Here is a 56640-nt window from a genome sequence, read left to right as displayed (position 1 = left end):
GCAATGAAGGATCATATTGTCAAAGTCCCTCACTCTTTCGTGCGATGCTGCGCATATACGAAAGAGACTTCACGGGAAATGAAGGGATAATGGCAACGTATCATGCTTTATTTATGCATATAACAAAAGAGGGGAAGAGATGAAATGAAACAAGTACAAACAAAAAGGGATTGGAAAAAACTTGCATACGACGTAGTGGAAGAAAAGATGATTACGAAAGAAGATGCAATAGCGATATTAGAAGCTGATGATACAGAAGTTTTAGAAATTATGAATGCAGCTTACATTATTCGCCATCATCACTTTGGTAAGAAAGTAAAATTGAATATGATTATTAATACGAAATCTGGATTATGTCCTGAAGATTGTGGATATTGCTCACAGTCTATTATTTCAGAAGCACCAATTGATAAATATGCATGGTTAACGCAGGAGAAAATTGTAGAAGGGGCACATGAAGCAATACGCCGTAAAGCAGGTACATATTGTATTGTAGCGTCTGGTCGTCGTCCGACGGATAAAGAGGTAAATCACGTAATTGGAGCAGTTAAGGAAATTCGTGAAACGACAGACTTGAAGATTTGTTGTTGTTTAGGTTTCTTAAATGAAGATCAAGCAGGACGTTTAGCGGAAGCAGGCGTGCATCGTTATAACCACAACTTAAATACACATGCAAATAATTACGATAGTATTTGTTCAACGCATACGTATGATGATCGTGTTGATACAGTTCAAAAAGCGAAACAAGCTGGTATTTCACCATGCTCTGGAGCGATTTTTGGCATGGGAGAAACAATTGAAGAGCGTGCTGAAATTGCATTTGAATTACAACGTATAGATGCAGATTCTATCCCTTGTAATTTCCTTGTTGCTGTAAAGGGGACACCTCTTGAAGGGCAAAAAGAGTTAACGCCAGTAGAATGTTTAAAAGTACTGGCAATGATGCGTTTTGTAAACCCAACAAAAGAAATTCGTATTTCAGGAGGACGTGAAATCAATTTACGTTCTGTACAGCCAATCGGTTTATTTGCAGCAAATTCTATTTTTGTCGGGGACTACTTAACGACAGCTGGACAAGAGCCGACTGCGGACTGGGGTATGATTGCAGATTTAGGATTTGAGATTGAAGAATGTGCATTATAAGATAGATGAAAAAGCAAACTTGTAAAAGGGTTTGCTTTTTTTGTAAATAAAATGTAATAAATAGTTGTGAACGCTTGGTATTATTGGTTTTTGAGCGAAAAAAAGAATTTTTGTGGACGAATTTTCCAAGCCCTAGTTGTACATAGTAAATATGTAATTTATATTGGGTTGGAGGATTTTACATGTACAAATACATATTAGCGATTATGACTTGTTTAATTTTAATAAAAGCAATAAGTTCTGATCCAGTTAAGGCTGCTGAAAATCCTGAACAAAAAGAGATGCAACAAAGAATCGAACAACACTTTCGAACGAAAGCTGAACATTTTGGATTGAAAACGGAAGGAAAAGATTTAAAGGAAGTTAGAAAAGAAATTACTATTATAGAAGAAGCGAAAAAAAGAGAGAATGTATGGAGAACAGCACAAGCTCTTCATATAAAAACAGAAGGAAAAACGATGAATGAATTAATAAAAGATGTACAAAAAAAGGTGAAAAAATAAAAAGAGGCCGCAGCCTCTTTTTTTATGCCCATTGTTTTGATAAGTGAGCCATTTCAATTGCAGCAACAGCTGATTCATATCCTTTATTACCAGCTTTCGTACCTGCGCGTTCAATCGCTTGTTCAATTGTTTCTGTCGTTAATACGCCGAAAATAACTGGGATGTCCATTTGTAGTGATAAAGACGCAACACCTTTTGCTACTTCATTACAAACGTAATCGTAGTGAGTTGTAGCACCTCGGATTACAGTACCTAATGTAATAACAGCATCATACTTTCCGCTACTAGCCATCTTTTTAGCGATTAAAGGAATTTCAAATGCACCAGGAACCCAAGCAACATCAATATCATTTTCTTCTACACCGTGACGCTTTAATCCGTCTAAAGCGCCGCCAAGTAACTTACTTGTAATAAATTCATTAAAACGTCCAACAACAACTCCAACTTTTAATCCTGTACCAACCAAATGACCTTCGAATACCATAATAAATCTCTCCTTTAATTATAAGTTTAGTAAGTGTCCTAATTTGTTTACTTTCGTTTGTAAATACGATTTATTCTCTTCTTTTGCTGGCATTTGCAACGGTACACGCTCGACTACTTCTAAATCGTAACCTTGTAAGCCAGCAATTTTTCTTGGGTTATTCGTTAATAATCGTAAACTTTGTAAACCTAAATCTTTTAATATTTGTGCACCGATACCGTAATCACGAAGATCAGCAGGGAAGCCGAGTTTTTCATTTGCTTCTACAGTATCGAATCCTTCTTCTTGTAATTTATAAGCACGAAGCTTATTAAGAAGCCCAATGCCTCTTCCTTCTTGTCTCATATAAAGAAGAACACCTTTTCCTTCACGCTCAATTTGAGCAAGTGCTGCATGGAGTTGTGGTCCGCAATCGCAGCGATGTGAACCGAATACATCTCCTGTTAAGCATTCAGAATGAACACGCACAAGTACCGGTTCACCTATTGAAATATCACCTTTTACAAGTGCGATATGTTCTTTCGTATCTAATGAGTTAGAATAGCCAATTGCGTGGAAAGTACCGAAATCTGTAGGTAATGTAATTTCCACCTCTCTCGTCACAAGTGTTTCATGATGGCGGCGGTAAGCAATTAAATCTTCTATTGTAATCATTTTTATATCAAATTGTTTTGCGCATTCTATTAAATCAGGTACACGTGCCATCGTGCCGTCCTCATTTATAATCTCGCAAATAACTCCAGCTGGTTCGGCACCGCATAGCTTTGCTAAATCAACAGCAGCTTCTGTATGACCTGCACGACGCAGGACACCGCCTTCTTTCGCAATTAATGGAAAGATATGTCCAGGTCGATTGAAATCAGTGCCTTTTGATGCGGGATTTAACAATTCTTGTATCGTAGTTGCACGTTCGTGAGCGCTAATCCCTGTTGTTGTAGAAACATGGTCAATGCTCACTGTAAACGCAGTATGATGTGAATCTGTATTATGAGATACCATTGGTTCTAATTGTAGACGTTCTGCGTATCCTTCCGTAATCGGTACACAAACGAGACCACGACCATGTGTAATCATAAAATTAATTGTTTCCGGTGTAATGTACTCTGCTAAAGCAATAAAGTCGCCTTCATTTTCTCGGTTTTCATCATCACATACGATAACGACTTTACCTTGTTTTAAATCTTCTAGAGCTTCTTCAATACGATGAAACATTGTGCTTCCCCCTTATAGAAATCCGTTTTCTTGTAAAAAACTTTCGGTCATTGAACCTACTCGTTTTGCAGGTTTAGTAATAAAGCGTTCGATATATTTACCAATCATGTCACACTCAATATTTACGATATCTCCGGCATTTTTTTCTCCAATGACAGATTCGCTTACTGTGTGCGGGATGAGTGAAATCGTTATGGAAGCTTCGTCTATATCAAATATCGTTAAACTCGTTCCATCAACAGCAATGGACCCTTTATGCAAACAATAGTGTAGCAATTTATCAGAAATTGCTATTTTATAATAGACGGCATTGTAATGTTGTTTTTTAGTTAAAATCGTTCCGATGCCATCAATATGTCCTGAAACGAAATGTCCACCGAATCTTCCATTTGCAGACATTGCCCGCTCTAAATTTACTTTAGAGTGGGGTTTAAGCATGCGAAGCGATGTCGACTGCATCGTTTCAGGCATTGCATCAACTGTAAATGAAGTAGTTGTAAAGTTTGTTACAGTTAAGCAAATACCGTTAACCGCGATACTATCACCTAAGTGAACATCTGATAAAATTTTCTTTGCATCAATCGTTAATTTCATCGCTTCTCCGCTTTGTTGCATGTTTGCTATCGTTCCTAATTCTTCTACAATTCCTGTAAACATTCCGTCACCTCGTTTCGGGCATTCGCAACGATTTTTATATCATCACCAATTTGTTTCATCTCTTGAATTTTCAAGGAAAGCGCATCTTGTAATTTTGAAAAACCATTTCCTCCAAATAAAGTAGGAGCATCTTTTCCACCAATTAATTTCGGGCTTATATAGGTTACAATTTCATTGAAATTGTTTGTTTTTAAGAAACTTGCATGAATTGATTGGCCACCTTCAACGAATAGAGAAAGAATTTGTTTCTCTCCAAGAAAGGAAAGAAGGTCCTCGATTTCTATATGCTTCGTTTCCATTTGGAATATAGCTATATTTTTAGAATTATAAGAAGATATCTTCTCTTTCTTTACATCCTTACCGACAATAATCCATGTCGGTGCTAAACCATCTGTTATAACATGAGAAGATGGTGGCGTTCGTAAATGGGTATCTAAAACAACGCGAATAGGATGTTTCCCACCATTTGGAATTCTTGTTGTTAAATGAGGATTATCAGCTATAACTGTATTCACTCCAACAAGAATTGCATCATGTGTATGGCGATATTGGTGAACATCAGCACGTGCTTCTTCACCTGTAATCCACTTACTTTCACCAGTTACAGTTGCTGTTTTTCCATCTAAGCTCATCGCTGTTTTGATTGTTACAAAAGGGCGTTTCATTTTCATGTAGTGAAAAAAGTAGCGATTTAATAAAACTGCTTCTGCTTCAAGAACACCGGTAGTTACTTCAATTCTAGCTTCCTCTAATCTTCTTTTTCCGTTACCAGAAACGAGCGGATTACAATCGAGAGTAGCAATTACCACACGCTTAACTCCTTTTTCGATGAGCAATTCACAACAAGGTGGTGTTTTTCCAAAGTGGCTACACGGTTCCAGTGTTACATAAACGGTAGCGTCTTTGGCGTTCTGACCAGCCATTTGAAGGGCATGAACTTCTGCGTGTTCTTCACCAGCTCGTAAATGAGCCCCCATACCAACGATGTTTCCATCTTTTACAACAACAGCACCAACCATAGGATTTGGACTTGTTTGTCCTGATGTTCCTTCTGCTAACTGCAGGGCAATCCTCATATATTCTTGATCTGTCATTTTCTTCACCTCTCCTAAAAAAATCAAAAAACCCCAAGGATTTAATATCCTTGGGGTTTGGGAGACGTGATTTCTAGAAATATAGTTTGAATACGAAAGCATAGGAAAGAAACCTAACGATAATTGATATTTCTGCATAAGGAAAAAACCTAGCAAAATATCGAATTTTTAAACGCTAGTTGTCTCTTTTTATTTCAGTATAAAAAATAAGTATAGAAAATTAAACATATATAAAGAATCAAAATGAATCTTTAAAAATATGCATACTGAAATAAAAGTGTATTCACTATATAAAAAACTAGAAACATATCCTTCTCCCATCCAGACTATACTGTCGGCCCTAGAGTTTCACTAGATCCACCGTTTTCGAGTTGAAAACGGGTCACGGACTTAGAAGTTTTCACTTCATCACCGCCGGTTGGGAATTTCACCCGACCCCGAAGGATGCTGTTTGCTCAAATTATAGCACAAAAAAAATAAAAGGCTAGTAAAAAATATTCGAATGTGAAGAATTGTGTGAAAATATATGTGGGCTGGAATGGAAATAAAAGTATTAGAAATGTTGTAAGGAGAAGGGATATAACGGAGTTGCTAAAAAGAAAAAACATGCACAAAAAAATGTGCATGTCACATGTAAAATTATTCTGCCTCTGGTGCTCTAACAACAGACTCGAATTTACCTTTATGCGAAGCGTCGCAATAAGGCATATTTTTTGATAAACCACAACGGCATAAAGAAAATGCCGGTTTTGCTGGGAATACATTCCCTTGTGAGTCGACTAATTCCACGTCCCCTGTAACGCGAAAAGAGCCATTATCATTTACTTTAATTTGTACTTTTGCCAACGTTATCCCTCCTTCCCAAACGCTTAATTTCATCATATAATCAAGGGAAGTGCTTGACAATATAAAAAGAGCACTTTGTTTGAGAAAGAAGAGAGTGTTATAATAGTTTTCATAACTGACTAGAGTAAGGTGACGAGAGATGGATAAACAATTACATACATTACGAAACATTGCAAATGAGCGCACGTGGGCATCATTTTTGAATGATAATCATCCATATAGTTTGTTACATTGGTCCATTGCAGGTGTAGGGCAAGAGGCAAAGGATGTTTGGTTACTTCAAGATGAAGTAACATTTCAAACGACAGAATTCCCAACGTTAGATGATGCAATGCAATGGATTTCTGAAAATATGGAACAAGTTACAGACGTTTTAGCGCAATAAAAAAACAGGCTTATGCAAGCCTGTTTTTTGTTTCTTTCACATATGTGTTTAAAAATTGATCGATGGCTGCTTCGTACTCTTCTTTATTTTCGTTATAAGAGCAAGCGTGTGCACCACGTTCTGCAATATAAAGTTGTTTATTGTTTTCTTTTGCTTCATATAGTGATTTCGTCATATCAGCTAAAATATAATCATCATCTTTACTATGAATAAAGAGGACGGGATTGTTAATATTTTTTATACAATCAATTGGTGAAACTTCGCGAATCGTATAACCGTCACGCACTTTTAAAAAAGCATTTGCTAAAGGTAATAAAGGCCATTTTGGTAAATGGAATTCAACCTTTAAACGGTGCTGTAATTGTCCGTGAAAATCAGAGAAAGGACAATCTGCAATATAGAAATCAGCACCATCTTCTACAAGTCCTGCGTATTGAAGAAGTGTTGCAGCTCCCATAGATTCACCATGAATACCGAGTGTTATATTTGTTCCAAAGCGACTTTTTAGCCAGTCAACTACAGATTTTAAATCATGTTTTTCATAGTATCCATAGCTTGTTGTTTTTCCGCCAGTTTTACCATGACGACGATGATCATAAATAACGACATTATACCCTCTGTTTAAAAATAACCTTGCATATTTTACAGAGTTCATTTTATTTACAGTTACGCCGTGACAAAAAATCATAAACTTATTGGAATGACCAGCAGGAATGTAATAGCCGTGAAGATCATATCCGAATTGTGAAGGAATATGAATTTCTTCTTTATGAAGAGCATCAAAATCTTCTATACGAAAATGTTTTTTCGTTTCTCTTTCGAGTACTTCTTCCTCTGTTTTTTTCTTTAAATACATCACTTTATTTGTAAAGAAAATCCCAAGGGCTGTTATCGCACCTAGTACAGTAAACAATGCTGCAAAAAAACGTTTCATACTTTACCTCATCCTCCAAATACCGTTACATGTGATACACTTATATTGTATCACAATGATATAAAAGGGGAGAAATAGGAAATGGTGCATATACAAAAAATTACGCCAACGATGAAAGAAACAATTCGAATGTTTATGTGTGAGAACTGGGGAAGTTCATTGATGGTTTCACGTGGTAAGGGGCATCAATTAGAAGAGTTGCCAGGATTTGTTGCGTTTTCTAATGACAGAATAATCGGAATTATAACGTATGAAGTGACTGGAAATATGTGTGAAATTATATCGTTAGATAGTATTGAAGAAAGAAAAGGAATAGGGAAGAAGCTTGTGGATTGTGTATTGCAAGTTGCAGAAGAAGAACGGTGCAGGCAGGTTTGTCTTATTACAACAAATGATAATATGAATGCGTTACGATTTTACCAAAAACGTAATTTTGTAATGACTAATTTATATGTGAATGCGGTAGAGGAGGCACGAAAAATAAAGAAAGAAATTCCACGTATTGGATATGATAATATCCCAATTTTACATGAAATTCAGTTGGAGTATCGTTTAGTGAAATGATGTAACAATTTTCAGAAATATGAGTTATTAATCTTGACGGATAGTGTAATTTAAGTTACCGTAAAATTGTAATCTATTACCATATTAAGGGGTGACGATGTGGCAACTATACGTGATGTTGCAAAATTGGCAGGTGTTTCAGTCGCAACCGTTTCACGAGTTATTAATGAAAAAGGATATGTTCATGAGGACACAGTAAAACAAGTAAAGGAAGCAATTGAAGAATTACGTTATAGGCCAAACAGTGCAGCGAAGCCACTATTTAAAGAGAATTCAACGATAATTGCATTACTTGTAGATAATCTATATGACCCATCAAACATCACTTTGCTACATTGTATTGAGGAAATAGCATATAAAGAAGGATATCAAATCATTGTTTGTAATATAGAGAATAAAGATAGATACATATATATGTTGAAGGAGAATAACGTTGCAGGTGTTATTTTAACAAAATCCGTTTTTAAAAGTATAGGAGAAATTCCATTTCCGTTTGTTGTGATTGATGAGCAACAATCACATGGAAATTATTATGAAAGTGGACAGAGGGCTGTTTCTTTATTAAAAGAGAAAGGGTGTCACTTTCTTGCATATTTCGGTGAGGGAGAAGAAAGTGAAGAAATGGAAGATCATATAGCAGGTTTTTTAGATACTGTTTGGGATGAAGGAATCTCTTATCGAGAAGAATGTGTACAAGGGTATACAAATAAACAGTTTATTACATTATTGCGAAACAATCCGTATATAGATGGAATTGTAACCTCAAGTGATCAGATTGCTATTGAGTTAATTCGGTCAGCAAGATTTGTAAATATACATGTACCAGATAAATTAAAAATTGTTGGACCGAATGGGAGCATAGAGTGTGAATGGATAGGTTCATCACTACCGGCAATTGAAAGCTATGTCAAAGATAACGGAAAAGTAGCTTTTCAACAATTAAAAGGAAAAATAAAAAAGTAAAAGGTGCGTTTTATACGCACCTTTTTATAATGTAATTGCGGCAATAAAGCCAAATATAAGTAACGGTATATTGTAATGTAGAAAAGTGGGTACACATGTATCCCATATATGATGGTGCTGACCATCAGCATTTAAACCGGATGTTGGTCCGAGGGTACTATCTGATGCTGGAGATCCTGCGTCACCTAGCGCTCCGGCTGTACCAATAATTGCAATTGTAGCCATCGGACTAAATCCAAGCTGAATGCACAGAGGTACAAAAATTGTTGTTAAGATAGGGATGGTTGAAAAGGATGAACCAATTCCCATCGTAACGAGAAGTCCAATAACAAGCATAAGAAATGCAGCGAGTGGTTTGTTATTTCCGATTATATGTGCACTCGTTTGCACCAGAGATTCAACATGTCCTGTTTTTCGAAGAACAGCGCCGAATCCAGCGGCAGCAATCATAACAAAGCCAATAAAGGACATCATACGCATTCCGCTTGTTAATATCGCATCTGCTTCTTTAAGTGGTAGACTACCACTTACTGATAAGACGATAATACCTGCTAAAGCACCGAAAATCATTGATTCTGTTGTTAATTGAACAGTTAATGTAGCAATGATAGATAATAACCCGAAAGTAATGCTACGTTTTGTATAGGGAACGATCTCATTTTCGGTAGTATGAATTTGTTCTGTTTCATACGTACGAGGTTTTCGGTACGTAATGAATACCGCTACACATAATCCAATAATCATACCGAGTGCTGGAATAGTCATTGCTTTTGGAATAAGTGTGACATCAAATGTAAGACCGCTTTGCGCAGCGTTGGTTTGCAATACGTCATGATAAATTTTTCCGAACCCTGCAGGGATCCACATATAAGGAGTAATTAATCCAAATGTAATAATACACGTGACAAGTCTTCGATCCACTTTCAGCTCATTTAATACTTTTAAAAGTGCTGGAATTAAGATGGGGATGAAAGCAATGTGAACAGGAATCACATTTTGTGAGAAACAAGCCATCGTTAAAATAATGAATAAAATAAGTATTTTAGAATAAACTTGTTTTTTCGTGTCTTGTTCATTGCCAATCCATTTTAATGCAGTTTGAATCATAGCATCTGGAAGTCCTGTTTTGGAAAGGGAAATAGCGAAACCACCAAGCATTGCATAACTTAAAGCGATTGGAGCACTGTTTCCAAGACCAGTTGTAAAAGTGTTAATCGTTTCTGAAATACCGAGTCCGCCGATAATTCCGCCTGTTAAAGCTCCAACAATGATGGCGACAATGACCTGGACACGTAACAAACTAAGCAATAGCATAATTGCTACTGCGACGAGTACAGCGTTCATAATAAATGTAATCTCCCTAAATTTTTATTCTGTTAAGACAAGTAAATATGAAACATTTTGCTATGTTTATACATACTTGCGACATATTATTATAAAATGTTTTCTATGAAATGTAAAAGAGCCTTTTGTTACTAATGCTGAAAAGCTAGCTCTTGTTTAATTGATTGCAAAGAATTGGCGAATAATTCTGGTTCTTCTAGATCAGGAGAATGTGCTGAATTTGGGAACCAAATCATTTTTTTTATAGGCGCTTCAATAATATCGCAATATTCCTGAACGAGTGCATAAGGAGTTTGATAATCATAGCGACCAGAACAAAAATAAACTGGAATAGATAAACTTGAGATAGAAGAAAAGAAATCGATTGTCAGCATTTCTTCCCATAAAACGCCAGATTTTAAATTTCCTGCGAGAAACTTGAACCAATCTAATAGCGTATATTCAGGAGAAAAGAAACCTTTTCGTATGAAAGAAAAGGAAGATCCGTTTTGGATTGCTCCTCCGAATGTGCCAAGCCACTTTCTTTGAATAATAAGACGTCTCATATCTAAAAATGGTGGTTTTCCTAATTTTAAAAGGGAAGCTAATGCTTTTTTATGATCATGTTTTTTTGCAGAACTAATTAAATGTTGATATAGCAATTCTTCATTTTGTTTCATATGTACAATTTGCCCAATACCGATGTAAGCCTCGATATACTTTGGATATTGATGTGCTATGTTAAGCCCAATAATACTTCCCCAAGAATGACCAGCGAGAAATAGTTTTTGTTTGTTGAACCTTTTAAGTGCATATTGAATCACTTCTTTTGCATCGGAAACGAATTGTTCGATTGTAAAATTTGCTCCGAAATCTTTCATTGAAAAAGATTTACCTGCCCCGCGCTGATCCCAATTAATAACAATAAAGTGCTTCTCTAATTCTTTTTGAAAATGACGAATAAATCCGATTTGTGCCATGCCGGGTCCACCATGGCAGCATAATAAAATAGGCTGCTCTACGTTTTGCCCACGCATAAGGAGAGTTTGTTTTCGATTATTAATCATAACGCTTTCTATCGTAGCGATACTATTAGGAATGAGTTGTTTGTTTTCAGTATAGAACTGAGGGGTATAGCTACGCAAAAGCATATTGAAAACCTCCTTTTGTGAAATCGTATGAATCGCACAGGCTATTCATTTTGCATATACTGTTAGAAAATCATTGTAACATACCATACTAGTGTCATTTCAACACGGGAGGAGGGAAATTGTGACGATTGGAGAAATTATAGATGGTTTAAATAGGCGTGAATCCATCGCTATTATAGCAAAACGTCTTGAAATAAGCCCGTATACATTATCGAAGAAATTAAGATTGATTGGATACGAATATGATGGAGAGCAGAAGAAACGTATTTTTGTAGGAGATGGAGAAGAACCACGTCACTTACAACTCCAAGAAGCGACCGCCCTTCAATATGAGAAAACAGATTATCAATTATTAATTTATGAGCAATTACAAAGTATTTATGAATTATTAAGAAGAAGAGAAGAAGTAATTGCACCAATTATGAGTAAAAGTACAGAGAAAAAGAGACGCACCTTTTCTATTAATACAGAAATATTAGCAAGATTGGACCTTATATCAGAATCGAAAGGAATTCAAAAATCTAAAATTGTAGAAGAGGCGTTGCAACAATTTTTACAGCAATATGAATTTAACAAAACATCACATTTTGATAACTAAAGAAAAGGATACTATGTTCATTGGAAGAACGAGTATCCTTTTTATGATGCATATTACGTATAAATACAGGATTAGTGCAAATCTTTTATGGCGTGAAAAATGAAATTTCTTATTAGAGAAACACTTAATTTACTTTTTGGATTCTTCCATCAATAACTGGCTGAATTGGTTCTTTTAATTGTTTTACGTAATCGACTAACGCTTCAAAGTCGTTTGGACCAGTTTCTGCATTTTTACCATTTTTAAATGATATGAATCCGTCACCGCCAGAAGCTAAGAAAGCATTTGCAACTACGCTATACGTTTTAGATGGAGATAATTCTTCTCCGTTTGTTAAACGTATATTTGTAACTTTTTCACCGTTTGGTTTATTTGCATCCCACGCATATTGAATACCTGAAATTTGAAGCATTCTTGTTGTTCCTTTTTGCCATTGCTGATTTAAAATATCGCGAATGTCTTGACCTGTTAAATCTACTTTAATCAATTGATTTCCAAAAGGTTGAATGCCGTATAACTCACCCCACGTAATATCACCAGCATCTAAGTCATTACGAATGCCACCAGGATTCATGAGGGCGATTTGAGTTTGCATCGTTTGACGCTGAGCATCGGCAACTAAATTTCCAAGAGTGGACTCACCAGCATCATTTTGTTTACGGTCGATAGATGCTGTAGATTTTCCGACCACTTCATTTACAAGTGGTGCGATTTTTTCTTTATATTGATCTAGTTTTTTCTTTACTTGTTTATCAGGTTCTACACCTTCATGATACGTTGTAACAACTTCAGCTTTTTTCTTTATAATATCCTTTGTTTTACGATCAATTGTTACATCCACGTCTGAGAAAGCCGTGCCGTAAGAATTTGCTTGGACAATTAGCTTATTATTTACTGTACCATTTACATACGTATGACTATGTCCACCGAAAATAACATCAACTTCTGGGTCTGTTTCATTTGCAATTCGAGTAAGGTCGCCATTTGTTACCCCAGACTCATCGGTTGTTCCACCGACATGAGCAAGAACGACGATAGATTTAACGCCGAGGCGTTTTAATTGTTGTGTTGATTTATTAATTGCTTCTACTTCATCAGTAATTTGTACATTTTTAAGCATCGTAGGCATAACGACATTTGGTGTATCAGTTGTAACAACACCAATGAATCCTACAGGAACACCATCTACCATTTTTACAGTAAATGGTGGTAAAAATAAGCGGCCAGTTGATTTGTTATAGAAGTTAGCAGCTACATAGGGGAAGTTAGCCCCTTTGAAATTCCCTGTTTTTTCATGATATCCACCGTAAATGAGGCGTTTCATTTCATCAATGCCTTCATCAAATTCATGGTTTCCGATTGTACCAACATCAAATTTTAAATCATTTAAAAATTCAATCGTCGGTTCATCCTGTAATAATGCTGAAACTGGTGGACTAGCTCCGACGATATCACCAGCATGTACGAGAAGTGTATTAGGGTTTTGTTTTTTACGTTCTTTTAAATAAGTAGCTAAGTAATCAGCGCCACCAGCTTCTTTATTATTAATTTTTTTAACAGTATCTAGTTGTCCATGGAAATCATTAATACCAAGCATTTGTACGTCTATGTAGCGGTTTTGTTCAGCTGGATTCTGAGATGGGGGAGCGGCAAATACGCTTGAAAAAGTAATAGTGCTTAAAACAGCAACGGCAGGAATAATTTTTTTCCACATAGTTCATTTCTCCTTTTTTATAATCTGACATCATACGACATAATTTTAATAGATTCATAGGATTATAGCTACATAAAAATTTAGTCTTTTCGAAAAATTAACATATTTACAAAAAATGGATAATAGAGTAAAGACCCTTTTTTATTGTCGATTGCATCGTGTATCTACTATAATGGAGAAAAAAGTAAAAGGTGAGTAGCATGAAGAAAAAGAAACAAAGACAAATGCAAAGACAATCGCAAGTGAATCCACCAAAGAAAGAAACACTTACATTAGGCGATCAATTAAATGATTCACTCATGCAACAATTAAAGAGTAAGAAGAAAGAGTTGCAAGTGAGAGAAGAGGAAAAAGAGGCAGCTGAACTGGAAAGAAAGCGCAAAGAACAAAAAGAACGTGAAAAGAATAAATCATTTGAAGAACTGCTAAGTGAAAGTAACCTTACTTGGAAAGACTTTAAATAATAAAAAAATGATCAGTGAAATTCACTGATCATTTTTTGACGAGCTTGTAAGAAAAGGGGAGTTATTATGAGGAAAATTGTAGTTGTTCCGCATGAAAATCATTGGAGTGAAAAATTTCAAATGGAGGCTGAAAGATTAAAAACAGCGATGCCAGAAACGGTGAAAATTCATCATATTGGAAGTACGTCAGTGCCAGGACTGGCAGCTAAACCTATTATTGATATGATCATGGAAGTAGAAAGTATTGAAAGGGTAGATAGGTGGAATGAACGATTTATAGAGCTTGGTTACATCGTAAAAGGGGAAAATGGTATTTCAGGACGCCGATTTTTTATCCATGGAACGGAAGAAAAACGTTTGTATCATTTACACGTGTTTGAAAAAGGAAATCCAGAGATAGTAAGGCATTTAGCATTTCGTGATTATATGATGGCTCATTGTGAAGAAGCAGAGGCATATGCAACCTTAAAGAAAGAATTGGCCGAAAAGTATACATATGATGGCACGTTATATACGGAAGGGAAAAATGAGTTTGTGCGCAATGTGGATGAAAAAGCGAAAGAATGGAGAGAAAATAACGTGAATAAATGAGTTCACGTTATTTTTTAGCTATATAAAAGTGTTATGTAAACTGTACGTATGTTTTGACTTTTGGGATGAATCTTGTTGAAATAAAGTTGTGGCTTATAAAAAAATGTAACAATGAAAGGGAGACGACTGTGTATATTCCAACAACTACACTTCATAATGGCGTGAAAATGCCGATGATTGGTCTAGGCGTTTATAAAGCAAAAGAAGGCGACGAAGTAAAACAAGCAGTAAAAACAGCGTTAGAAGTTGGATACCGTTCGATTGATACAGCAACTGTGTATGAAAATGAAAGCGGTGTCGGAGAAGCGATTCGTGAATCAGGAATTCCAAGAGAAGACCTATTTATTACAACAAAAGTTTGGAATGACGATCAAGGATACGAGGAGACACTCGAGGCGTTTGAAAAAAGCTTAAAGAAATTACAAATGGACTATGTAGATTTATATTTAATACATTGGCCAGTAAGAGGGAAGTATGTGGATACGTACCGAGCGTTAGAAAAATTATATGAAGAAGGTAAAGTGCGTGCGATTGGTGTTTCTAATTTTCATAAACATCATTTAGAATTGTTATTACCAAATTGCAAAGTGAAGCCGATGGTGAACCAAGTAGAACTTCATCCGATGTTAACGCAATTTGAATTGCGTAATCATTGTCAAGGTGAGCAAATCCAAATGGAAGCGTGGAGTCCGTTAATGAGGGGCGGAGAAGTATTTCAGCATCCAATCATTCAGGCTATTGCTAACAAATATGAAAAAACACCTGCGCAAGTTATATTAAGATGGGATATTCAAAGCGGGATTGTTACAATTCCTAAATCTGTTACACCATCTCGTATTAAAGAAAACTTTACTATTTTTGATTTCTCACTAACTGAAGAAGAGATAAATCAAATTAACACGTTGAATCGCGATTTACATGTAGGCACAAATCCTGATAAATATGATACGTTATAAAAAAGACTGTCTCCTAATAAAGGAGACAGTCTTCTGTTTATCGGTAATTCGATATTTTTAACGATGCAAAGCATATGTGTCATATTTAACAATTTTTTGAAGTTGTACATATTCTTCTTTAGTTAAAGGTAACTGTTGGCTAGCTCGTATATTTTCCTGCAATTGTTGAAGAGAGCTTGCGCCAGGTATAACAGCTGCAACAGTCTTATTATGTAAGCAATATTGAATAGCTGTTCCTGTTAAAGAGCTTTCTCCAATCGTTTCTTTTACACTCGCTAGAGTTGTATGTAATTCATCGTAAGAATAAGAGAGGTAATCCTTTTCCTTTACTCTTTCTATTTTTCTTGCATTGTTATCAGTTAAAATTCCTTTTGCAAGTGGTCCGCGAGCAATGATGCTAATTTGGTATTCATTCAGAAGCGGGAACCATTCTTCTGGACGACGATTTAAAAGGCTATATTCCATTAGTACACTAACGATGTTTGAGCGTTTTGCATATTCACGGATTACATTTGGACGTATAGAAGAAATACCGTAATGGCGGATAATACCTTCTTTTTTCAATTCTTCAAAAGCTTCAATTGTTTCATCTATTGGATCTTCAATCGTTCCGCCATGAAGTTGGTAAAGGTCAATATAATCAGTTTGAAGTCTACGTAAACTTTCTTTTACTTCAGCCTTTATGTAAGCTTTAGAAGGGTCCCAAGACCAGCCGTTTTTTTCTTCTGTCCAACGATTTCCAACCTTCGTTGTAAGAACAATTTTGTCTCGTTTCCCCTTCAAGGCTTTTCCAACAAATTCTTCATTTAATCCGTAATCATATAAATCTGCTGTATCAAAAAAATTAATTCCTAAATCGATTGCTTCATCGACAATACGCATAGCCTCTGTTTCAGATGTACCGAGAGACATACAGCCAAGGCCCATTTCTGTAACAAATAAATCTGAGTTTCCTAATTGACGTTTTTTCATAGGTCAACCTCCTTACCTTTATTGTACGAGAGGGAAAAGAGGTTGACAAACGTTTCCTTTTCGCTTTGCATTAACTGCCCGTAAAAGCATAATTAATGTGAGCTTAATGGATTAATGTTTCATTTTATTTGCTGTAATCCACTCTTGTACAGTTGTATACTCTTTGCTATATTGTTTTAGCTTATGGCGAATTTGCCATGCTTTTCCGACTAACGTGATGCGATTTGGTAAAATATAAACTTTCATTTCTATCACGCTCCTTTCAATGTGGTAAAATGTATGAAGAAAGAATAGGAAATAGAACAGGGAGATGAAGTAGTATGAGTAATCTTACAGAGAGAACAGTAAAAACTGAGCCGATTTTTGATGGTAGAGTTATAAAAGTTCGTGTTGATGATGTAGTATTACCAAATGGAGAAATGAGTAAACGTGAAATTGTAAATCACCCTGGTGCAGTTGCGATTATTGCTATTACAGATGAGGGGAAAATTGTGCTTGTTGAGCAGTATCGTAAAGCGCTTGAAAAGGCGATTATAGAAATTCCAGCCGGCAAGTTAGAGCCTGGTGAAAAACCAGAGGTAACAGCAGTTCGTGAATTAGAAGAGGAAACAGGATATGTATGTGAAAATATGGAGCTTATTACTTCTTTCTATACATCTCCAGGATTCGCAGATGAAATTTTATATGTATATAAAGCGACAGGTTTGACAAAAAAAGAAAATAAAGCTGAGTTAGATGAAGATGAGTTTGTGGAATTAATGGAAGTATCGTTAGAAGAAGCGATTACTCTTATGAAAAATCTTCGTATTCATGATGCGAAGACGATGTTTGCAGTACAATATTTACAACTACAAAAATAAACACTCGCCAAAGGCGAGTGTTTTTAATTGATTTTTGCATATACACGTGCATCACGTAAGCTACCGTCTGGTGCTAGGAAATCATTTTCCATTGTACCTTCTAGAATGAATTCTAAACGTTCTGCTAAGCTACATGCATTTATATTTGTTGCATCAGTACGAATTTCAATTCTTCTAGCGCCTAGTTTATCAAAGGCGAATTGGATAGCGCCTTTAACAGCTTCAGTCATATAGCCTTGTTTTGTATAATCGCTATGCAACCAGAAGTGAAGTGAAAACTTTGGAATATCCCAGTTTTCAGGTTTTAGTGTAATTGCTCCGATGAATGTACCAGATACTTTATCGTATAAGTGAAAATCAAGTGTTTCACGAAGTAAAAACTGTCCGTGAGCTTCGCGAACAATTTCTTCAGCACTCTCTTCTGTTTCAGCGTTAATTGGTACCCACGGTACTAAGTCTTCTAGAGAAGCTTGGATTGCTTCATATACTTCTGCACCATCACCTGGAAATGGTTTACGAACTTGTAAGCGTTCAGTTTGAAATAATGTTGGAAAATCTAATAATAATGGTTTCAAGAGAAATCCCTCCTATTCTCTACTTTTTAGTTTAGCAAAGTAGAGCGGAATTTCAATGTTAATTCGTCATACTTTTTTCTTTCTTTCATATATTTTTAATAAGAGTGTGAACGGAGGGAAGAAAAATGTGGCGAAAAAATTGGCAAGACCGTGTAATGTCTCACATACAGGAAAACTCTTCATTATATATATTTAACGCTGTTTTATTATTGATGGGAGTAATATTTGGAGCCATTCTTGTGAATAGTTTACAAATCAATCAAAAACAAGATTTATCATTTTATTTACAACGTTTTTTTGGACAAGTCTCTAAAGGAGAATTTGCCATTGCGGGCGAAATGTTTCGAGAAAGTTACTTTTCGCAATTAAAATACATCGGATTTATTTGGATTTTAGGGATTTCAATTATTGGATTACCACTTATTTTTATTTTATTATTTGTAAAAGGAGTTGTTGTTGGATTTACAGTTGGTTTTTTAGTAAGTCAGCATGGATGGAATGGACTATTATTAGCATTTGTATCTGTTTTGCCACAAAATTTAATTATCATTCCAGTCTTTCTCATTATGACAACCATTGCTGCAAGTTTTTCTTTACGGATGATTAGGCATCAATTTATTAGAAAAATAACCGAGCCACTATTACCATTATTAATCCGGTATACATGTTTCTTTCTTGTAATTGGAGCAGTATTAGCAATGGCTTGTAGTGTGGAGGCTTACGCATCACCAGTTTTAATGAAAGAAGTTGTTGAGGCTATTAATAAAAAATAAATATTTTTTGAGAATAATTATCAATTTGTTTTTATTGTTTTTCTTTTGACAGAAGCCCTTCTTCTGATATAATGGTGTAAGAGTGGCGAGGAGGGAGTAGTACCGAATGGAAGAAAGAATTGAACGAATTAAGAAGCAATTACATGCAGCGAGCTATAAATTAACACCGCAACGTGAAGCAACAGTTCGTGTGCTGCTAGAAAATGAAGAAGATCATTTAAGCGCAGAAGATGTTTACCTCCTTGTAAAAGAAAAGTCGCCAGAGATCGGATTAGCAACCGTCTATCGAACTTTAGAACTATTATCTGAGTTAAAAGTTGTCGATAAGATTAACTTCGGAGACGGTGTTTCACGCTATGACTTACGCCAAGAAGGTGCGCAGCGTTTTCACCATCATTTGATTTGTACACAATGTGGTGCTGTACAAGAAATACAAGAAGATTTACTTGGTGAAGTGGAAAGGAAAGTAGAACGAGACTGGAGCTTTAAGGTGAAAGATCATCGTTTAACATTCCATGGGATTTGTAAAAATTGTCAAGAAAATGAAACGGATGAAAAATAACCTTTTCCTATTTATCTAGGAAGAGGTTTTTTATTTGAATAAGGTATAAATTGGTGAAAGCTTGGCATATGTTGTAATAACTTATATTTTGGAGGAATTTACAATGCGCCGAGCTTTAAAATTAACTTTTGATGGAATAAAAGTATTTTTATTATTTACAAGTTGTACGATTTTGTTTTATTTCGCTATACTATGGATAAATGAAGAATATGAAAGCTATCATCGTTATGAAAAACCTAAAGAAGAGACTGTAGAAAAAGTATCAGGGAATGAAGAACCGGCAAAGGATGCTTTCGTAAATAGAATGATGTTTTTCTATGAAAATGGGGAGTAGTGTAGAGTGGAAGATCAATTAAAAGATTTTATTCATTATATGGTTGTCGAAAAAGGATTAGCAAAGAATACAGTAGTATCTTATGAACGGGATTTAAAAAGCTACGTAAAGTATTTGCAAAATGTGGAACAGACGAAAACTTTTCATGAAGTGACCCGTTTACACATTGTTAACTTTTTGCAGTATTTAAAAGAAAACGGAAAATCTTCGAAAACATTGGCGCGTCATATTGCATCAATTCGTTCGTTCCACCAATTTTTACTTCGTGAACGAGCGGTAGAACACGATCCATCCGTACATATTGAAACGCCGCAAGGGGAACGGAAATTACCAAAAGTATTATCAGTTGATGAAGTAGAGGCGTTACTTCAAACACCAAAAATGACAAGTGCTTTTGGGATACGTGATAAGGCGATGCTAGAGTTACTGTATGCGACAGGACTTCGTGTTTCAGAATTGATTGCACTCAATTTAGAAGATGTACATTTAACGATGGGATTTGTTCGTTGCATAGGGAAAGGGAATAAAGAAAGAATTATTCCACTAGGAAGTTTAGCAACGGAAGCGATTCAAAAGTATATTGAAAAAGGAAGAAGAGAATTAATGGGGAAAAAAGTAGTAGATGCACTCTTTTTAAACCATCATGGTAATCGATTATCAAGACAAGGATTTTGGAAAATATTAAAACGATTAGCGAAAGAAGCAAATATTGAAAAAGAGCTTACACCTCATACGTTGCGTCACTCGTTTGCTACGCACTTATTAGAAAATGGAGCAGATTTACGTGCTGTACAAGAAATGCTTGGTCATGCAGATATTTCAACGACGCAAATCTATACGCACGTTTCAAAAACTAGATTAAAAGATGTATATAAACAGTTTCATCCAAGAGCATAGTTACTATGCTCTTTTTTCATAGATTCAGAAGGGAAGACCGTTTCACAGAAACTTCACAAACATTTCGTATATTGTTTTCAGCAGAAGACTGGAATATTACAATGTATTTCCTCTATACTAAATAAAGTATAAAGGAGGAAATGATGATGAAAAAACTGATTATAACTTTATTTATCGCGATGCTAGCGTTGGCTGGCTGTAATACAAACAAAGAAGAACCGAAAAAAGAACAGAAACTTGAAGCTGTAAAAGTAGCAGTCCAAACAAATCCGAAAGAAATTAAACCAGGTGAAAAAACAGAAGTACAAGCACTTGTTACACAAGGGAAAGAAAAAGTAACGGATGCCGATGATGTAAAGTTTGAAATTTGGAAAGATGGCGACGAAAAGCACGAGATGTTAGATGGTAAGCATAAAGGAAAAGGTGTTTATGCAGTAGAGAAAACATTCGAAACGGATGGAGTATACCATATTATCGCTCACACAAATGCACGTGAAATGCACGTTATGCCGGAAGTGAAAGTTGCTGTAGGAAATGCGAAAGTAGAAGATGCGAAAAAAGAAAATAGTGATCACAGTGCAGGACATGGAGATCATAAAAGTGACACAATGATCCATCTTATGGCTGGAGACATAAAGGCAAATGCTGAATCTACAATGAAAGTTCATTTAAAGCAAAAAGAAGAAGCATTAGCTGGTGCTGAAGTACAACTAGAGATTTGGAAAGATGGTGTTGAAAAACACGAATTTATTCCAGCGAAAGAAGGGAATAAAGGAGAGTATGAAACGAAACATACTTTCAAAGAGAACGGTGCTTACAAAGTGAAAGTGCATGTAAGAAAAGGCGAATTGCATGAACATAAAGAAGAAACAATAGAAGTAAAATAAAAAGTAGCTCTTTAGAGCTACTTTTTATTTTTAATATGAAGAAATAAATCATAAAAAAATTAGCACTTCGTTGCAGAATGAATTACAATAGAAGTGTGAAGAAAATGAGAAATTCTACGAAAATGTATTAAAAAGAAAGCGTAAACATGTTATGATATCAGTATCAGATGTCTGACATCTGACTTAGAAAAAACTAGAAATGTTTTTGAGTCGTTTCAAGTAAAACGAAATAGGTTAGAGAATGGTTTAAAGAAGTACTGTTTGACAATGAGAATTCTTATGGATAACAGTTTCACTTTATAGCGTTTTGAACATACTACAAGAAGTAGAACTGAACTTATAGGAGGTCGCAGTTATGAATAAATATAAACGTATATTCCTAGTCGTAATGGACTCTGTGGGAATCGGTGAAGCACCAGATGCTGAGCAATTTGGTGATTTGGGATCTGACACAATTGGTCACATTGCTGAACATATGAATGGTTTACAAATGCCTAACATGGTGAAATTGGGTCTTGGTAACATTCGTGAAATGAAAGGTATCTCTAAAGTAGAGAAACCACTTGGATATTACACAAAAATGCAAGAGAAATCTACTGGTAAAGATACAATGACAGGTCACTGGGAAATCATGGGCCTTTACATTGATACACCATTCCAAGTGTTCCCGGAAGGATTCCCGAAAGAATTACTTGATGAATTAGAAGAAAAAACAGGCCGTAAAATTATCGGTAATAAGCCAGCTTCTGGAACTGAAATTCTTGATGAACTTGGCCAAGAGCAAATGGAAACCGGCTCTTTAATCGTTTATACTTCTGCTGATAGCGTATTGCAAATTGCAGCACACGAAGAAGTAGTGCCACTTGATGAGTTATATAAAATCTGTAAAATTGCACGTGAATTAACATTAGATGAGAAATACATGGTAGGTCGTGTTATTGCTCGTCCATTCGTTGGTGAACCTGGAAACTTTACACGTACACCAAACCGTCATGATTATGCATTAAAACCATTCGGCCGTACAGTAATGAATGAATTAAAAGATAGTGACTACGATGTAATTGCTATCGGTAAAATCTCTGACATCTATGATGGTGAAGGGGTAACGGAATCACTTCGTACGAAGTCTAACATGGATGGAATGGATAAGCTTGTAGATACATTAAATATGGACTTTACAGGTCTTAGCTTCTTAAACTTAGTTGACTTTGATGCATTATTCGGCCACCGCCGTGATCCACAAGGATACGGAGAGGCTCTGCAAGAATATGATGCACGTCTTCCAGAAGTATTCGCAAAACTACAAGAAGATGATCTATTATTAATTACAGCAGACCACGGTAATGATCCAATTCACCCTGGTACTGACCATACACGTGAATATGTACCATTATTAGCATATAGCCCAAGTATGAAAGAAGGCGGACAAGAGTTACCACTTCGTCAAACATTTGCTGATATTGGTGCAACAGTAGCAGAAAACTTCGGTGTGAAAATGCCAGAATACGGAACAAGCTTCTTAAACGAGCTAAAGAAATAGGGGGATAAACAAATGAATCGTGAACTTATTACAAAATCAGCTTCATACTTAAAAGAGAAATTTCAAGAGACACCACAAGTAGGACTAATCCTTGGATCAGGACTTGGTGTATTAGCAGACGAAATTGAGAACGCAGTAACAGTACCTTACAGTGAAATCCCTGAGTTCCCAGTATCAACTGTAGAAGGCCATGCAGGTCAACTAGTATTTGGCACACTTCAAGGTGTAACAGTAGTAGCAATGCAAGGACGTTTCCACTTCTATGAAGGATACGACATGCAAAAAGTAACATTCCCAGTTCGTGTTATGAAAGAACTAGGTGTAGAAACGGTTGTTGTAACAAACGCAGCTGGTGGTGTAAATACATCATTCGAGCCAGGCGATCTTATGTTAATTTCAGACCACATTAACTTCATGGGTACGAATCCATTAATCGGACCAAATGATTCTGAAATGGGCGTACGTTTCCCTGATATGTCTACATCATATACAGTAGAACTTCGTGAAATGGCGAAACAAGTTGCAGCAGACTTAAATATTAAAGTACAAGAAGGTGTATACGTTGGAATGACAGGTCCTGTATATGAAACACCTGCTGAAATTCGTATGCTTCGTACACTTGGCGGAGATGCAGTTGGTATGTCAACAGTACCTGAAGTAATTGTAGCACGTCATGCTGGAATGAAAGTATTAGGTATTTCTTGTATTTCAAATATGGCAGCTGGTATTTTAGATCAGCCACTTCATCACGATGAAGTAATTGAAACGACAGAACGTGTTAAAGCTAACTTCTTAGCATTAGTAAAAGCAATCGTAAAACAAATGAAGGGGTGACTTCACAATGAGAATGGTGGACCTAATTGCAAAAAAACGTGACGGACATGCATTAACGACAGAAGAAATTAACTTTATTGTTGAAGGATATACAAATGGTGATATTCCTGATTATCAAGTAAGTTCACTTGCAATGGCAATTTTCTTCCAAGATATGAACGATCAAGAGCGTGCTGATTTAACGATGGCAATGGTAAATAGCGGCGATACAATTGACTTATCAGCTATTGAAGGTGTAAAAGTAGATAAGCATTCGACAGGTGGTGTTGGTGATACAACGACACTTGTATTAGGTCCATTAGTAGCTGCTTTAGACGTACCAGTAGCGAAAATGTCTGGACGCGGTTTAGGACATACTGGTGGTACAATTGATAAATTAGAAGCAGTTCCAGGATTCCATGTGGAAATTGAAAACGATGAATTCATGCGACTTGTAAATGAAAACAAAATCGCTGTTATCGGCCAAAGTGGTAACTTAACACCTGCTGATAAAAAGTTATATGCACTTCGTGACGTAACAGCAACAGTAAACTCAATTCCGCTTATTGCAAGTTCGATTATGAGTAAAAAAATTGCTGCTGGTGCAGATGCAATTGTTCTTGATGTAAAAACTGGAGCAGGTGCATTTATGAAAACGGATGAAGATGCAAAACGTTTAGCAGAAGCAATGGTACGCATCGGTAATAACGTTGGTCGTAATACGATGGCAGTTATTTCTGATATGAGTCAACCACTCGGTGAAGCTATCGGTAACGCACTAGAAGTACAAGAAGCAATTGATACATTACAAGGTAAAGGGCCAAAAGATTTAGAAGAGCTATGTTTAACACTTGGAAGCCAAATGGTGTACCTTGCTGGACAAGCTTCATCTTTAGAAGATGCACGTGAAAAGCTAATTGAAGTAATGAACAACGGAAAAGCGCTAGAATCATTTAAAACGTTCTTATCAGCGCAAGGCGGCGACGCATCTGTTGTTGATGACCCTTCTAAATTGCCACAAGCACAATTTAAAATTGAAGTGGAAGCGAAAGAAGACGGATATGTATCAGAAATCGTTGCAGACGAAATCGGAACAGCAGCAATGCTTTTAGGAGCAGGACGTGCAACGAAAGAGTCAGAAATTGATTTAGCAGTTGGTCTAATGCTGCGCAAAAAAGTAGGCGATAGCGTGAAGCAAGGTGAATCCCTTGTTACAATTTACGCGAACCGCGAAAATGTTGAAGATGTAAAAGCGAAAATTTATGAGAACATGAAGATCTCTAAAGAACACGTAGATGCACCAACTTTAGTACACGGTATCGTAACGAAGTAATAAAAAAAAGCTGAGGAGATTTCTCCTTGGCTTTTTTTACTATTTTTTGTTTATAATAATAATGGGTGAAATTATGATTAGAATTTGTGCAGTAACAAAAACAGATGAAGTATTATATGATGTTTCTCTAGAAGAAACAAAGAAAGACCATATTGTATGGTATTGGCTAGATTTATATAAGCCAACGAAAGAAGAGTATACATATATTCTGCAAGACCATTTTAAGTTCCATCCCCTTGCAATTGAAGACTGTCTAGAATATGTACAGAGACCAAAAGTTGATTTTTATGATGGATATAACTTTTTAGTTCTTCACGCGTTTGGAGAAGATGGGCTAGAACCACATGAAATTGATTTGTTTGTTAGTGATCGCTATATTGTTTCTTTCCATTTTTCTCATAATAATGCAATTGAAAGAGTATGGAAAACACTTGGTGAGAAGAGGCGGATTAAGAAAGGACCTTTACATGTAGCACATACAATCACTGATCAAATTGTAGATGATTATTTCGCACCTGTATATTACATTGAAGATCATTTAAATGCGATTGATGATAATTTAACAGGTGAGACAGCAGGAGCCGTGCTAGAAGAAGTATTTGATATTAGGGCAGATTTATCTAAGTTAAGACGTACAATTATTCCAATGCGTGATTTATTGTATCGTATTTTGAATTCCACTCGTTTTTACGGTATAAGTGATCATGAGATTTATTTTAAAGATATACATGATCATTTACTTAAACTTACGGAAATGATTGAGGCAAGTCGAGAGTTAACGGCGGATATTCGGGATAGTTATTTTTCATTAAACTCACATCATATGAATAACATTATGAAAACATTAACTGTATTCTCGACTATTTTCATGCCATTAACATTTATTGCGGGAGTATATGGAATGAACTTTACGCATATGCCAGAGCTTGGTGGACAATATAGTTATTTTATTTGTCTTCTTCTAATGGCATTAATTGGCGGCGGAATGATGGCATGGTTTTATAAAAAAGGATGGTTTAAGTAAAAAACACCGAGGATTTCCTCGGTGTTTTTTCTTAACCAATAGCATGTAATACAAACATAGCTAAGAATAAGCATGTAATGATATACATAGATGGTGCGACTTCTTTACGCTTTCCAAGAGCAACTTTTAAGATAGGGTAAGCAATAAATCCGAACGCAATGCCATCAGCGATACTATATGTGAGCGGGATCATAACGATAATTAAGAATGCTGGAAATCCTTCTGAAAAGTCGTTCAGAGGAATTTGTTGAATGCTTGTAATCATCAGACCGCCAATAATAATTAAGATTGGTGCAATGGCACTATCAGGAATTAATTTGACAAATGGAAGAGCAAACAGTGATGCAAAGAATAGCAACCCAGTAACGATAGACGTCAGACCTGTCTTACCACCTGCAGTAATACCTGCGGCACTTTCTACTGTTGAAACGGTAGGGCTTGTGCCAAATAGACCACATGTCATTGCTGAAATTGCATTGGCTTGGTAAGCACGTGGGAATTTACGATCATCTTCTAATAAACCGTGCAGAAGTCCCATGTTCTCAAAAATAAGCACCATGCTTAAAGAGAATGTTGCAATCCAAAATGGTAAGGAAGAAAGTTTCCCAAATGACATAGCTCCAAACACATCACCGTAATTAGCGAATGAGAATGAACTATTTCCCATTTGACTCGTATCCACAAGACCAAATAACCATGAGATACCAGTTCCTATTGCAATCGTCCATAAAAAGTTTCCACGTACGTTACGAATAAATAATACAAGTGCAATGATAAGAGTAAGTAATGTCGCAAGAACGACAGGATTACTTAATTTCCCCATTGCCACAGCAGTATTTGGGTTCGAAACGACTAAACCACCTTTTTGCAATCCGATAAACGCTAAAAATAATCCAATGCCGACAGTAATCGCTTCCTTTAATGACTTTGGAATTGATACTGATAGCACGCGAGCGATTGGTGTAAAAGCGGCAATTGCAAAAATAATACCAGAGATAAAGACAGCAGCTAATGCTTCTTGCCAAGTTAGTCCAAGCGTATGCACAGCTGTGTACGTGAAGAATGCATTTACACCCATACCAGGGACAAGAATAGCAGGTGCATTTGCCCAAAATGCCATGAGTAGACATCCGACAAATGAACTAAAAACAGTTGCTAAAATTCCAGCTTCAAGAGGAATGCCAGCATCTGATAAGATGGACGCATTTACAATCATAATATATACGATTGTGAAAAATGACGTAACTCCAGCTAAAACTTCTTGTTTTGGTGATGTTTCGTGTAAACCTAATTTAAATGTTCTTTCAAGTATTCCTTTCATGTTAAACCTTCTTTTTCATATCCCTCTCCCACCCGTGATATCTCTTTTGTAAGAGCTCACCGTCCTTTATTATATCAGAACATCATGTTTTTACAACAAGTAAAATGATAACGTTTACTTGTAAAGAGAATTCGTTATAAATACGTAAAAATAGCCCGTATGGATGAAATGATTTCTAATTCACCAGATTGAATGGGCGGGGCTGCTTGTGCATGTAAAGTAGCATAAGACGTAACTTCCCGTGGTAATTGGGCAGATTCTTCAACGAATGAGAGGGGAACAGGATTAATATTTAGATTATATGTACTCGCAATAGCACGAGCTTTTTCTACTGCCTGGTGCAGAGCTTGAATGAGAGCCTTCTCATAATATTTATTTGGATGAGATACTCGGAAACGTAAACCTTTTGCTACATTTGCGCCATTTGATACGGCTATATCATATACTTCCCCAGCTTTTTGTACATTTAAAACGGTAATTTCATACAAATGCTCCACACGGTATCCTTGGAGCAATGCTTTATCATTTACATATTCGTATTGAGGAGTGATCGTATAAGAAATCGTTTCTATATCTTTATCGGCAATACCAAGCTGTTTAAGTGCATCCAGTAATTGTTTTGATTGTACTGCATTTTCTTCCTGCGCTTGTTTTACATTTTTACTATCAGTTCGAATGCCAAGCGTTAATATAACAACGTTTGGTTTTGCTTTGACAACGCCTTCGCCTTGTACAGTAATAGTAGCTTCTTTACCAGTATTAGCTGTGCGTACGTTGTGTAAATAAGGATTTATTCCACCCTGCATTTTCCATCACCATCCTTTTTATATGTATATGTGTGAACAAAAAAGAAATTTATATGAAAAAAGTTACATAAATGAGAATGTTGAGGAAAGAAATCATATACAATATAGGTATTTATAGATTATAATATGTGTAAATATGATAAAAAAGGGACGAGGCTATTGAACGAAAAAAGAGAAACGCTGATTTTAGATTTATCTGCATCATTTCGAAAAATGATACGTTTATTACAAAATGATATTAATACACGTTTTGCAGAACATATGCCATATAATGAATTTTCTGTATTACGTGCGTTATTTTTAAACAGTCCACAGATGGCTTCGCAAATTGCGAGTGAAGTAAACGTAACCTCCAGTCATATTACAGCTGTTACAGATCGACTTGTACGAAAAGGATTAGTAGAAAGAAAACGTTCTAATTCAGATCGTCGTATCGTGTACTTAGAAATTACAGAGCACGGAAGAGAAGTAACTGAAAAACTTGAAGCTGTGCGTAAAGAATATTATAAAGAGAGATTTAAAGGTTGGAGCGACCAAGAAATAGAAATGGTCTTAGAACTATTTGGCCGCGTATTATAATAAATGAGGATAGGAAGCGAAAGCATTCCTATCCTTTTTCTTTTGAATAAAAATATTTTGAAACTCCGATACTTTAATTAAAAGATCGGAGGAAAGATTATGAAATATATTGCTGCACTTACCATTTTATTTGGTAGTTTTTTCTATTTTAAAACATTCACGTACGCAGATACGCCTATCCAAGTGGTGCGAAAAGAAGTGAAGTACATTGAAACTGATAATACAGTTTTATATTCGAAATTATGGGTTCGTTCTATGCAAAACGCAGTATTATTTCACCATAGCGATAATATTCGTAATCGGGACACATTACGTAATGTAACAAGTTCATCGTTTGTTAAAGCGAAGCAACTATCTTTTCAGAAAGCAGCACTTTATATACCGAGACTATCGCAATACGTATCAAAAATAGGGAAAGAAAACATTCAAGTGTACTACATTGCGATTCACTATAATGTGAAAAAAGAAAATGCATATCAATTAGATGGTATGAACTATTTTCTACAAGTATTTGTAAAAGAGCGTGGGGAATGGAAAATTGCCGAAAGTGTAGTTGCACCGACAGAGCAAATTGTGCAAAATGGTGATGGATTTGGGATGAAAGAAGAGATGGTGTATGGGGATAGGAGAGAGAATGTGAAATAACCTCCTCTTTAAGAGGAGGTTATTTCACACGCCAAGAAAATTTAAATTTTAATAAGCGAGATAATAGTAGGTAGACTATCGTACTGGTTCCTATAAAACCAATATAATAATTTAAGATAGAATGACTTCCTCCCGTTGCCATTCCTCCAAACATTCCAATAAAGATTACACAACATATCATACATAGTGTTTTGAGTTTCGGATATAATAGAAAATTCCCATTTTGTTCATTAGGTGATCTTGTATATAAGTACATTCCTAAAGGTAATAGAATAAGTACATTTGCGATTGGGCCGATAAGTTTTGTTGCTGAGGGAATATACGTAAAATTAGGTTCATCATGACGTACGCCTTGTTCATCAGTATAAGCACGTTGAGGATCGTAATTAAAATTAATATTGAATCCGCGAACTGGCGCTAAAATACTCACTTTTTCTATTACTGAACCATAACGATCTACATTCTCCTCCGTATAGACGGGATGATTAGAAATAAGTCCAACCGTATGAATAGAAATAGCTCCGGCAATTAGAGTCGGCAAAATAAAAGGGAATCCAAGTATAGCAACACTGAAGAATCCTTGTGAAATCATATTACCAGCAATTGTTCCTATGCATAATGCAAGTGTATATATAGCAATTAAGATGATAACCATGTATAAGAAATAGGTATGAAATGGTGAAAATATTTGATACTTATTATGAAAAGTTGCCTTTTTCATAATAGCAAAAAGTCCCCAATTCAATATAACGATAGCTAAAATATTACACACACCAAAAAGCCATTTCGTCATGAAGAGATGTTTCCGTTTAAATGGCATAGACCATAGAATGTCACTTGATTGATTTTGACGCTCCCATCCAATAAGGATGCAGGCTAATGCAATAAGGAGTCCTCCTTGAACCATGATAGCATCGGGAAGTGAAAGTTGATAATAGTATCGGTATATATATTTCCATTCATTATGTTCATGAAAATATTTTAATTGCTCGGCAGATGCTAAGTAGTATTTATAGGATAGTACATAAAAACTTACTAACCAAAATAGCCAAACAATATATTTACTTTGCTTGTAGGTATGCATCCATAATACTTTTTGAAACATAGGATCTCTCCTTTAAAAAACTTTATAGTTTGTAAGACGTGATAATATAAAATAAGTGACGATTCCAAATAAAAAGAACCCAACATAGTAACTAAATAATAAATCAAAACGCTTCAACATTTGCCCACCTATTAATGCAAAATAAAAGGTAGTACACGACATCCAGAGTGAGTTGTATTTTGGAAAAAGGAAAATTTTCTTATTATGTTCATTAGGTGACCTTGCATAGAGAAACATCCCAATAAGCAAACTGAAAATTGTATAGAAGATAGGAACAAGTATTATTTTTGCAGAGTAATAACTATGAAAAGTGGGTCCCCTTTGTATTACTTTTCCATGATCTTCATCTGATTGGGCAGTAGGGTGGTAATTATAACTAATTGAAAAGTCTAATATAGCGCTTGAAATGTTGGTCTTTTTATTGAATTCATAAATGTTTTCGAAATTCGTATAACTTTTATTCCCCTGTATTGCCTCAGCATGAGCTGTAAAGAATAGGAGTAAGAGTGAAAAGATTCCCATTCCCATGATGCAAAAAGTAATGCTAAAGATGCTTTGTGAAATAATACTGCCAGTAAATGTACCAATACATAAAGAGACAGTATAGATCGCTATATATGTGAAAATTGCATACAGGAAATATCGATGAAACGGTTCGAAAGATTGATATTCAAAGTGAATCGTAGATTTATAAATAAAATACATAAGACCCCAATTGATTAGAAGTGATAGTACAATGAAAAATCCACCGAAAACCCACTTCGATAAGAACATATCACGTCTTTTAAATGGAAATGTCATAAGTGAATCTCCACTTTGATTACTTCGCTCCCAACCAATCAATATACAGGATAGGATAATTGTAATAATACCTAACCAAAAGCTATTAGAAGAATAAAAAGAATAATGATAGTAGAACTTTTCTTCACCTATTTTTTCTGGATGGAGAAAGAGAGACTGTTGAGTTTCTGCTGCTTGATAGTATTCGAAAGATAAAAAATAAAGCGAACTAAAGAAAAACAGTAACGCAGCATATTTCCCGCGCTCCCAATTCCACATCCACAACGCTTTATGAAACATACCCATCCTCCTCCAGTGTCGTAACGAAGACATCTTCAAGTGACATTGTTAGTTCTTCAATGAGTATAGGTTGCTCTTTATAAAACTTCTCCAGTGTTGTAGCTACATTTCCCTCAATTAAGATTGTATATACTTTTCCCGTTTGGTTTAATATTTTAATATTGCTTAAGTTTTCTAGTTTTTGAGGTAATGAGCGTTCATAGGCTACTTGGATTTTAGCAAATTGTGATTTTGCATCGTCTAGTGATGTAATAGAAGATACAGTATGTCCTTTTAAAATAATGATTGTATCTGCAATTTGTTCAACTTCATCTAAATGATGGGTAGATATGAAAATGGTAATCTCTTTTTCTGCAACTTCTCCAACGAGAAACTGTAAAATCTGTCTTTTAACGATAGGATCAAGTCCGTTTGTTGGTTCATCTAAAATAATATATTCTGCCTGTGCAGCAACAGCTAAAATGATGGCAAGCAGTGCTTTCATTCCTTTTGAATAACTACGAATTCGTTTGTTTGGTAAATTGAAACGTTCTAGTAGTTCGTAGAAATATGGTTCATCAAATGCTGTATAAACTGCTTTATAAAACTTCACGATTTCTTTTACTGTATAACCGTTCAGTATGTTAGTAGAATCCGGAACATATACGATTTTTTGTTTCGTTTCAGGATTTTTATGAATGTCGATATCCTCATATGTAACAGTTCCCTCATCTGGGTCTAAAATACCGACTATCGTTCGTAATAAAGTTGTTTTCCCCGCACCATTTCTTCCAAGTAATCCGACGATACTACCTTTTTGTAATGTGAAAGAAACATCGTCTAAAATTGTTTGATTATCAATTGTTTTCTTCAAGCTTGTCACTTTCAACATCCGTATTTTCTCCAATCTCTTTATAGTATGAATCTATCCAATCATGAATTTTATCTTTCGTAATACCAAGATAAGAGGCTTCTAATAGTAATTGATGAAATTGCTTTTCAACCATAGCGATTTTCCTTTCGTCTAATGTTGGGGTAATCGATTGGGATACAAATGTTCCTTTTCCTCGTAACGTTTCAATAATTCCTTGTCGCTCTAACTCTTGATACGCTTTACTCACTGTATTTGGATTTATAACGAGTAAAGAAGCGAGCTCGCGTACAGAAGGAAGTTTATCACTTGGAGCCAACATGTTTTTCAATACGAGTTCTTTTATATTTTGAACAATTTGTTCCCATATCGGAGTGTTGCTTCTTGGGTCAAGTTGAATATGCAAGAGCAATGTCTCCTTCCTCATATGTATTAAGTGTACTACTGTATGTAATACACTTAATACAATATAGGGGACGAATGTATTTGTCAAATGAAAATAATAGAAAAAATTGGTATTAAAAAAAGAGAAATTGGAAAAAATAGGTCTGATATAGAATGGAGGGTTAGTCATGAAGCGAGTTTTTGGAATACTTGTTTGTTTCATGTTATTGCTTTCTGGAACTTCAGTGAGTTTTGCGCAATCTGAGAAAACGAAGCAGGAGAAAACAGAAGAAACAACGCCGAAGTTAGCGGAACAAGCGTCGTCAGCAATCGTAATTGAGCAAGATACAGGTAAAGTTTTATTTGATAAAAACCCAAATGAAAAATTACCACCTGCTAGTATGACAAAGATTATGACAATGCTTTTAATTATGGAACAAGTTGAAAAAGGAAAACTAAAACTGACCGATAAAGTTAGAGCGAGCGAACATGCAGCTTCAATGGGTGGATCGCAAATCTTTTTAGAACCTGGGGAAGAGATGACTGTAAATGAGATGTTAAAGGGTATTGCAATTGCATCTGGAAATGACGCATCTGTTGCAGTAGCTGAGCATATCGCAGGTTCAGAAGAAGGATTTGTAAATATGATGAACAAAAAGGCGAAAGATCTAGGGTTGAAAAATACACATTTTCAAAACCCAACAGGTCTTCCGGCCAAAGACCATTATTCGACAGCAAATGATATGGCTATAATGGCGAGAGAATTGATGAAGTATCCACTTATTCGTAAATACACAGGTAAGTACGAAGATTATTTACGTGAAGATACGGATAAAAAGTTTTGGCTCGTTAATACGAATAAGCTAGTACGTTTTTATCCTGGCGTAGATGGAGTAAAAACAGGTTTTACGACAGAAGCGAAATATTGTTTAACAGCATCGGCTCAAAAAAATGGCATGCGTGTCATTTCAGTTGTCATGGGAGCACCAACATCAAAAGAACGGAACAACGAAGTGACGAAGCTTCTTGACTATGCATTTGGACAATATATGACAAAGAAATTGTATACGCGCGGCGAAAAAATTAAGACAGTTCAAGTAGGAAAAGGGAAAAAAGAAAAAATAGATTTAGTTGCGTCAGATAATGTTTCTCTTCTTATGAAGAAGGGCGAGAGTATGGACAAGGTAAAACAAGAAGTAATTGCTGAAAAGAAAGTAAAAGCACCGATTAAAAAAGGTGACGCGCTTGGCACACTTGTTATTAAAAAAGATAAAGATGTTTTATTAAAACAAACAATTGTAGCAAAAGAAGATGTTGCTGCAGCGAGCTGGTGGGAGTTATTTAAAAGAAGTTTTGGGATGTTTTCAACATCAAAATAGCGGCAAATAGTTTGCCGCTTTTCTATTCGTATGCCAGTGAATAATGCTGAAAGGTTTCACTTTATGACGAAATAGTTCTTCTTTTGTCAGCAGGAAGGATTCTTATTTTATATCACGAAAATCTTTATGTATGTGAATAAGTAAAGTTTGAGCATAAGGAGGAAATCGTGTGAGTCTTTCCATGCAATTAGAAGTAAAACGTGACGTCCTATGTGTGAGACTAGAGGGTGAATTAGATCATCATACGGCTGAAGAGTTGCGAACGAAAGTAACAGATATGATTGAGACACATGGTGTTCATCATATTGTTTTGAGCCTAGAGAACTTATCGTTTATGGATAGTTCTGGTCTAGGTGTTATATTAGGCCGATATAAACACGTAAAGGGATTAGGTGGAGAAATGGTTGTTTGTGCAATTTCACCGCCTGTTAAGCGTTTATTTGAAATGTCGGGCTTATTCAAAATCGTTCGCTTAGAAGAAAGTGAAGCGCACGCGCTCGCGACGTTGGGGGTGGCATAGATGAGAAATGAAATGAACCTTCAATTTTCAGCATTAAGTCAAAATGAATCATTCGCTCGCGTTACAGTGGCGGCTTTCATTGCACAACTAGATCCAACGATGGAAGAATTAACGGAGATCAAAACAGTTGTGTCAGAAGCGGTTACAAATGCAATTATTCATGGATACGAAGGAAATGCAGAAGGTATTGTTTATATTTCTGTAATTTTGGAAGAAGCAATGGTGAAACTCACGATTCGAGATGAAGGGATTGGAATCTTTAACTTAGATGAAGCGAGACAACCCCTTTTTACAACTAAACCTGAATTAGAGCGTTCCGGAATGGGATTTACTATCATGGAAAATTTTATGGATGAAGTAGAAGTTATTTCAAACGAATCTTTCGGGACAACAATCCATTTGACAAAATACTTATCAAATAGTAACGCTCTATGCAATTAAGGAGAATAGCCTATGGACATAGAGGTCAAAAATGAGAAGAAGAAACCTCAGTTAAAGGACCACGAGCTAAAAGCGTTAATTCAAAAAAGTCAAGATGGAGATCAACAGGCGAGAGATACAATCGTTCAAAGTAATATGCGTCTCGTTTGGTCGGTTGTACAGCGGTTTCTTAATCGAGGATACGAACCAGACGATCTATTTCAAATTGGATGTATTGGGCTCTTGAAATCGGTAGATAAATTTGATTTATCTTTCGACGTGAAATTTTCAACATATGCAGTTCCAATGATTATTGGAGAAATACAACGTTTTTTACGTGATGATGGATCAGTGAAAGTTAGTAGGTCTTTAAAAGAAACAGGGAACAAAATTCGAAAGATGAGAGATGAGCTTTCGAAAGAGTTCGGAAGGGCTCCAACGATTAATGAGGTGGCAGAGGCGCTAGAACTAACGCCAGAGGAAGTTGTTCTAGCACAAGAAGCGAGCCGGGCGCCTTCATCTATACATGAAACTGTATATGAAAACGACGGTGATCCAATCACTATTTTAGATCAAATTGCAGATCAATCTGAAACGAAATGGTTCGATAAAATTGCTTTAAAAGAAGCGATTAGAGAACTAGATGAACGAGAGCGCTTAATTGTATACTTGCGTTACTATAAAGATCAAACACAGTCAGAAGTAGCAGAGCGCATAGGTATTTCGCAAGTACAAGTTTCAAGACTTGAAAAGAAAATATTAAAACAGATGAAAGATCGAATAGACGAATAATTGTCTATTCGATTTTTTTATGAAGTTAATAGGAGAGAGATGTTAATTTTCGAAAAAATTAACAGAATTTATTGATAATTTAGTTAATTTAAAATATAATCCAAGTATGAACTTGTCATAAAGGGGGGAAGGAAACATGGAAACGAGGCAACAATGGGGAACGAGAGCTGGATTTATTTTCGCAGCGGTCGGATCTGCCGTTGGATTAGGAAACATATGGCGTTTTCCTTATACAGCGTATGAAAATGGCGGCGGGGCATTCTTTTTACCGTACTTATTTGCATTATTAACGACGGGTATTTCATTGTTAGCATTTGAGTTTGCTCTTGGTCATCGTCATCGTGGCTCAGCACCACTTACATTTTTCCGTATTAGCCCGCGTGCCGAATTTATTGGATGGTGGCAAATGTGCGTAACATTTATTGTTTCAACATATTATGCAGTGATTATTGCTTGGTCTATATCGTATACATACTTTGCAATTACTGGAGCATGGGGAAAAGACACGCAATCATTTTTATTTAAAGAGTACTTACATGTTGCAGATAAGCCAGGACAATTTGGAGGACTTGTACCGGAAGTATTAATTCCGTTAGCTCTCGTTTGGATTATTGTGCTTGGCGTTGCATTTAAAGGAGTTAAAAAAGGAATCGAAGTTGTTAACCGTATATTTATTCCTTTATTAGTTGTTATGTTCCTTATTATCGTCGTTCGTGCAGTGACGATGGAAGGTGCTATGCAAGGACTAGATGCATTCTTTAAACCAGATTGGAGTCGTATTTTTGATGGGAAAGTATGGCTTGCTGCTTATGGTCAAATATTCTTTAGTTTATCTTTAGCATTTGGAATTATGATTACGTATTCTAGTTATTTACCGAAAAACTCTGATACAACAAATAATGCCTTTATTACTGGATTCGCAAACTCAGGATTTGAATTATTAGCAGGTATTGGAGTCTTTGCAGCTCTTGGATTTATGGCAAATAATATGGGAGTACCGGTTGATAAAGTAGCAAGTGCTGGCGTTGGACTTGCGTTCGTAGTATTTCCGCAAATTATTAATGAGTTGCCGATGTCACCGTTGTTTGGTGTATTATTTTTCTTATCGTTAACGGTTGCTGGAATCACATCACTTATTTCACTTGCGGAAGTATGCTTTGCCGCTGTATCTGAAAAATTCAGTTTAAGTCGTGAAAAAACCATTGGAATTATGGGAACCCTTCTCGTGTTAGTTTCTCTTGTTTTTGCAACACGTGGTGGACTTATGTTCTTAGATGTTGTCGACTATTTCGCTAATAATTTCGGATTAATTACAATTGCACTTGCGGAAGTAGTTACGATAGGGCTCATTTTACGTCGTTTACCAGTTTATCAAAATCATGCAAACTTTGTATCTGATATTAAATTAGGAACGTTTTGGAGAGTGAGTTTACTCGTTATTACTCCGCTTATGTTAGGGTATATGCTAATTGATGGTACAATCCAAAATATTAAAAAGAACTATGGAGATTATCCGACTGAGTTTGTTGTAACGTATGGTTGGTCGATAGCAGCAGCATTCCTCATAGTTGCAATAATCATTGGTCTGAAAAAATGGGATGCACAAATTCATTCGGACTCTGCCAAACTTGAAAAAGAATGGAAAGATCGAGGTGTTTCATAATGAGTGGATCAGCGATTATGATGATGGTTATTGGAATCGTAGTCATTTGGGGAGGGCTTGCATTAAGTATTGCAAACTTATTTAAGAAAAAGGCATAAGTAAAAAACATCTGCACCAAAATGGTGCAGATGTTTTTTTATGAAAAAATTGTATTAGAAAAAAATTCAATAACCATACTACAACTACGAGGAAGAGTGAAGGGGTGAATGAAAGTTGGAACAAACGATTTATATTAAAATGCGCAATCGTTTAAAAGTTTCTCCTACTTATGAAGTAAAGCTGGGCGATGTTGCTCAACTTGCCGGAGATTCTTCTGTAGTTGAGTTGTTACAAAATGAGATAGTTTACAAAATAACAGCGCATGATAAGACGCATGTTGTAATTGATGTTATGAAAGTAATTGAGATTATTCAACAGAAAGCATCTCATGTACAAATTAATTTACTCGGTTCTGGACAAACTCTTGTTGAAATTATATACGAAAAAAAGAAGGCGCATCCAGTTTTTTTCGGGCTTGTATGGCTGTTACTTTTCATTGGAGCGGCCCTTGCGATCATTTATTTCCATGAAGATGTAAGTATGCAACAAGTACATCAACGGTTATATTACATGATTACTGGAGAATTTAATGCGCAACCACTTTTATTTCAAATTCCTTATTCTTTAGGTCTTGGCTTAGGGATGGTTTTATTCTTTAATCATGTATTTCAAAAGCGAATTAATGAAGAGCCAAGTCCGCTAGAAGTTGAGATGTTTCAATACCAACAGTCGCTTGATCAATATGTAATCGTTAATGAAAACAAGGATAATATGAAACAACTTGCCGATGATTGAGTCTGGATTTGTTATTTTAATTGGTTTAGCTGGAGGGATTGCGGTAGGTAGCGGGTATGTCGCATTTTTAGCTGTACTTGGTATAATCCCCCGTTTAGCTCAATTAACGAGAAGTGGAAAGCATATTCAATATTTTGAGTGGGCAGTCATTGCAGGTACTTTAACAGGGGCTTGGTGTAGTTTGAAAAACATTACATTTCAAACATCGCAATATTGGCTCGTTATATTAGGGATGTTTTGTGGCACGTTCATTGGAATGCTTGCTGCGGCATTAACAGAGGTGTTAAATGTTCTACCTATTTTAGCGAAACGAGTAGGGGTAGAGGGGAAGATTGTTGTTTTACTCATTGCTATTGTACTTGGGAAAGTAATAGGATCGTTGTTTCACTGGATTTATTTCGTAAAGTAGGAGGCAGTATATAAATGACAAGTCAGAAATTGAAGGATGATTACATAAATAAAGTGAAGGAGTATCATCCAAAGCCAAACTATTTACTAAATTGTATCAAAGCATTTCTTGTAGGTGGACTCATTTGTACAGTTGGAGAAGTATTGATGAAATTTTATATACATTATTTTCACTTCAGTGAACAAGAGGCAGGAAACCCAACTGTTGCAACGCTTGTTTTATTATCCGCGATTTTAACAGGATGTGGTGTATATGATAAAATCGGTCAATTTGCTGGAGCAGGATCAGCGGTGCCGGTGACAGGATTTGCAAATTCTATGGCGAGCGCTGCCTTAGAGCATAAGAGTGAAGGGATTGTTCTAGGGATTGCTACAAATATGTTTAAACTGGCAGGAAGTGTAATTGTATTTGGGGTTGTTGGTGCATATATCATTGGGTTAATAAGGTATACCTTTAAAGTTTTTATGTCTTAAAGGAGGGGCTAGTATGAGGTTGACCGGAAAACAAACGTGGGTATTTCAAAATGATATATATGTGAATGCAACGGGTACTGCTGTCGGTCCGAAAGAAGCTGAGGGCCCTCTTGGAAAAGATTTTGATATTTCATACGATGACTTGCATTGTGGAGAGGAAAATTGGGAGCTCGCCGAACGAAGATTAATGTCAGACTCAATTCAACAAGCAGTGCAAAAAGGGAATATAAAAACATCGCAAATTGATTTCTTTTTAGCGGGAGATTTATTAAATCAAACAGTGACAGCAAATTATGTTGCGCGTAAGTGGGGCATTCCTTTTTTAGGAATGTTTAGCGCTTGTGCGACGTCTATGGAGACTTTAGCAGTTGGCTCAGCTTTTATAGACGGTGGATTTGCAAATCGTGTCTTAGCTACAGTAAGTAGTCATAATGCAACGGCTGAAAGACAATTTCGCTATCCAACAGAGTATGGTGGGCAAAAGCCAGGGACAGCAAATTCAACTGTGACTGGTGCAGGATCTATATTAATTAGCAATGAAAAAAGTGCGATTAAAATTACGGCGGCTACAATCGGAAAAGTGCAAGATTTAGGAATCACAAATCCTTTGGATATGGGGGCAGCGATGGCTCCAGCAGCAGCTCATACAATTCAACAGCATTTTGAAGATTTAAGAAGAAGTGCCGATGATTATGATTTAATTGTTACGGGTGATTTATCAGCTGTTGGGACGCCGATTGCAAAACAACTTTTACTTGAGGAAGGTTACGATCTTGGGCATATATACAATGATTGCGGATTGATGATTTATGAATCAAGTCAAGAAGAAGTGTTTGCAGGTGGTAGTGGTTGCGCTTGTTCAGCAGTTGTCACATATGGCCATTTATTACACGAGATGCAAAAAGGGAATTTACAACGAATTTTTGTCGTTGCCACTGGCGCATTATTAAGCCCGATGATGATGCAACAGAAAGAAACGATTCCAACAATTGCACATGGTGTCGTATTTGAAAGAGTTAAAGGAGAGTGAATTGTGGATTTTATATATGCATTTCTTGTAGGTGGAGCTATTTGTGTAATTGGGCAACTATTGTTAGATTTCGCAAAGTTAACACCAGCTCATTTAATGGCAACTTTTGTAGTCATCGGAGCAATTTTAGATGGATTTGGATTGTACGATAAACTAATAAAGTTTGCAGGTGCTGGAGCAACAGTCCCTATTACAAGTTTTGGACATTCACTATTGCACGGAGCAATGCATGCAGCAGAAAAACATGGATATTTAGGAATTGGTATTGGCATGTTTAGTTTAACGTCTGCGGGCATTTCCGCAGCGATATTGTTTTCGTTTTTTATAGCACTTATATGTAAACCGAAAGGATAAATCAAATGAGACGAAGGGTTGTTTTGGTCACAGATGGAGATGAATATGCAAAGCGGACAATTGAGCTTTTAACAAAGGAATTTGGGGGAAGGTGTATTTCAGCATCACAAAGTAATCCAACCAAATTGACAGGGAAAAAAGTTGTTGAGCTTATTATGCAAACGCCATATGACCCTGTATTTGTCATGTTTGATGACAGTGGATTTATTGGAGAAGGATCTGGTGAGAAGGCTTTAAAATATGTGGCTACCCATAAACAAATTGATGTGCTCGGAATTTTAGCAGTAGCGTCTAATACGCATCATTGGGAATGGGCACGTGTAGATGTAAGTGTAGATCGGAATGGGAATTTAACCGAATACGGTGTTGATAAATTTGGACTTCCAGATGGTGAAATTGGCAGGATTAGTGGAGATACAATATATTGCTTAGACGATTTAAATGTTCCTGTCATTGTTGGAGTTGGTGATATTGGTAAAATGTGCGGGAATGATGAATGGGAGAGAGGGTCACCTATTACTAGAAAAGCGATTCAATTAATTTTGGAAAGGAGTGGTTTTTATGACGAAGCCTAAAAAGGTGGATATCCCTATATCAACTTTCATAAGTGACAATGAAAATTATTTAAAGCAGACAGTTGGACTAGGCGTTACATACGATGTTGGCATTCGTAAATTTCAAATTTTGAATAAAGAAATTGGTGTGTTATTTGTAAACGGACTTTGTGATACAAATTATATTATCCCTATTTTAGAAGAAGCGGTGGATACAAATGAGATAAGGGATGTAGAAGAAGATACAGTGAAGCTTTTAGAGAATCGCTTAATCCATCAACAAGTAAGCAAAGTGAAAACGATGGATGAGGTAATGCTCCAAGTATTATCAGGACTCATTGTGATATTTGTGGAAGGTGAAACGGAAGCGTTCGCGATCGATGTTCGTAGTTATCCAGGGCGAACACCGACAGAACCAGATACCGAAAAGGTAGTACGCGGTGCGAGGGATGGGTTTGTTGAAAATATCGTTGTAAATACAGCATTAATTCGTAGAAGAATTCGAGATCCACGTCTTCGAAATGAAATTATTCGAGTAGGAGATAGATCACAAACGGATATTTGTATTACATACGTTCAAGATGTTGCAAATCCAGACTTAGTAAAGATTATAAAACAAGAATTAAATAACATCGATGTAGATGGAATTACGATGGCGGATAAAACAGTAGAAGAATTTGTTGTAAAGCAAAGCTATAACCCATTCCCACTTATTCGATATACAGAAAGGCCAGATGTAGCAGCAAATCATCTACTAGAAGGGCATGTGTTAGTGCTCGTTGACACATCACCAAGTGCTATGATTACACCGACAACATATTTTCATCATTTACAGCATGCGGAAGAATTTAGACAAAATCCAGCTGTCGGTACATTTTTACGCTGGGTGCGCTTTTTAGGTGTTATATTCTCGTTATTTTTATTACCATTTTGGCTAGTGTTTGTATTTGATCCAACTCTTTTGCCAGCAAATCTTGCTTTTATTGGACCGACTAAGATGACGCATTTACCAATTTTATTACAGGTGTTAATGGCAGAGGTCGGACTTGAGTTTTTAAGGATGGCAGCCATTCATACTCCAACGCCGTTATCGTCTGCAGCAGGGTTGATTTCCGCTATATTAATTGGTCAAATTGCAATTGATGTAGGTTTGTTTGTGCCAGAAGTAATTTTGTATGTAGCGGTTTCGATGATTGGTGCATATGCAACACCGAGTTATGAATTAGGATTAGGGAATAAGGTTGGGAAATTGTTTGTTATTATTTTAACAGGTCTCTTCCATGAGATGGGATTTGTAATTGGTATGACGATATTAATTTTATTTTTAACGTCTATAAAAAGTTTACAAACACCTTATTTATGGCCGTTTTTACCATTTGATTGGGGCGCGTTAACAAAAATTTTACTCCGTCCAACAATGTCTAGTTTAAAAGTACGACCAAGTATTGTAAGACCTCAAAATGTAAAAAGACAAAAATAAACGGGATTATACACCCGTTTATTTTTTTTAGCAAAAATTTATTGTTTTTTAACAAAAATCACACATTTTTTGTGTACACTTAGAGTAGATATTGTGTATGGAAGGGGAAGAGGACATGATTAAATTATTTGTAAGTGATTTAGATGACACGCTCGTTTACGATGTGAATCATATGCAAAAAGAAGATGAACGTGCGCTGTGTTGGTTAGCTGAGAAAGGGACAAATATTTGTTTTGCCTCTGGCCGCTTTACACATAGAATTGATGAAGTTGTAAAAAGGTTTTCATTCCCATATTACACAACAGGCTTAAATGGAGCGACAATGTTACTTCCGGATGGGGATTTATTCCATGAATCGAGTTTTGAAAATACGGTTGCCCAGGAAATATATCGATATATACATAAAAAAGGACTAGCGGATATTGTTTGTGCAAATGAGCAGCGATATACAAAAAGGAAAAATGAACAACACCATAATTTTGAAGCGTATATGGGTGTGCATATCGCTGAAATTGAAGCGTTAGAAGAAGAGTTTGGTAAGACTGTGCACCCTGCAAAATTGTTTGTTTTTGGAGAAGAAGAGAAAATTGTGACGTTAGATCAAGAGCTACGAGATACGTTTCAAGGCGAAGCGGAAGTTTTTATATCAGGTAAACGCTATGTTGATATTATGCCAAGAGGCGTGAGTAAGGGTAGTGCTCTAAAGCGACTAATGGACCATTTGCAAATTGAAGCAAATGAAGTTGCTTGTATTGGAGATTCTTTCAATGATATTTCTATGTTTGAAGTAACCCCGCATTCATTTACTCTTCATCATGCCCATCCATATGTAAAGGAGAAAGCAAATCATATAGTGCGTTCGGTTGAAGAGGCTGTTATGAAATTACCGTTACTTGTATAAAAAAGAAGCCCGTCACTGGCGGGCTTCTTTTTTACTTGAATAAAGATTTAACAAAATCAATGATACTTGAGAAGAAATCTTTCACTTTATCTAGAAAACTTTGTCCTTCTTCAGATCCTAAAAAGGCAGAAACGTGTTCTTTTGCTTTGTTTAATTGACTACCAACTTGATTCCAATCGATATTAAGATTTTTCATTTTATCAAATAACGATACTAAGTTATCTAACTGTTCATCTGTTAATGTAATGCCTAATTGATCAGCAATTTTTTTAATTAATGAACGTAAATCTTCTGTTGTTTTTGGCTGTTCTTTTGCAATTTCTTCTTTAATTTTTGCAACAAGTTGAACTGCTTTTTCTTCACCAATTTTATCACCAAGCTGGGCTGTTTGTACCATTTCTTCATTCGCTACTTTTTTAACTTCTTCAGGAATTTGTTTATTGGACGCAGTTTCATATGCTTTCATTAATCCAGTTAAAGCTGCAGTTCCTGAAACTTTAAAAGGTGCGTTAATTTGAATTTCTGCATCTTTTACACCTGCTGTAATCAAAGCGTTAGTGTACATTGCATCTGTTACCCAGTTAATGTTCTTTGATCGTACAATAAGACCAGATCCTGGTTTAGTGTATGTAATCATAGAAGAAGAAATTGCTCTCGTACCAATTTGTGCTTTTGGAACAATGCCTTCTAGAAATTTATGTTCTTCCGCATTAGATACAGTAATAATTGTAGCATCTTTCGGTGCTTTCATTTCTTTTAACAGATCTTGTTTTTGTTGTTCGGATAAGTTCTCTCCTAGTGTAACAATTGATTCTCCCTCGATGATGTCTGCAAATGAAGCTGTTGGCATCATAAATACCGTTACAGCTAATAGCAGAGCTAATAATTTCGTTCTCACGAAAAATCGCTCCCTTTCTCTTTCTAAAATTTTCGGGCAACAAAGTTATTATAGTATATATTTCTTATTTGTCACCTAGCTTTTTCCACATTTCAAAAAAGAAGTATCTAGATTGTCGGATTCTTTTTGTTTCTAGTCATGAATGTGGTAATATAGTGCTGAGATAGTTGAAAGGAGACATATACATATGAAAACTTTAGGATACATATTAATGGAAAACGGTGAAAAAATCGACTTGGAATTTTTCCCAGAAGAAGCACCGAAAACAGTAGAAAACTTTAAAAAATTAGCAGAGCAAGGATTTTATGATGGTGTTACATTCCACCGTGTTATTCCTGGCTTCGTAAGCCAAGGTGGAGACCCAACAGGTACAGGTGCAGGTGGCCCAGGTTACTCTATTCCATGTGAAACTGATGGAAACCCTCATAGACACCTTGTCGGATCACTTTCTATGGCTCATGCTGGCCGTAACACAGGCGGTAGCCAATTCTTTGTTGTTCATGAGCCACAGCCACATTTAGATGGCGTTCATACTGTATTTGGTAAAGCAACAAGCGGTATTGAAACAGTATTAAAAATGCGTCAAGGCGATGTAATGAAAGAAGTTAAAGTTTGGGAAGAATAAGGTAAGGGAAAAGAGAGCTTTTGCTCTCTTTTTTTACTTTTAAATGGGACGGGGTACTTCTTCTGCAGCTCATCATACAAGTAGTATTGTTGCTAAAATATATTGCTTGTGAGAACAAACCTTTAACAAATTACATAGAATACATTACATTATATGTTTCAATAAATATTTTTTGTTATATTAATTTTGCTAGAAGTGTGCTGCTTTAGGGTAACTATTAATGAAGTGATATTGAATGATATGTTTCTTTCCATTCCATATAAAATTTTCTTTTTTTAACTCTATTTATTAAAGGAATAGTGCTGAAACATAGATTTGACTTTCTTCTTTTCGCTTTGTATGATTATCAAGTTGTTTTAGGCTCTTCTCACTCTGTTGAAAATATTGTAAAATGAATATGATATGAAAAGAGTGATTGAGGGGATTACTAGTTTGTAACTTTTGTAAGAAGGGATAAGGGTTATGTTAATTCGTTTTAAAAAAAGTTATGAAAAAATTGCAATGGGGCTTCTTTCGTTTATGCCAACTGAAAAAGATGTGAAAACATTACAATTGACAATGAAAGAATATGAAGCAAAAGATGATTGGCAATTGTATTTGTGGAAAGAGAATGAAGATTTTGTTGGAATAATGGGGATTGTAAAAAAAGAGAATCAAGTATTAGAAATTCAGCATTTGAGTGTCAACCCATCTCACCGTCATGTAGGGATTGGGACAAAGATGGTTCAAGAGTTAAAGAGTAAATTTCTTGAGTTTACAATTTGCGGAAATGAGCAAACAGCAAGTTTTTGCGAAAAATGTAAAGGGCTAGAACAAAATATACATTCGTGAAAGCAGGGATAAGTAGTTTATTATCTCTGCTTTCTTTTTTGTAATTGTTCATTTCGTTCAGTAATGACTTCTGTGCGATCACGCATAGTATGCTTGTTTATAATATATTCACTTGGGATAGCATTCAAATCTTTCCAAGGGAGGTTTTGTTTTTGACATAACTCTGTGCACTGCTTCTCTAACGATGGATCTGATAAGGGTAAAAATAAAGGTACAAAACGTTCTTTTTTATGGATAGATTGCAATCTTTCATTGAGCAAGGAAAGAAGTTGTACTTGATTAATTCCTAAACGTTGTAAAGACACACCGCTTTTTTCTAAAATTGTGATTGCGCTTTTCATCATTTTTGTAGAACCATTCCAGTTATCACGTCTTTGGTGGTATAAAGAAACTGCAATTTGAATGAGACCAACTAAGTAATGATCACGATTCCCTCGTGGTTTTGTCTTCCAGTACTCTTCTAGTATTTCGTGGCATTCAAAATAGTCGTAATCTCCTTGGAAATGAATTAAAAATTGTATGTATTCGGTAGGATACATGTTTTCTCGCCCCTATCTAACGGTTATACATATAAGTGTATCATAGAAATATGAACAATAAACGACTAGGAGATTTCCCCCTAGCCGTTATTGTTCATATTAGCAGAAGCAAGCTGCTCCTACAATAATTAGTAAAATAAACAGTACAACAAGTAATGCGAACCCACCGCTAAAACCACAATCAACGTGACCCATAGTTTTTTGACCTCCTACATTGTTCTTACTACACTGTTATCATATGAAGTGGTGGGCATGATGACATAGGCATCGGTCTATTTTTAATTAAATTTCTTAAAAAGGTTGGATAGAACATGAGTATGCTCTATACTTATGTTGTTATAGAAAAAATGTGGTGGGATGCTTTGTGCAATATAATTTTAAAGTAGAGGCTTTTGAAGGGCCTTTAGATCTATTGTTACATTTAATACATCGTTATGAAATTGATATATATAATATTCCTGTAGCAGATATTACAGAGCAATATTTATCTTATGTGCATACGATGAAAGAACTTCAATTAGATGTTGCAAGTGAGTATTTAGTAATGGCCGCAACGTTATTACAAATTAAAAGTAAAATGTTGTTGCCGAAACATGAAGAAGATGTACTTGATAACGGTGATGATTTTATAGATGATCCTCGTCAAGAATTGATGGAGAGGTTAATTGAATATAAGAAATATAAGCAAGTTGCTACTGAGTTAAAAGAAAGAGAACAAGAAAGAGCACAGCTATATACACGTCCACCAATTGACTTTACATCGTTGCAACAAGAAGAGGAGACAAGCTTGCCTCTTGATGTTACGTTATATGATATGCTAGCGGCATTTCAAAAATTAATGCGCCGTAAAAAGGCAAAAAAACCTGTAACAACACGTATTACTCGTCAAGAAATACCAATTGAACAGCGAATGACTGATATTTTAAAGCAGTTAAAAATAAAGGGTGGTCGCCAAAGTTTTTATGATTTATTTGTTGATGATGAACGTGAAATAATGGTCGTAACATTTTTAGCAGTTCTGGAACTTATGAAAAATCAACAAATCATAATTGAGCAAGAACATAATTTTGATGAAATTTTCGTATCAAGCTCTAATAAATCTGCATAGGGCAAGTATGTGAAATTGGGATAAAAACACTTTATCTCATGCTATGTTTTAATGTATCGTTTGGAACAAGAGAAAAAATATTGAACCGAACGCATTGATTGTGATTCGGTTTTTTGATGTGTATTTTTATGGGAAAATAGAAGGAAGGAGCTCGTGAAATGGATAGGAAAGAACAAAAGTCAATTATTGAAGGCCTTTTATTTGTTTCTGGTGATGAAGGGATTTATCCAGAACAAATAGCGAAAGTTCTTGAAATTGAAATGAATGAAGTAATGAATATTTTAGAAGAAATGCAACAAGAATGTGAAGGTGCAAACCGTGGTTTGCAAATTGTACAGTATGCAAAAGTATATCGTTTTGCTACAAAGAAAGAACATGCTTCATATTATCAAAAACTAATAGATACACCAACAGCTGCTTCGCTCTCACAAGCTGCCCTTGAAACGTTAGCGATTGTTGCATATCGTCAACCAATCACAAGGACTGAAATGGAAGAGATTAGAGGAGTTAAAACCGATAAGGCGTTACAAACGTTGGTTTCCCATTTACTTATAAAAGAAATGGGAAGGGCGGAAGGACCAGGGCGTCCTATTTTATACGGAACAACAAAAGAATTTTTGGACACATTTGGATTGAAAACATTAGATGATTTACCCCCGCTTTCTGAAGAGAATGAACAAATGAATGAAGCAGATTTATTCTTCGGTTCCTTACAAGAGATATCGAAATAAAAGCTTAGCATTTTGCTAAGCTTTTTTTGTATATCAATTATTTACAGTGCCATACTAAATGAAAAAAGGAGACGAGTTATGAGAGGTATGCGGATTATTCTATTATTAGTTTCTGTTTTATTATGTTTTTCTTTAAATAGCGCATCAGCTAAAAGGTATATGATGTCCATTCATACTACGTCTCCTTTACATATGCATCGGCAACATCTTAGTAAAATGAAAGTGAGCTTTTTAAAAGTGGGGCAAGGTGATGCAACACTTATCATAATGCCAAACGGACAAACAATGTTAATTGATGGAGGACCTTATGAAGCAGGAGAGGTTATTATTCAGAAATTAATTGAGAAAGGGATTAATCATTTAGATGTAATTGTCAGTACGCATCCCGATATGGATCATATAGGGGGGCTAATTCCAATTGTAGAGCAAATGCCGGTATCGCTTATATTAGATAGCGGAAAAACATATAGTTCTCTTACTTATCATACATATCGGAATAATATTAAAAAAAGAGGGATACCTTTCGTTTCAGTAAAGGAAGGGCAATATATACCGCTGGATCCACATGTTTCTATACAAGTATTAAACAATGGGAAATCAAAAGATGAAAATAATGAATCCTCAATTGTTTTGAAGGTACGATATGGAAAAGCGGATTTTTTATTAATGGGTGACGCGGATGTACGGACAGAACATGAAATATTAAAACAATTTGATGTACATGCAGATGTTTTAAAAGTGGGGCATCACGGCTCGTATACTTCAACAAGTGAAACGTTTATAAAAAAAGTGGAACCGCAGTTTGCTATTCTGTCTTATGGGAGTAGTAATCCGTATGGACATCCTCACCAAAGTGTAGTAAAACGCTTAAAAAGGCACGGTATAATGGTATATAGAACGAATAAACGTACAGTAGAAATAGAAACAGATGGTGAACATGTTATGTTAGAGTCTAGCGGGTTAATGCCATTGTTGAAGTGACTTCTATATTAGGGGTGGATACTGTCCCTTTTTGGAAAAATGAATACTATATATTATAATTATAATGGACGTAAGAAATTTCCTTTTTTGTTGAATAAAAAGGAAATTTCATTAGAATGTATAGACAACTACTCGTGCATATATTAAGATGGAACTAGGCGAATAAGGTAATAATAACAAGTAGGTATTTCATGGGAAAGGATCGATGAAAATGAAAACGCAAATTGTCATCAATGCCAAAATTTACACAGGTCAAGAAATAGTGGAAAACGGATTTATTCGTTACGCAGAAACCATTAAAGAAATTGGTTTGATGGCTCAATATGTACCACAAGAAAATGAAACTGTTTTTGATGCTACAGGGAAGATTGTAATTCCAGGTATGATCGATGTTCATATTCATGGTGGATACGATATTGATGCGATGGATGCAAATAGCGATGGGTTAGTAACTCTAGGTAAAGAAATGTTAAAAGAAGGGGTTACAACTTACTTCCCAACAACAATGACACAAGCTCCAGAGGCAATTGAAGCAGCGCTAACTGCTGCGAAAGAAGCAAAAGAAAAAGGAGCACATTTCGAATATATTCACTTAGAAGGACCTTATGTTTCAAAGAAACGTGCAGGTGCACAACCACTTGAACATATCGTTCCTGCAAATATTGAGCAATTTAAACAATGGCAAGAAGCAAGTGGGAATTTAATTAAATTAGTAACATATGCACCAGAAGAAGAGGGAGCATTAGAGTTTGAACAATATCTTACTGAAACTGGTGTAGTTGGCACAATGGGGCATACAGATGCAATTGATGCGCAACTAAAAAATAGAAAGATTACACATGCGACACATTTATACAATCAAATGCGTGGATTACATCACCGTGAGCCAGGAGTTGTTGGTCATGTGTTATTAAATCCAGATGTAATGGTTGAAGTAATTACAGATGGTATTCATATTCACCCTGATATGGTGAAATTAGCATATAAGTTAAAAGGACCGAAAAAAGTAAGTGTTATTACTGACGCAATGCGCGCAAAAGGTCTTGAAGATGGATTATATGAGCTTGGCGGACAGCCGGTACATGTAAAAGATGGTAGTGCTCGATTAGAAGATGGAACGTTAGCTGGTAGTATTCTAAAAATGGATCAAGCTTTCCGAAATGTAATTGAATTTACAGGTTGTTCAATCGAAGATGCAGTACTGATGACATCAGTTAACCAAGCAGAAGAGTTTGGATTAAATAATAAAGGTGCATTAGCGGTAGGAAAAGATGCAGACTTTGTTGTGATGAATGAAGATTTACATGTATATGATACGGTTCGTTTAGGAATTCATATGAAGGAAGGGAAGTAATTAAATGAATATTCTTGTTGTAAAAACTCCAGAAGAACTAGCAGAAGTAGGTTATAAATTAATTGAAGAAGTTGTAAAAACAAAAGAAAATCCAACATTAGGAATGGCTACAGGAAGCTCTCCATTAGGTATTTATGCAGAAATGCGAAAAAATAAACTTGATACAAGCCGTGTAACCACTGTAAACTTAGATGAGTACGTAAATTTACCACATGAAGATAAAAACAGCTATCACTATTTCATGCAAGAACAGTTGTTTGATCATCTTCCATTTAAACAAACTTATGTACCAAACGGGATGGCAAGTGATTTAGAGGAAGAATGCAAACGTTACGAGGGCATTCTAGCTGCTAACCCAGTTGACCTACAGATTCTTGGAATCGGTGAAAACGGTCACATCGGATTTAACGAGCCAGGAACACCGTTTAATTCTCCAACGAACATTGTTGAATTAACAGAATCTACACGCCAAGCAAACCTTCGCTTCTTCGAAAAAGAAGAAGATGTGCCAACTCATGCGATTACAATGGGAATTGGAAGCATTATGAAAGCGAAACAAGTTCTACTTGTAGCTATGGGTGCTAAAAAGGCAGAAGCTGTTAAAGAATTATTGCAAGGTGAATATAGTGAAGAGTGTCCGGCTACAGTTTTACAACGTCATCCGAATGTAACCGTAATCGCAGATCAAGAAGCTCTATCTTTATGCAGTGAGGCGATTGCTGATGAACATCGACAAGTATTCACCATTTCCGATCTATTATCAGATTCAAGAGTGGGTGAAACAGCTAATTGAGGACGGCGAATGGAAGCCGGGAGATAAAATCCCATCTGAGAATGAACTTTGTGATAAGTTCGAAGTGAGTCGTATGACAATCAGACAGGCGATTAATAATTTAGTGGAACAAGGCTATTTATATCGGAAGCGTGGAATTGGAACATTTGTCCAACTTCCGAAAGTGGAACAAAAATTGCAAGGAATGACGGGATTCACAGAAGACATGATTTCTCGTGGGATGAACCCAAGTAGTCAATTACTTAGTTTCCGCCTAGTTCCAGCTACTGCTAAAATAGCAGACCGGTTGAGAATACAGGAGGGGGAATCGGTTTATGAAGTGAGGCGTATTCGCTTAGCTGATGATGAACCGATTGCTTTTGAGACGACATATTTGTCGCCAGCTCTTGTAAAAGATATTAACGAAGAGATATTGCAACAATCTTTATATGAACATTTAGAGAAAAAACTGGGCTTTAAACTTGTTAGCGCTACTCAGTCAATTGAAGCTTCTGTTGCAACGGAAAATGAAGCTGAACATCTGCATATTCCTAAAAAGGCGCCTGTACTTGTAATGCGTCAATGGTCATATTCAGAAGGTGAGATACCGCTAGAGTACGTGAAATGTATTTATCGTGGAGATCGTTATAAATTTATTACGAATATTGCACGTAACAAATAGTATATTTCAGTTTGTGAAGTACAGTGGAAATGAAAATGGATAACATGTAAAGAAATAAAAATACGACTCATCCTTATAAGGAATGAGTCGTATTTTTATTATGAGCAATTACGTGGTTAACAGCATCTTTGACGTGATTTACTACATAGTGAGCGTGTTTTTTCACTGCATCATCGGCTTGCGACATAGCAAAACTGTGAGGAGTTAAAGAAAACATAGGAATATCATTGTAAGAATCCCCTATACAAGCAATTTCCTCAGGTTTTATTTGAAACTCATTTAATAAAACAGAAATGGCAGAGCCTTTACTAACATTCGGTGGCATTACATCTAAACATTGTTCTGCTGAGATGAAAGTACTAACTTTCCCGTGGAATTTTTCATCAATTTTTTTCTGAAGGAGTTGTAAGCTCTCCTTTGTTCCACCGACAGAAATTTTATTTGGGAAAATTGTATCATCAATCTTCTGTAGTAAGTTTGGTTCTTCAACAGAAGTCATTGTTACTTGTTGTTCAAGTTCTTGAATAAAAGGTGTTTTCTCTTCAATGTAATAATTATGCTCATCACTTACATAACGGAAATAAGGATTTTCATTCGTCATAGCTAACAAATCGGGAAGTATGCTGGAATCAAAAGTTGCAGATAATAGTTGTTTATTTTCATGTGTATATACAAAAACACCATTTACACTAATACGATGAAAATTTGTATTTACAGCTTTCATTAAGTCTGCAATTTCATTATCAAGTCTTCCGGAAGCGAAGCAAAGAATAACATTTTGCTCGGCGAGGCTGCGTAGTGCCGCAACATCTTGCTCATCAATAAGACCTCCGTGTTGCATCATTGTACCATCGATATCACTTACAAACATTTTAATCATGTTGTTATCTCCTTTCTATGTACAGTTGCTCTTACATTATACGCATCATATATAAACATGTCTAAAAAATGAATTTTTATTAAATGGCAGATGTTTTACATTGACGACAAAGAAGAATATTCTGTAACATAAAAGTAGGCTATTTAAGTACGAGGGTGGTGTTATATGAATAATTATCTGGAAATTAAAAAAGTCTTAAATAATAATGTCATCATTGCTAGCCATCCTGAACACGAGGAAGTAGTAGTGATTGGTAAAGGAATTGGATTTGGGAAAAAAGCGAAAGATGTATTGGAGCAAGAACAAATCGAAAAAATGTTTGTCTTAAAAAATGAACGTGATCGTGAACAATATAAATTATTAGTGCCGCATGTTAGTGAAAAATTAATTGAATTGATGAACGATATTATGCTGTACATTCAAGAAAAAGCAAAATCTCCACTAAATGAACATATTCATATTGCGTTAACAGATCATATTTCATTTGCAATTAAAAGGTTAAAACAAGGACTTACAATTGATAATCCTTTTTTAGTTGAAACAAAAATGCTCTATCCAGAGGAATATGAAATTGCTGAAGGTGTTGTAGAACTTTTAAATTCTCGTTTGCAAATTACATTGCCAGAAGGAGAAATTGGTTTTATTGCACTTCACATTTACAGTTCGCTTACAAATTCTGATTTATCTTCAGTTAATCAAAACTCCCGTCTCATTGCACAACTTGTATCTTTAATTGAGACAAACTTACAAATTACATTAGATCAAGAGAGCATTCATTATTTACGCCTTATTCGTCATCTTCAATATGCTATTGAGAGGGTGAAAAAAGGAGAAAAAGTAGAGGAATCGCAAAGTTTTGCTGATTTATTAAAGGCGGAGTATCCAGTTTGCTATAACGTGGCTTGGAAGCTAGTTAAGGTCATGCAAAAAGAGTTGCAACTACCTGTATATGAAGCTGAAAGTATTTATTTAACGATGCACTTGCAACGCTTAGTAAAGGCAGAGCATGTGTAAAAAGTCATATATTTTTGTCTAAAATGAAAACGTTAAAAAAAATGATTGAATCGCTTACAATAGTTATGTATAATAACTATTGCAAAGTTATACAAATTTCGACAAACAGATTAAGGAGAGTAACGAAAACGTTTGCCTTAATTATAGTGAACTTATACGTAAACCTATTTTTGACACGTGTTACTGATTCGATCAGGCATGAGTGGAGAAAAGTAAGGAATGTAAGCTAGAGAAAGGGATATACTACCCTTTGTATAGCTATCGTTCTATCTTTTTTTCCTCATGTCTTTTTGGCGTTTGTCGGAAGGTATCAATATAGATAAGAGAGGAAGGGTTTCCATGTTTAAGAAGATCTTTGGTGTTCTTCAAAAAGTCGGAAAAGCGTTAATGCTTCCAGTAGCGATTTTACCGGCGGCAGGTATTTTACTTGGATTTGGTAATGCATTTCAAAATCCACAGTTAACAAATGTTATTCCTGCTTTAAAAGCAGATTGGTTCGTAATGGTTGCAAAAATTATGGAACAATCTGGTGATATTATTTTCGCTAACCTTGCATTATTATTCGCAGTTGGGGTAGCAATTGGTTTAGCTGGTGGAGACGGAGTAGCTGGTTTAGCAGCATTCGTCGGCTACTTAATTATGAACAAAACGATGAGTGTGTTCTTAGAAGTAGATAAGCTAGTGAAAGTAACAAGTTCTGGAGCAGACCCAGTAAAAATTGGATTTGCAGATCCAGCGTATGCAAACGTATTAGGTATTCCGACGCTACAAACAGGGGTATTTGGTGGTATTATCGTCGGTATAGTAGCGGCATATTGCTATAATAAATACTTCAACATTGAATTACCATCATACTTAGGTTTCTTTGCAGGTAAGCGTTTCGTACCGATCGCAACTGCAACATTCTCTTTAATAGTAGGTATTATCATGTGCTTCGTTTGGCCATACATTCAAGGTGGCTTAAACACGTTCTCACATCAAATGATTGATGCGAATAGAACAATCGCAGCATTTATATTCGGTTTAATTGAACGTTCATTAATTCCATTTGGACTACACCACATTTTTTATTCGCCGTTCTGGTTCGAATTCGGTCAGTATACAAATGCAGCTGGCGAATTAATCCGTGGTGACCAAAAAATCTTTATGGCACAGTTAAAAGACGGTGTAGAATTAACGGCAGGTACATTTACAACTGGTAAGTATCCGTTCATGATGTTCGGTCTTCCAGCAGCAGCTTTAGCAATGTATCATGAAGCACGTCCAGAAAATAAAAAATTAGCAGCAGGTATTTTAGGTTCTGCAGCATTAACATCTTTCTTAACAGGTATTACAGAGCCACTTGAATTTTCATTCTTATTCGTAGCGCCAGTATTATTCGGAATTCATGCTGTATTTGCTGGTCTATCATTTATGACAATGCAAATTTTAGGTGTTAAAATTGGTATGACATTCTCTGGTGGTTTAATTGACTTCCTATTATTCGGTGTACTACCAGGCCGTACAGCATGGTGGTGGGTAATTATTGTTGGTCTTGTACTAGCAGTTATTTACTACTTCGGATTCCGCTTTGCAATCCGTAAATGGAATCTAAAAACACCTGGTCGTGAAGAGGCAAATGCGAATGACGGTGCAGGAAAAGCAGAAGCAGGCGAACTTCCTCGTGAAGTATTAGTAGCACTTGGGGGTAAAGAAAACATTGCTTCTTTAGATGCTTGTATTACTCGTTTACGTGTTCAAGTTAACGAACAAAAGAATGTAAATAAAGACCGCTTAAAAGAACTTGGAGCAGCTGGTGTACTTGAAGTTGGAAATAACATTCAAGCTATTTTCGGACCGAAATCTGACACGTTAAAATCACAAATTCATGATATTATGTCAGGTCGTACACCTCATGCTGAAAAAGAAGAACCTGTAAAAGTGGAAGAAACTCCTCAAAAAGTTGATGAAAATGAAACAATTGTATCACCAATTGAAGGGAAAATCTTACCAATTACAGAAGTGCCTGACCAAGTATTCTCAGGAAAAATGATGGGAGATGGATTTGCAATTGAGCCAACTGAAGGAACAGTAGTTTCTCCAGTTAACGGTGAGATCGTTAATGTATTCCCTACAAAACATGCGATTGGTATTCAATCTGAAGGCGGAAAAGAAATTTTGATCCACTTCGGTATTGATACTGTAAAATTAAATGGTGAAGGTTTTGAAGCGCTTGTAGCACAAGGCGACAAGGTGAAACAAGGCCAACCATTATTAAAAGTAGATCTTGCATTTGTAAAAGAAAATGCACCATCTATCATTACACCAATTGTCTTTACAAACTTACAACAAGGGCAACAAGTCGAATTGAAAAAAGATGGAAATGTTAAGAAGGGCGAAACCGCTATTATTGACATTCAGTAGGAATTTGACGCAAAATGTTTATAATTATAATAGGCGATGTGGTTGACCGAACATCGCCTATTATATACAATAGATGATGTAGTACTCACGT

68 protein-coding genes and 1 riboswitch (1 of these 69 only partly in view) are annotated in these 56640 nt (G+C 35.8%); of the genes, 46 read left to right on the top strand and 22 right to left on the bottom strand.

The window, feature by feature from the left end; translation table 11 throughout:
* From bioC to DOS87_RS22810, 3 genes are all read left to right on the top strand, one after another.
* On the top strand, window positions 1–143 hold the 3' end of the coding sequence (gene bioC / locus DOS87_RS22820) for a malonyl-ACP O-methyltransferase BioC (protein WP_000608912.1). The gene continues 667 nt to the left of window position 1, outside the view; the window shows 143 of its 810 coding nt (coding positions 668–810); the start codon falls outside the window, past its left edge; it ends in the stop codon at window positions 141–143.
* Between the two features lies 1 nt (window position 144).
* Window positions 145–1143 (top strand): biotin synthase, encoded by a 999-nt coding sequence (gene bioB / locus DOS87_RS22815; RefSeq protein ID WP_000815856.1) that lies wholly within the window; start codon window positions 145–147, stop codon window positions 1141–1143.
* Between the two features lie 182 nt (window positions 1144–1325).
* On the top strand, window positions 1326–1646 hold the full coding sequence (locus tag DOS87_RS22810) for a hypothetical protein (RefSeq protein WP_000280032.1): 321 nt from the start codon (window positions 1326–1328) through the stop codon (window positions 1644–1646).
* A 22-nt stretch (window positions 1647–1668) separates the two neighbouring features.
* On the opposite strand, the gene ribH is transcribed toward DOS87_RS22810, so the two are convergent.
* From ribH to DOS87_RS22785, 5 genes are all read right to left on the bottom strand, one after another.
* A complete protein-coding gene (gene ribH / locus DOS87_RS22805; protein ID WP_000230895.1) occupies window positions 1669–2130 on the bottom strand; it encodes a 6,7-dimethyl-8-ribityllumazine synthase in 462 nt (153 codons plus the stop codon).
* Between the two features lie 18 nt (window positions 2131–2148).
* Window positions 2149–3342, bottom strand: coding sequence for a bifunctional 3,4-dihydroxy-2-butanone 4-phosphate synthase/GTP cyclohydrolase II (gene ribBA / locus DOS87_RS22800; protein WP_000469006.1), 1194 nt, complete (start codon window positions 3340–3342; stop codon window positions 2149–2151).
* Window positions 3343–3354: 12 nt separating this feature from the next.
* Window positions 3355–3999, bottom strand: coding sequence for a riboflavin synthase (ribE, locus tag DOS87_RS22795; RefSeq protein WP_079245892.1), 645 nt, complete (start codon window positions 3997–3999; stop codon window positions 3355–3357).
* A complete protein-coding gene (ribD, locus tag DOS87_RS22790; RefSeq protein ID WP_042595623.1) occupies window positions 3981–5093 on the bottom strand; it encodes a bifunctional diaminohydroxyphosphoribosylaminopyrimidine deaminase/5-amino-6-(5-phosphoribosylamino)uracil reductase RibD in 1113 nt (370 codons plus the stop codon). Before ribD ends, ribE begins: the two co-directional genes overlap by 19 nt.
* Window positions 5094–5398: 305 nt before the next feature.
* A riboswitch (FMN riboswitch) is annotated at window positions 5399–5542 on the bottom strand.
* A 190-nt stretch (window positions 5543–5732) separates the two neighbouring features.
* Window positions 5733–5939 (bottom strand): CDGSH iron-sulfur domain-containing protein, encoded by a 207-nt coding sequence (locus DOS87_RS22785; RefSeq protein ID WP_001151582.1) that lies wholly within the window; start codon window positions 5937–5939, stop codon window positions 5733–5735.
* Between the two features lie 139 nt (window positions 5940–6078).
* Between DOS87_RS22785 and DOS87_RS22780 the strand changes: the two genes are divergently transcribed.
* On the top strand, window positions 6079–6324 hold the full coding sequence (locus DOS87_RS22780) for a DUF2552 family protein (protein WP_000360793.1): 246 nt from the start codon (window positions 6079–6081) through the stop codon (window positions 6322–6324).
* A 10-nt stretch (window positions 6325–6334) separates the two neighbouring features.
* Here the strand turns inward: DOS87_RS22780 and DOS87_RS22775 are convergent, their stop codons facing one another.
* A complete protein-coding gene (locus DOS87_RS22775) occupies window positions 6335–7258 on the bottom strand; it encodes an alpha/beta hydrolase (protein WP_000819241.1) in 924 nt (307 codons plus the stop codon).
* A gap of 81 nt (window positions 7259–7339) precedes the next feature.
* On the opposite strand from DOS87_RS22775, the gene DOS87_RS22770 reads away from it, so the two are divergent.
* Both DOS87_RS22770 and DOS87_RS22765 read left to right on the top strand, forming a co-directional pair.
* Entirely contained in the window at window positions 7340–7822 is a 483-nt protein-coding gene (locus tag DOS87_RS22770) for a GNAT family N-acetyltransferase (protein ID WP_000233419.1), read from the top strand.
* Between the two features lie 99 nt (window positions 7823–7921).
* Window positions 7922–8785, top strand: a complete 864-nt coding sequence (locus DOS87_RS22765) for a LacI family DNA-binding transcriptional regulator (protein ID WP_000201358.1) — start codon at window positions 7922–7924, stop codon at window positions 8783–8785.
* Between the two features lie 24 nt (window positions 8786–8809).
* On the opposite strand, the gene DOS87_RS22760 is transcribed toward DOS87_RS22765, so the two are convergent.
* Window positions 8810–10129, bottom strand: a complete 1320-nt coding sequence (locus DOS87_RS22760) for a Na+/H+ antiporter family protein (protein ID WP_000994811.1) — start codon at window positions 10127–10129, stop codon at window positions 8810–8812.
* Between the two features lie 131 nt (window positions 10130–10260).
* Window positions 10261–11259: an alpha/beta fold hydrolase gene (locus tag DOS87_RS22755; protein ID WP_000926820.1), complete on the bottom strand. Its 999-nt coding sequence runs from the start codon at window positions 11257–11259 to the stop codon at window positions 10261–10263.
* Window positions 11260–11380: 121 nt separating this feature from the next.
* Here DOS87_RS22755 and DOS87_RS22750 point away from each other — a divergent pair, with 121 nt between their 5' ends.
* Window positions 11381–11857: a ribbon-helix-helix domain-containing protein gene (locus DOS87_RS22750; protein ID WP_000151934.1), complete on the top strand. Its 477-nt coding sequence runs from the start codon at window positions 11381–11383 to the stop codon at window positions 11855–11857.
* Window positions 11858–11981: 124 nt separating this feature from the next.
* On the opposite strand, the gene DOS87_RS22745 is transcribed toward DOS87_RS22750, so the two are convergent.
* Window positions 11982–13571, bottom strand: a complete 1590-nt coding sequence (locus tag DOS87_RS22745) for a bifunctional metallophosphatase/5'-nucleotidase (protein ID WP_000265545.1) — start codon at window positions 13569–13571, stop codon at window positions 11982–11984.
* A gap of 200 nt (window positions 13572–13771) precedes the next feature.
* Between DOS87_RS22745 and DOS87_RS22740 the strand changes: the two genes are divergently transcribed.
* The 3 genes from DOS87_RS22740 to DOS87_RS22730 all read left to right on the top strand — a co-directional run bounded on the left by DOS87_RS22740 (window position 13772) and on the right by DOS87_RS22730 (window position 15582).
* On the top strand, window positions 13772–14035 hold the full coding sequence (locus DOS87_RS22740; protein ID WP_000727553.1) for a YqkE family protein: 264 nt from the start codon (window positions 13772–13774) through the stop codon (window positions 14033–14035).
* A 66-nt stretch (window positions 14036–14101) separates the two neighbouring features.
* Window positions 14102–14626 (top strand): GrpB family protein, encoded by a 525-nt coding sequence (locus DOS87_RS22735; RefSeq protein ID WP_001227184.1) that lies wholly within the window; start codon window positions 14102–14104, stop codon window positions 14624–14626.
* Window positions 14627–14754: 128 nt separating this feature from the next.
* Window positions 14755–15582, top strand: a complete 828-nt coding sequence (locus tag DOS87_RS22730) for an aldo/keto reductase (protein ID WP_000275862.1) — start codon at window positions 14755–14757, stop codon at window positions 15580–15582.
* 57 nt (window positions 15583–15639) lie between these two features.
* Here the strand turns inward: DOS87_RS22730 and DOS87_RS22725 are convergent, their stop codons facing one another.
* Window positions 15640–16554: an aldo/keto reductase gene (locus tag DOS87_RS22725; RefSeq protein WP_000747233.1), complete on the bottom strand. Its 915-nt coding sequence runs from the start codon at window positions 16552–16554 to the stop codon at window positions 15640–15642.
* Between the two features lie 111 nt (window positions 16555–16665).
* Complete coding sequence (gene mciZ, locus DOS87_RS22720; protein ID WP_000870291.1) at window positions 16666–16800, bottom strand: Z-ring formation inhibitor MciZ; 135 nt, start codon at window positions 16798–16800, stop codon at window positions 16666–16668.
* 74 nt (window positions 16801–16874) lie between these two features.
* Between mciZ and DOS87_RS22715 the strand changes: the two genes are divergently transcribed.
* A complete protein-coding gene (locus tag DOS87_RS22715) occupies window positions 16875–17414 on the top strand; it encodes an NUDIX domain-containing protein (protein ID WP_000067931.1) in 540 nt (179 codons plus the stop codon).
* 23 nt (window positions 17415–17437) lie between these two features.
* On the opposite strand, the gene DOS87_RS22710 is transcribed toward DOS87_RS22715, so the two are convergent.
* Window positions 17438–17989 carry a GNAT family N-acetyltransferase gene (locus DOS87_RS22710; protein WP_000803497.1) on the bottom strand — a complete coding sequence of 184 codons (552 nt, stop codon included), beginning with the start codon at window positions 17987–17989 and terminating at the stop codon, window positions 17438–17440.
* Window positions 17990–18144: 155 nt separating this feature from the next.
* Between DOS87_RS22710 and spoIIM the strand changes: the two genes are divergently transcribed.
* The 9 genes from spoIIM (at window position 18145) to corA (ending at window position 26152) form a co-directional block, all read left to right on the top strand.
* Window positions 18145–18762, top strand: coding sequence for a stage II sporulation protein M (spoIIM, locus tag DOS87_RS22705; protein ID WP_223308695.1), 618 nt, complete (start codon window positions 18145–18147; stop codon window positions 18760–18762).
* Window positions 18763–18868: 106 nt separating this feature from the next.
* A complete protein-coding gene (locus DOS87_RS22700) occupies window positions 18869–19324 on the top strand; it encodes a ferric iron uptake transcriptional regulator (protein WP_000392657.1) in 456 nt (151 codons plus the stop codon).
* 103 nt (window positions 19325–19427) lie between these two features.
* The gene (locus DOS87_RS22695; protein WP_001250432.1) at window positions 19428–19658 is read left to right on the top strand and encodes a YqzK family protein; all 231 of its coding nucleotides are present in this window, start codon (window positions 19428–19430) and stop codon (window positions 19656–19658) included.
* Between the two features lie 6 nt (window positions 19659–19664).
* The gene (xerD, locus tag DOS87_RS22690; protein ID WP_000390088.1) at window positions 19665–20555 is read left to right on the top strand and encodes a site-specific tyrosine recombinase XerD; all 891 of its coding nucleotides are present in this window, start codon (window positions 19665–19667) and stop codon (window positions 20553–20555) included.
* Window positions 20556–20701: 146 nt separating this feature from the next.
* Window positions 20702–21442: a FixH family protein gene (locus DOS87_RS22685; RefSeq protein ID WP_000733454.1), complete on the top strand. Its 741-nt coding sequence runs from the start codon at window positions 20702–20704 to the stop codon at window positions 21440–21442.
* A gap of 355 nt (window positions 21443–21797) precedes the next feature.
* A complete protein-coding gene (gene deoB, locus DOS87_RS22680; RefSeq protein ID WP_001046081.1) occupies window positions 21798–22982 on the top strand; it encodes a phosphopentomutase in 1185 nt (394 codons plus the stop codon).
* Between the two features lie 12 nt (window positions 22983–22994).
* Entirely contained in the window at window positions 22995–23816 is an 822-nt protein-coding gene (locus DOS87_RS22675; protein ID WP_001078446.1) for a purine-nucleoside phosphorylase, read from the top strand.
* 7 nt (window positions 23817–23823) lie between these two features.
* Complete coding sequence (locus tag DOS87_RS22670; RefSeq protein WP_001243069.1) at window positions 23824–25128, top strand: pyrimidine-nucleoside phosphorylase; 1305 nt, start codon at window positions 23824–23826, stop codon at window positions 25126–25128.
* A gap of 61 nt (window positions 25129–25189) precedes the next feature.
* Window positions 25190–26152 (top strand): magnesium/cobalt transporter CorA, encoded by a 963-nt coding sequence (corA, locus tag DOS87_RS22665; protein ID WP_002026281.1) that lies wholly within the window; start codon window positions 25190–25192, stop codon window positions 26150–26152.
* A gap of 31 nt (window positions 26153–26183) precedes the next feature.
* On the opposite strand, the gene DOS87_RS22660 is transcribed toward corA, so the two are convergent.
* Together DOS87_RS22660 and DOS87_RS22655 are read right to left on the bottom strand one after the other, a co-directional pair.
* Window positions 26184–27473 (bottom strand): NCS2 family permease, encoded by a 1290-nt coding sequence (locus tag DOS87_RS22660; RefSeq protein WP_000676243.1) that lies wholly within the window; start codon window positions 27471–27473, stop codon window positions 26184–26186.
* Between the two features lie 134 nt (window positions 27474–27607).
* Window positions 27608–28279 carry an SIMPL domain-containing protein gene (locus DOS87_RS22655; RefSeq protein WP_001161431.1) on the bottom strand — a complete coding sequence of 224 codons (672 nt, stop codon included), beginning with the start codon at window positions 28277–28279 and terminating at the stop codon, window positions 27608–27610.
* A 159-nt stretch (window positions 28280–28438) separates the two neighbouring features.
* On the opposite strand from DOS87_RS22655, the gene DOS87_RS22650 reads away from it, so the two are divergent.
* Together DOS87_RS22650 and DOS87_RS22645 are read left to right on the top strand one after the other, a co-directional pair.
* Window positions 28439–28858 carry a MarR family winged helix-turn-helix transcriptional regulator gene (locus DOS87_RS22650; protein WP_001003307.1) on the top strand — a complete coding sequence of 140 codons (420 nt, stop codon included), beginning with the start codon at window positions 28439–28441 and terminating at the stop codon, window positions 28856–28858.
* A gap of 99 nt (window positions 28859–28957) precedes the next feature.
* Complete coding sequence (locus DOS87_RS22645; protein ID WP_000873788.1) at window positions 28958–29503, top strand: hypothetical protein; 546 nt, start codon at window positions 28958–28960, stop codon at window positions 29501–29503.
* 19 nt (window positions 29504–29522) lie between these two features.
* Here DOS87_RS22645 and DOS87_RS22640 read toward each other — a convergent pair whose 3' ends face one another.
* The 4 genes from DOS87_RS22640 to DOS87_RS22625 are packed head-to-tail and all read right to left on the bottom strand — an operon-like array spanning window position 29523 to window position 32944.
* Window positions 29523–30608, bottom strand: a complete 1086-nt coding sequence (locus DOS87_RS22640; protein ID WP_000487025.1) for a hypothetical protein — start codon at window positions 30606–30608, stop codon at window positions 29523–29525.
* Window positions 30609–30620: 12 nt separating this feature from the next.
* Window positions 30621–31688, bottom strand: a complete 1068-nt coding sequence (locus DOS87_RS22635) for an ABC transporter permease (protein WP_142330520.1) — start codon at window positions 31686–31688, stop codon at window positions 30621–30623.
* Window positions 31678–32559: an ABC transporter ATP-binding protein gene (locus DOS87_RS22630; RefSeq protein WP_000922124.1), complete on the bottom strand. Its 882-nt coding sequence runs from the start codon at window positions 32557–32559 to the stop codon at window positions 31678–31680. The genes DOS87_RS22635 and DOS87_RS22630 overlap by 11 nt, the downstream gene beginning before the upstream one ends.
* A complete protein-coding gene (locus DOS87_RS22625) occupies window positions 32525–32944 on the bottom strand; it encodes a GntR family transcriptional regulator (RefSeq protein ID WP_000548025.1) in 420 nt (139 codons plus the stop codon). Before DOS87_RS22625 ends, DOS87_RS22630 begins: the two co-directional genes overlap by 35 nt.
* A 166-nt stretch (window positions 32945–33110) precedes the next feature.
* On the opposite strand from DOS87_RS22625, the gene dacF reads away from it, so the two are divergent.
* The 14 genes from dacF to DOS87_RS22555 all read left to right on the top strand — a co-directional run bounded on the left by dacF (window position 33111) and on the right by DOS87_RS22555 (window position 43731).
* Window positions 33111–34301, top strand: coding sequence for a serine-type D-Ala-D-Ala carboxypeptidase DacF (gene dacF / locus DOS87_RS22620; RefSeq protein ID WP_000832002.1), 1191 nt, complete (start codon window positions 33111–33113; stop codon window positions 34299–34301).
* 169 nt (window positions 34302–34470) lie between these two features.
* On the top strand, window positions 34471–34821 hold the full coding sequence (gene spoIIAA / locus DOS87_RS22615) for an anti-sigma F factor antagonist (RefSeq protein WP_000059135.1): 351 nt from the start codon (window positions 34471–34473) through the stop codon (window positions 34819–34821).
* The gene (gene spoIIAB / locus DOS87_RS22610; RefSeq protein ID WP_001243398.1) at window positions 34822–35262 is read left to right on the top strand and encodes an anti-sigma F factor; all 441 of its coding nucleotides are present in this window, start codon (window positions 34822–34824) and stop codon (window positions 35260–35262) included.
* Between the two features lie 12 nt (window positions 35263–35274).
* Window positions 35275–36033 carry an RNA polymerase sporulation sigma factor SigF gene (gene sigF, locus DOS87_RS22605; RefSeq protein WP_000350729.1) on the top strand — a complete coding sequence of 253 codons (759 nt, stop codon included), beginning with the start codon at window positions 35275–35277 and terminating at the stop codon, window positions 36031–36033.
* A 136-nt stretch (window positions 36034–36169) separates the two neighbouring features.
* Window positions 36170–37696: a sodium-dependent transporter gene (locus DOS87_RS22600; protein WP_000450088.1), complete on the top strand. Its 1527-nt coding sequence runs from the start codon at window positions 36170–36172 to the stop codon at window positions 37694–37696.
* Window positions 37696–37794 (top strand): methionine/alanine import family NSS transporter small subunit, encoded by a 99-nt coding sequence (locus tag DOS87_RS22595; protein WP_000016826.1) that lies wholly within the window; start codon window positions 37696–37698, stop codon window positions 37792–37794. Before DOS87_RS22600 ends, DOS87_RS22595 begins: the two co-directional genes overlap by 1 nt.
* Window positions 37795–37909: 115 nt before the next feature.
* Window positions 37910–38530: a stage V sporulation protein AA gene (locus DOS87_RS22590; RefSeq protein WP_000438368.1), complete on the top strand. Its 621-nt coding sequence runs from the start codon at window positions 37910–37912 to the stop codon at window positions 38528–38530.
* Window positions 38523–38939, top strand: a complete 417-nt coding sequence (gene spoVAB / locus DOS87_RS22585; RefSeq protein WP_079245884.1) for a stage V sporulation protein SpoVAB — start codon at window positions 38523–38525, stop codon at window positions 38937–38939. The genes DOS87_RS22590 and spoVAB overlap by 8 nt, the downstream gene beginning before the upstream one ends.
* Window positions 38940–38953: 14 nt before the next feature.
* On the top strand, window positions 38954–39412 hold the full coding sequence (gene spoVAC / locus DOS87_RS22580; RefSeq protein ID WP_000203809.1) for a stage V sporulation protein AC: 459 nt from the start codon (window positions 38954–38956) through the stop codon (window positions 39410–39412).
* A gap of 13 nt (window positions 39413–39425) precedes the next feature.
* The gene (gene spoVAD / locus DOS87_RS22575; RefSeq protein WP_001241139.1) at window positions 39426–40442 is read left to right on the top strand and encodes a stage V sporulation protein AD; all 1017 of its coding nucleotides are present in this window, start codon (window positions 39426–39428) and stop codon (window positions 40440–40442) included.
* A 3-nt stretch (window positions 40443–40445) separates the two neighbouring features.
* A complete protein-coding gene (gene spoVAE / locus DOS87_RS22570) occupies window positions 40446–40796 on the top strand; it encodes a stage V sporulation protein AE (protein WP_000345907.1) in 351 nt (116 codons plus the stop codon).
* A 5-nt stretch (window positions 40797–40801) separates the two neighbouring features.
* Window positions 40802–41371 carry a stage V sporulation protein SpoVABEA gene (locus DOS87_RS22565; protein ID WP_001254416.1) on the top strand — a complete coding sequence of 190 codons (570 nt, stop codon included), beginning with the start codon at window positions 40802–40804 and terminating at the stop codon, window positions 41369–41371.
* A complete protein-coding gene (gene spoVAF, locus DOS87_RS22560; RefSeq protein WP_000165593.1) occupies window positions 41358–42830 on the top strand; it encodes a spore germination protein SpoVAF in 1473 nt (490 codons plus the stop codon). The genes DOS87_RS22565 and spoVAF overlap by 14 nt, the downstream gene beginning before the upstream one ends.
* Before the next feature lie 97 nt (window positions 42831–42927).
* Entirely contained in the window at window positions 42928–43731 is an 804-nt protein-coding gene (locus tag DOS87_RS22555) for a Cof-type HAD-IIB family hydrolase (protein ID WP_002082221.1), read from the top strand.
* Between the two features lie 31 nt (window positions 43732–43762).
* Here DOS87_RS22555 and DOS87_RS22550 read toward each other — a convergent pair whose 3' ends face one another.
* Window positions 43763–44629, bottom strand: coding sequence for a DUF1002 domain-containing protein (locus tag DOS87_RS22550; RefSeq protein ID WP_001259343.1), 867 nt, complete (start codon window positions 44627–44629; stop codon window positions 43763–43765).
* A 187-nt stretch (window positions 44630–44816) separates the two neighbouring features.
* Between DOS87_RS22550 and DOS87_RS22545 the strand changes: the two genes are divergently transcribed.
* Entirely contained in the window at window positions 44817–45254 is a 438-nt protein-coding gene (locus DOS87_RS22545) for a peptidylprolyl isomerase (RefSeq protein ID WP_000853784.1), read from the top strand.
* A gap of 462 nt (window positions 45255–45716) precedes the next feature.
* A complete protein-coding gene (ribT, locus tag DOS87_RS22540; RefSeq protein WP_000908401.1) occupies window positions 45717–46085 on the top strand; it encodes a GNAT family N-acetyltransferase RibT in 369 nt (122 codons plus the stop codon).
* Between the two features lie 20 nt (window positions 46086–46105).
* Here the strand turns inward: ribT and DOS87_RS22535 are convergent, their stop codons facing one another.
* The gene (locus DOS87_RS22535) at window positions 46106–46624 is read right to left on the bottom strand and encodes a DUF309 domain-containing protein (protein ID WP_000283612.1); all 519 of its coding nucleotides are present in this window, start codon (window positions 46622–46624) and stop codon (window positions 46106–46108) included.
* A gap of 99 nt (window positions 46625–46723) precedes the next feature.
* On the bottom strand, window positions 46724–46819 hold the full coding sequence (locus DOS87_RS22530; RefSeq protein WP_000510194.1) for a YjcZ family sporulation protein: 96 nt from the start codon (window positions 46817–46819) through the stop codon (window positions 46724–46726).
* A 169-nt stretch (window positions 46820–46988) separates the two neighbouring features.
* On the opposite strand from DOS87_RS22530, the gene scpA reads away from it, so the two are divergent.
* The 6 genes from scpA to DOS87_RS22500 all read left to right on the top strand — a co-directional run bounded on the left by scpA (window position 46989) and on the right by DOS87_RS22500 (window position 52252).
* The gene (gene scpA / locus DOS87_RS22525) at window positions 46989–47732 is read left to right on the top strand and encodes a segregation/condensation protein A (protein WP_001199753.1); all 744 of its coding nucleotides are present in this window, start codon (window positions 46989–46991) and stop codon (window positions 47730–47732) included.
* Between the two features lie 158 nt (window positions 47733–47890).
* Window positions 47891–48463 (top strand): segregation/condensation protein ScpB, encoded by a 573-nt coding sequence (scpB, locus tag DOS87_RS22520; RefSeq protein ID WP_000375173.1) that lies wholly within the window; start codon window positions 47891–47893, stop codon window positions 48461–48463.
* A 78-nt stretch (window positions 48464–48541) separates the two neighbouring features.
* Window positions 48542–49444, top strand: a complete 903-nt coding sequence (locus DOS87_RS22515; RefSeq protein ID WP_001214828.1) for a ComEC/Rec2 family competence protein — start codon at window positions 48542–48544, stop codon at window positions 49442–49444.
* A gap of 211 nt (window positions 49445–49655) precedes the next feature.
* Window positions 49656–50798 (top strand): N-acetylglucosamine-6-phosphate deacetylase, encoded by a 1143-nt coding sequence (gene nagA, locus DOS87_RS22510; protein WP_002082222.1) that lies wholly within the window; start codon window positions 49656–49658, stop codon window positions 50796–50798.
* A 4-nt stretch (window positions 50799–50802) separates the two neighbouring features.
* On the top strand, window positions 50803–51591 hold the full coding sequence (gene nagB / locus DOS87_RS22505) for a glucosamine-6-phosphate deaminase (RefSeq protein WP_001024215.1): 789 nt from the start codon (window positions 50803–50805) through the stop codon (window positions 51589–51591).
* Window positions 51521–52252, top strand: coding sequence for a GntR family transcriptional regulator (locus DOS87_RS22500; RefSeq protein ID WP_014894892.1), 732 nt, complete (start codon window positions 51521–51523; stop codon window positions 52250–52252). Before nagB ends, DOS87_RS22500 begins: the two co-directional genes overlap by 71 nt.
* Before the next feature lie 73 nt (window positions 52253–52325).
* Here DOS87_RS22500 and DOS87_RS22495 read toward each other — a convergent pair whose 3' ends face one another.
* Entirely contained in the window at window positions 52326–53132 is an 807-nt protein-coding gene (locus DOS87_RS22495; protein WP_000594250.1) for a Cof-type HAD-IIB family hydrolase, read from the bottom strand.
* A gap of 165 nt (window positions 53133–53297) precedes the next feature.
* On the opposite strand from DOS87_RS22495, the gene glcT reads away from it, so the two are divergent.
* Together glcT and ptsG are read left to right on the top strand one after the other, a co-directional pair.
* A complete protein-coding gene (gene glcT / locus DOS87_RS22490; protein ID WP_001067323.1) occupies window positions 53298–54146 on the top strand; it encodes a glucose PTS transporter transcription antiterminator GlcT in 849 nt (282 codons plus the stop codon).
* 339 nt (window positions 54147–54485) lie between these two features.
* Window positions 54486–56549, top strand: a complete 2064-nt coding sequence (gene ptsG, locus DOS87_RS22485; protein ID WP_000473175.1) for a PTS glucose transporter subunit IIABC — start codon at window positions 54486–54488, stop codon at window positions 56547–56549.
* The last annotated feature ends 91 nt before the right edge of the window (window positions 56550–56640 follow it).

Source organism: Bacillus sp. CR71 (genome assembly GCF_003429245.1).
GTDB lineage: Bacteria > Bacillota > Bacilli > Bacillales > Bacillaceae_G > Bacillus_A > Bacillus_A thuringiensis_S.
Note: the sequence above shows the minus strand (reverse complement) of the source record. Positions and strands in the feature narration are given on the sequence as shown.

Bases quoted from the DNA above. Each gene is read 5' to 3' on its own strand.
- bioB (WP_000815856.1), top strand. From the start codon at position 145: ATGAAACAAGTACAAACAAAAAGGGATTGGAAAAAACTTGCATACGAC.
- DOS87_RS22810 (WP_000280032.1), top strand. From the start codon at position 1,326: ATGTACAAATACATATTAGCGATTATGACTTGTTTAATTTTAATAAAA.
- ribH (WP_000230895.1), bottom strand. From the start codon at position 2,130: ATGGTATTCGAAGGTCATTTGGTTGGTACAGGATTAAAAGTTGGAGTT.
- ribBA (WP_000469006.1), bottom strand. From the start codon at position 3,342: ATGTTTCATCGTATTGAAGAAGCTCTAGAAGATTTAAAACAAGGTAAA.
- ribE (WP_079245892.1), bottom strand. From the start codon at position 3,999: ATGTTTACAGGAATTGTAGAAGAATTAGGAACGATAGCAAACATGCAA.
- ribD (WP_042595623.1), bottom strand. From the start codon at position 5,093: ATGACAGATCAAGAATATATGAGGATTGCCCTGCAGTTAGCAGAAGGA.
- DOS87_RS22780 (WP_000360793.1), top strand. From the start codon at position 6,079: ATGGATAAACAATTACATACATTACGAAACATTGCAAATGAGCGCACG.
- DOS87_RS22775 (WP_000819241.1), bottom strand. From the start codon at position 7,258: ATGAAACGTTTTTTTGCAGCATTGTTTACTGTACTAGGTGCGATAACA.
- DOS87_RS22770 (WP_000233419.1), top strand. From the start codon at position 7,340: ATGGTGCATATACAAAAAATTACGCCAACGATGAAAGAAACAATTCGA.
- DOS87_RS22760 (WP_000994811.1), bottom strand. From the start codon at position 10,129: ATGAACGCTGTACTCGTCGCAGTAGCAATTATGCTATTGCTTAGTTTG.
- DOS87_RS22755 (WP_000926820.1), bottom strand. From the start codon at position 11,259: ATGCTTTTGCGTAGCTATACCCCTCAGTTCTATACTGAAAACAAACAA.
- DOS87_RS22745 (WP_000265545.1), bottom strand. From the start codon at position 13,571: ATGTGGAAAAAAATTATTCCTGCCGTTGCTGTTTTAAGCACTATTACT.
- DOS87_RS22740 (WP_000727553.1), top strand. From the start codon at position 13,772: ATGAAGAAAAAGAAACAAAGACAAATGCAAAGACAATCGCAAGTGAAT.
- DOS87_RS22735 (WP_001227184.1), top strand. From the start codon at position 14,102: ATGAGGAAAATTGTAGTTGTTCCGCATGAAAATCATTGGAGTGAAAAA.
- DOS87_RS22725 (WP_000747233.1), bottom strand. From the start codon at position 16,554: ATGAAAAAACGTCAATTAGGAAACTCAGATTTATTTGTTACAGAAATG.
- mciZ (WP_000870291.1), bottom strand. From the start codon at position 16,800: ATGAAAGTTTATATTTTACCAAATCGCATCACGTTAGTCGGAAAAGCA.
- DOS87_RS22715 (WP_000067931.1), top strand. From the start codon at position 16,875: ATGAGTAATCTTACAGAGAGAACAGTAAAAACTGAGCCGATTTTTGAT.
- spoIIM (WP_223308695.1), top strand. From the start codon at position 18,145: ATGTCTCACATACAGGAAAACTCTTCATTATATATATTTAACGCTGTT.
- DOS87_RS22700 (WP_000392657.1), top strand. From the start codon at position 18,869: ATGGAAGAAAGAATTGAACGAATTAAGAAGCAATTACATGCAGCGAGC.
- DOS87_RS22695 (WP_001250432.1), top strand. From the start codon at position 19,428: ATGCGCCGAGCTTTAAAATTAACTTTTGATGGAATAAAAGTATTTTTA.
- DOS87_RS22685 (WP_000733454.1), top strand. From the start codon at position 20,702: ATGAAAAAACTGATTATAACTTTATTTATCGCGATGCTAGCGTTGGCT.
- deoB (WP_001046081.1), top strand. From the start codon at position 21,798: ATGAATAAATATAAACGTATATTCCTAGTCGTAATGGACTCTGTGGGA.
- DOS87_RS22675 (WP_001078446.1), top strand. From the start codon at position 22,995: ATGAATCGTGAACTTATTACAAAATCAGCTTCATACTTAAAAGAGAAA.
- DOS87_RS22670 (WP_001243069.1), top strand. From the start codon at position 23,824: ATGAGAATGGTGGACCTAATTGCAAAAAAACGTGACGGACATGCATTA.
- corA (WP_002026281.1), top strand. From the start codon at position 25,190: ATGGGTGAAATTATGATTAGAATTTGTGCAGTAACAAAAACAGATGAA.
- DOS87_RS22660 (WP_000676243.1), bottom strand. From the start codon at position 27,473: ATGAAAGGAATACTTGAAAGAACATTTAAATTAGGTTTACACGAAACA.
- DOS87_RS22655 (WP_001161431.1), bottom strand. From the start codon at position 28,279: ATGCAGGGTGGAATAAATCCTTATTTACACAACGTACGCACAGCTAAT.
- DOS87_RS22645 (WP_000873788.1), top strand. From the start codon at position 28,958: ATGAAATATATTGCTGCACTTACCATTTTATTTGGTAGTTTTTTCTAT.
- DOS87_RS22640 (WP_000487025.1), bottom strand. From the start codon at position 30,608: ATGTTTCAAAAAGTATTATGGATGCATACCTACAAGCAAAGTAAATAT.
- DOS87_RS22635 (WP_142330520.1), bottom strand. From the start codon at position 31,688: ATGTTTCATAAAGCGTTGTGGATGTGGAATTGGGAGCGCGGGAAATAT.
- DOS87_RS22630 (WP_000922124.1), bottom strand. From the start codon at position 32,559: ATGTTGAAAGTGACAAGCTTGAAGAAAACAATTGATAATCAAACAATT.
- dacF (WP_000832002.1), top strand. From the start codon at position 33,111: ATGAAGCGAGTTTTTGGAATACTTGTTTGTTTCATGTTATTGCTTTCT.
- spoIIAB (WP_001243398.1), top strand. From the start codon at position 34,822: ATGAGAAATGAAATGAACCTTCAATTTTCAGCATTAAGTCAAAATGAA.
- sigF (WP_000350729.1), top strand. From the start codon at position 35,275: ATGGACATAGAGGTCAAAAATGAGAAGAAGAAACCTCAGTTAAAGGAC.
- DOS87_RS22600 (WP_000450088.1), top strand. From the start codon at position 36,170: ATGGAAACGAGGCAACAATGGGGAACGAGAGCTGGATTTATTTTCGCA.
- DOS87_RS22595 (WP_000016826.1), top strand. From the start codon at position 37,696: ATGAGTGGATCAGCGATTATGATGATGGTTATTGGAATCGTAGTCATT.
- spoVAB (WP_079245884.1), top strand. From the start codon at position 38,523: ATGATTGAGTCTGGATTTGTTATTTTAATTGGTTTAGCTGGAGGGATT.
- spoVAC (WP_000203809.1), top strand. From the start codon at position 38,954: ATGACAAGTCAGAAATTGAAGGATGATTACATAAATAAAGTGAAGGAG.
- spoVAD (WP_001241139.1), top strand. From the start codon at position 39,426: ATGAGGTTGACCGGAAAACAAACGTGGGTATTTCAAAATGATATATAT.
- DOS87_RS22565 (WP_001254416.1), top strand. From the start codon at position 40,802: ATGAGACGAAGGGTTGTTTTGGTCACAGATGGAGATGAATATGCAAAG.
- spoVAF (WP_000165593.1), top strand. From the start codon at position 41,358: ATGACGAAGCCTAAAAAGGTGGATATCCCTATATCAACTTTCATAAGT.
- DOS87_RS22555 (WP_002082221.1), top strand. From the start codon at position 42,928: ATGGAAGGGGAAGAGGACATGATTAAATTATTTGTAAGTGATTTAGAT.
- DOS87_RS22545 (WP_000853784.1), top strand. From the start codon at position 44,817: ATGAAAACTTTAGGATACATATTAATGGAAAACGGTGAAAAAATCGAC.
- ribT (WP_000908401.1), top strand. From the start codon at position 45,717: ATGTTAATTCGTTTTAAAAAAAGTTATGAAAAAATTGCAATGGGGCTT.
- DOS87_RS22535 (WP_000283612.1), bottom strand. From the start codon at position 46,624: ATGTATCCTACCGAATACATACAATTTTTAATTCATTTCCAAGGAGAT.
- DOS87_RS22530 (WP_000510194.1), bottom strand. From the start codon at position 46,819: ATGGGTCACGTTGATTGTGGTTTTAGCGGTGGGTTCGCATTACTTGTT.
- scpB (WP_000375173.1), top strand. From the start codon at position 47,891: ATGGATAGGAAAGAACAAAAGTCAATTATTGAAGGCCTTTTATTTGTT.
- DOS87_RS22515 (WP_001214828.1), top strand. From the start codon at position 48,542: ATGAGAGGTATGCGGATTATTCTATTATTAGTTTCTGTTTTATTATGT.
- nagA (WP_002082222.1), top strand. From the start codon at position 49,656: ATGAAAACGCAAATTGTCATCAATGCCAAAATTTACACAGGTCAAGAA.
- nagB (WP_001024215.1), top strand. From the start codon at position 50,803: ATGAATATTCTTGTTGTAAAAACTCCAGAAGAACTAGCAGAAGTAGGT.
- DOS87_RS22500 (WP_014894892.1), top strand. From the start codon at position 51,521: ATGAACATCGACAAGTATTCACCATTTCCGATCTATTATCAGATTCAA.
- DOS87_RS22495 (WP_000594250.1), bottom strand. From the start codon at position 53,132: ATGATTAAAATGTTTGTAAGTGATATCGATGGTACAATGATGCAACAC.
- glcT (WP_001067323.1), top strand. From the start codon at position 53,298: ATGAATAATTATCTGGAAATTAAAAAAGTCTTAAATAATAATGTCATC.
- ptsG (WP_000473175.1), top strand. From the start codon at position 54,486: ATGTTTAAGAAGATCTTTGGTGTTCTTCAAAAAGTCGGAAAAGCGTTA.